Genomic DNA, 56,397 nt, shown 5'->3' on the forward strand with positions numbered 1-56,397 from the left:
TTTACGACCGTCATCGTGGCGCATGTGTGTAAATATCCGATAAGCTTGGCGAACGGAGCCTACATTATAAATGATGTTCGCTTACTTTCGAACCCATTAGTAACTGTTTGACGAAGTTAAAGATCAACCTGTCACCGCTCACCAGCAGGAAATAGGTTAACGCCAGTGCCAACGCCAGGCCTGCCACTCCGTTGCGGGCTTTGGACATCAGCTGGCTCCGCCAGGATTCCGTTTGCAAGACGACCGTTGTGGGCTTCGACTGGTCGTTCTCGGACAGTTCATCCACGGACTTTTCAACCTGCTCCGCTGACTGGCTTACCTTATCGAGCTGGCGCATGATTTCACTGTCACCCACCAACAGCCTGGATATGCCCTCAGGTGCTTTCTGGGCCCACTCAAGGGCCGGGGTTGCAACGGCAGCGCCAATACCCACGATACCTGCAAGCACAACCAACACCAGTACGAGCGAGCTCACCACCTTTGGCAACCGCCAATTCAGGTAGGCTTTCTTCACCAACGGTGAGAGCAGCAAACTGGTCAGTACCGCCAGAACAATAGGCAGGATAATTTGGTGAGCAAGATAGAGTGTGTACAGGATGCCCAGGATAAACAGACCATAGATGGGCGTAGAGAGCTCAGCCAGCACACTCTTCCCGGACGGTCGTGGCGCATGTGTGTAAATATCCGATAAGCTTGGCGAACGGAGCCTACATTATAAATGATGTTCGCTTACTTTCGAACCCATTAGTAACTGTTTGACGAAGTTAAAGATCAACCTGTCACCGCTCACCAGCAGGAAATAGGTTAACGCCAGTGCCAACGCCAGGCCTGCCACTCCGTTGCGGGCTTTGGACATCAGCTGGCTCCGCCAGGATTCCGTTTGCAAGACGACCGTTGTGGGCTTCGACTGGTCGTTCTCGGACAGTTCATCCACGGACTTTTCAACCTGCTCCGCTGACTGGCTTACCTTATCGAGCTGGCGCATGATTTCACTGTCACCCACCAACAGCCTGGATATGCCCTCAGGTGCTTTCTGGGCCCACTCAAGGGCCGGGGTTGCAACGGCAGCGCCAATACCCACGATACCTGCAAGCACAACCAACACCAGTACGAGCGAGCTCACCACCTTTGGCAACCGCCAATTCAGGTAGGCTTTCTTCACCAACGGTGAGAGCAGCAAACTGGTCAGTACCGCCAGAACAATAGGCAGGATAATTTGGTGAGCAAGATAGAGTGTGTACAGGATGCCCAGGATAAACAGACCATAGATGGGCGTAGAGAGCTCAGCCAGCACACTCTTCCCGGACGGGTTTTCGGGAGAGCGGTTATCTGTTGGGGAATCATCCATGCTGTTTCAATACCTTCAGATCAGGATGGCGCCGTGTCATCGACAACGCCGGTTAGGCCCGCAGAAGCGGGTTGCAGGTAGCTTGCTAGTGTAGCGTTCCAACATCTTGCTTGCATTATCAAACAATTACCATTCGCCCGAGCACAAAACTGAACCGGGGGCATTGCCGACAGCGTATACAAAGGCACGAAGCCTGAGTTGAACCGGAGAACCAGATGCCACCACGTTACGACACCCTTTTCTACGACGGACGCTGCCCACTGTGCGCCAAGGAAATCCGTACGCTCAGAAAGTTACAACGTGGCGACCTGATTTTTGCCGATATCCACGAGCAGAATGCGCACAACGCACAGTTGCCAACACGTGAAGAACTTCTTAAACGATTGCACCTGATGACCTGGAGTGGTGAATGGGTGATCGGCTTGCCGGCCAATGTTCGTGCCTGGTCTCACACGCCGTTTGGCTGGTTGCTCAAGCCTCTGTTGTGGCCTGTTTTATATCCGCTCGCAAAACGGGTTTATGAAACCTGGGCAGATCGTCGGTTCGAAAAGAAGTATGCGTGTTCGGTTGGCCCATCGTGACCAGTATTTAATGCATTATGCATTGAACTTGAAATATTAACGCATGCATTATGCTCTACGATAAAAACAAAAGTCACCAAAGGAGCTACCATGCGTTTTTCTCTGAACTCCGGTCCCTGCGCACTTGCCGCCGCGATCGTTCTCTCTACCGCACCGTTGCACACCCATGCCAGCCTTCTCTCAGGACTGCTCGGGACATCTTCAACAACGGAACCCACCAGCACAACAGCCAGCACAGAAAACACCATTGCCCAACGCTACATAGTGACTGTCGACCCAACCCTGCCCTCGCTTCTGGGCGTTGGTGGTGATCTGTCTGCCGGTATCCAGGCGCTATTAACAGCCGTTGGCGGCGGGAACATTCTGTTTCTGTATGAGAACGTGATGACCGGTGCAACGGTGCAGCTCACCCAAAGCCAGGCCGACCTGCTGCCCGCCCTGCCCGGAGTACTCGCAGTGGAGCCGGACACCTGGATGACAACGTCCTCCACGCAAACCCAACAGGATGCCACCTGGGGACTGGACCGGATTGACCAGACCACCCTGCCCCTGGACACCCAGTTTACCTACCCCACCGTTGCCGGGCAGGGTGTCAATGTTTATGTGCTGGATACCGGTATCCGCACTACCCATGCCGACTTTCAGGGCCGTGCCAGCGGCGTGAACTTCCACGATGACAGCGCCCTGGACGGCCTGCCGTTAATTGGTGGCATCATCGATTTATTGCTGGGCGGGCTGATTCCCTTCGGTGACGAGGACACCATCGCAACCTACTCTGCCGAAGACTGTAACGGCCACGGTACCCATGTTGCCTCTACCGCAACCGGCTCGCTGTTCGGTGTCGCCAAGGAAAGCCAGGTGATCGGCCTGCGCGTGCTTGGCTGCAGCGGCTCTGGCGCCACCAGCGCCATTATCGAAGCACTGGACTGGATGGTAGAGAACGCCGAGAAGCCGGCGGTTGCCAACATGTCGCTGGGCGGTGGCAATTCAGCAGCACTGGACAACGCCGTTCGTGAAGTCGTCGCCTCCGGCATTCCGGTGGTGGTTGCGGCGGGTAACAGCAACGCCGATGCCTGTAACGGTTCGCCCAACCGTGTAGCAGAAGCCGTGACCGTAGGCTCTACCGACAACCAGGACCGTCGCAGCAGCTTCTCCAATCACGGTTCCTGCGTGGACATCATGGCGCCAGGCACCGACATCACCGCCGCATGGCACACCGGCGACACCGCCTTTAACACCATCAGCGGCACCTCTATGGCCTCTCCCCACGTGGCAGGAGCCGCCGCGTTGCTGCTCAGCCTGAACCCAGGGCTGACACCGGAACAGGTTGCCCAGACGCTCCGCAACCAGGCAAGCCAGAACCAGCTGACCAACCTGAACGGGTCACCGAATTTGCTGGTGAATGTGAACCCTTGAGGTAGAGAGCCCGCCAGCTACGCTGGCTGGCGGGCGTTCCTGCAGTTTTGTGCAAGACTAACCGGCTAACTTGGGCAGAAATGACGTGTTCACCCAGTAACGTTTGAGGTTGGATTCATCCACCAGAACCGGCACGGTCTCCTGCTGGATGTGATCGCTGGGATCAAACCACAGATTGTCGCTTCGAAACACGTGCAGCTCCCCCGTTTGCGGGTGTTGCCACTGGCAGACAATGCGGAATGGATTCCGGCCGTTAACCGTGAGGCTGGTGTTCTGCTCAACCGACGCAAACTTTGCGAGCACTTCGGTGCCATGCTGTTCCAGGTAGGCTTTTGATCGCCCCTTCAGAACACCAAACAGCACCATCCCGCCACCGACCAACGTAAACACCAGGCCGAGCCCACCGACGATCAACGACATCCCCCACAGGGAAAAGAAGTTGTTGATCTGCGCATTCTCCGGCGCCGAGGGCTCATAAAGTACAGAAACCCGCTCACCGCGTCTGAAGGAGGGAGGGTTTGAACCGGAACGGGACTGAAACACGATCTCTCGGCCACTGGCATCCTGAAATGCCACGACCGGATAGTAGCTGGTGGAATCACTGGAACGGGAGAGCACCAGTTCGGTCACTATCCCGCTGGTTTCGGTAGCCCGGTCGATGAAAGCGGAGGTGCTGTTGTAGCTGGCAAGGGCGCCAAATAGCATGGCTACGCCGATGACAGTGAAGGTGTACTTGAGGATTCTCAGAGTTTTCATTTTTTCGTTCCTTGAACTTGTATGCTTCCATGTTTCGAGCTGGCTTTTGATAAAAACTGAGCGTTAAACCTGCAGGATTATACCGCGCTCCATGCAGAAATTGAGGGGAAGGGTAAAACTCACGTCACATCATCGATCTCATTTTACCTGGGCAAGGTTCTGCGCATTCGCTCGTGGAGCTCTTCGAGTTCTTTCTGCTTTTGCTGCTCTTCTTTCTCCCTCTGCACCAAATAACTTTCTTCAATATCGATCAATCGGGTTTTCGGGCCATTCGGGTGTAGACGCACACGGACAACCTCCGGCCATTGGCGCATGGTTTTTTTACGGTCTGAACGCTGAACAACCTCCATACCGTATGCCATGGGAAAGAATAAATAAGAGCCCACCCATAAAAAAACCGCCGTTCCTGATATTCCGTTACCTTCCCGCCGCTCCTGAGCCAGGTACTCTCTGTTTGATCGCTCATAATCGAGAAAAGACATCCTGCCTTCTTTTAAGGTCTTCTCAATGAACGGATTAATCTGATCGGTCTTTCTACCGGCTTCATCAAACCAGGGGCCAATGGTCATGTATCGCCTCACGTATTCCCACATGGAGATCAAGGTTGCTAGTCGCCTCCCTGCAGCCCCTCCAGAGAGACTCAGTACAATGCGCTCATCAGGTTCGCCAAACTTCTGAAGGATAATTTCCAGACTGCCGTGAGGCATCGAGCCTGTATTCTGATTCACCATGTTATATTCGTAAGCCGCTGCCTCAATACCCTCCCAAATCGCATGGTATAGCTGACCCTTTCTGTCGTAATAGATTTCCTGCGTCCGCCGGTTAAAAATAATCGGCAGCGAGGGCGGGCGGCTGGTTTCCCAGACGAGCGGCAACACGATCGCCAGGATCGAGTAAAACAGCAGCCACCAGTCAATGCTGGAAACGTCGCTGGATAAAAAAATCAGTGCAAAAAGGCAAAATCCATATCCCCCCAACAAAAAACCCATGCCAGTGAAAATGCCTTTTAAATCGGCGCTTGCCGTTCGCAATGACAAGTACTCTTCATTCTGCGCTTCTAATAGTCCCGGTAACGAAGGGTAGGAGCCACTGTTGGAGCTGCCCTTCAAAATTCGTACTCTGGACGAATCGCCTACCTTATCCACGACCATTTTGAAAAGCTGTCTCACATTTTCAATCACTGAAAATTAACCTGTTTCGGAGCGCTTCAAGACCAGATTTGGAATCTATGAGTGAATAGACTAACCCGCTAGTTTTGGCAGAAATGCAGTATTCACCCAGTAACGCTTGAGGTTGGCCTGTAGTGGTCAACTATCCCCGAGGAGTGAGCGGTACACAGCTCAGCCTGAAAACCAGTCGCGCTGCATACGACCATCCTTCAATCGGCACATCGAAAGCCCCAACCGAAGATCCTGCCCTCGAGCGTCTTTCACAAAACCAGAGTCTTTCCCTAATGAATGCAGGAAGGCATCAATCCGCAATAACGCACCATCAATCGTAGTTGCCCCCGCTAAACCGGACACCACCTCATCAATTCCAAATACCCCCAGAAACATGGCCAGAATCATTGTCATCAGGCGATTCTTTTGGGTGGATTCAGGTTCCCCCTTGGAAACAAAATACCTATATGCCGAACTTGGGTAGGTAGTAGAGGATGGGCTTGTCGACCAGTAGCTCTTCAGACTTCGCTTTTGCCTCGGCCACAATCTCCGGTGACAAGTCAGGTAGCCGCCTATCGATGCTACGTTGAACAGAAGACCTGCGAGTTTCGCGGTACAACGCAAACAACATAGCCAAACCTTCAACGGGTTTGGTTTCAGGATATTGAATTAGACCTTCTGCTCCATCTGGACCGTCAATCAAAACCAGACCATACTCATAAATGGCCGAAAAGTAGTCTGTTTCCCCCATTCGCTCTAGCCACTCGACAGCTTCCTCCATTCGACCATCCTGCGCGTACTCAGACGCAAGTTTGTGCATCGCCTTGGGGAAACCCTGCTCTGCCGATGCCTCTAGCCACTTTAAAATGTCTGCACGCCGCCCAGATTGGGTCCAATAGAACCCCATCTCTCGTTCATCTAGCAGGCCCACCGCTAGCCAATATTGGGCGAAAGGATTTCCATGTTCCGCTGCTTTTTTAGTCCACTCGAAAGCCTTCGATCTTTCACCCCTCTGCCAGTACACAGAGAACAACTCCATCATCGCCTCACTGTCACCGGCATCGGCTCTGGGAAGTGCAGCACTTAGTGCTCTATCAATCCAAGCCTCCCGATCGTAATCACAATCTCTCAATGTTCCGCAGAGTCGATCTTTTTGACCAAGGCGCAACATGGCATACACATCTCCCCCTTCTGCGGCTTGACGATAATACTCCTCCGATTCTTTTGTGATGTAGGTGTAATTCTGACGTATTATATTACCCGCATAGTAAGCGGCTTCTATGTGCCCCAGTTCAGCGGCTTCCTTGAACCTCTCCAGCGCCTTCGACGCCAGATTTTGCTGGTATAGCACATAGCCCTCTTTAAAAAGTGCGACACCTTGATTCTGATTTGCCTCAAGCCCTGAAACAGATAACGTTATTAATATCATCAGGAGCAATGGCTTTATGCTTCGACCGGCAAGACTCATTACTTAACTTCCTTCCCAAAGGTGTTTATCTAATTGGCGTCGCACGTCCTGATAATTCGCATAGAGTGTTTCATCTTGCCTATATCCCGAACTTGGGTAGGTAGTGGAGGATCGGGGTATCAACCAGCAATTCTCTAGACCTTGTTTTTGCTTCAGCAATCGTTTCAGGGTCTAAGTCCGCCAAAGTTTGCTCAATACCAAACTGAACCGAAGAGTTGCCTGTTTCTCTATGTAAAGCGAAGAGTACTGCCAAGCCTTCAACTGACTTGGATTCGGGGTATTGAATCCTGCCTTCCGACCCATCCGGTCCAGCGACGAGGACCAACCCATACTCAAAAAGGGCCGAAAAGTAGTCTGTTTCACCCATTCGCTCTAGCCACTCTATAGCTTCCTCCATTCGACCATCCTGCGCGTACTCAGACGCAAGTTTATGCATCGCCTTGGGGAAGCCCTGCTCTGCCGATGCCTCTAACCACTTTAATATGTCTGCGCGGCGCCCAGCTTGGGTCCAATAGAAGCCCATTTTTCGCTCATCTAACAGGCCCACAGCTAGCCAATATTGGGCGAACGGATTTCCATGTTCTGCTGCTTTTTTAGTCCAATCGAAGGCTTTAGACCTTTCACCTTTCTGCCAGTACACAGAGAACAGTTCCATCATCGCCTCACTGTCGCCAGCCTCGGCTCTAATAAGCGCAGTGTTTAGCGCTCTATCGACCCACTCCTCCCGATCATAATCACAGTCACGAAGCGTGCCACAGACACTGCTGCCCTGGGCAAGCCTCAGCATTGCATAGACATCACCGCCTTCTGCAGCCTGGCGGAAGTACTGCTCGGATTCTTTCGTAATGTAGGTGTAGTCTTGGCGAATAATATTGCCGGCATAGTAAGCCGCCTCTGCATGCCCCAACTGAGCAGCCTCTTTGAACTTAGCAAGCGCTCTGTTGGCAGAGTGTTGCTGATAAAGCGTATACCCCTCATGAAACAATTGATCAGCCCGGCCCTGGCTCGCTTCCGCCAAAGTTACAGACGCTGTGAGAAACAAAACCAGAAAAAAATGCTTTCGATATAAATCAACTAAGCCCACCATCTAAACTCCTTTCCAAATGTGAACATCAAGTTTACTGCGCACTCTCTGGTATTCTTCGTAGCGGATTTCATCTTCACGAAATTTAAGACCTCGTCCCATAAACTCATCCAGCCTCGCCACATTATTTCGCGCTACCAGGATGAGATCCCCTTCTGGCTTCTTACCGTGAGTATTCATCCGGATAACTGATTCCTCGAACTGGCGCTGTACACGATTGGGCTCAGCTCCTCGATATGATTCCGTTAATAGATCTTCCGCTTCGTTCATCCATCTAAGGCATTGCAGGATAGTCGATTGCTGCAACCTCAACATCTCCTCTTCAGATTTCGGCTCGCTCCCATCCTCTCCCTCATACGGAACAGGCTCCGACACAAGATTATGCAAAAGCGGCCCAATCGCCTCCGGCTGCAAACCACGGAACCACTCCTGATAGCTCACCGCCGTTTTACCATTTTGATCCTTTGCAGCCTCTTCCATCGCCCTATCTATCCGAAGAGCAACCATCCCCGCCCGTTCACTCTGATTGATTGAATCGAACACCTTTTGCACGAAGGTCAACTGACGGGCAGCAAAAAAGGATGCATCAAGCGCAGTGGTCAGCGACAAGTAACTAAGCATGCTTAAAAAATCGAATGCGTCCGGCGTTACCCATTCAATGTGTCGGTAATCGTTCTTGTGCAGTTCGTTTTGCACCACGGCCATCCAGTAGGATACCGTCTTAAAATCTATTTCAAACGCCAGCTTACCTTTCAGGCCAAGGCCGGTTGTCATTCCCGCATCACCAACAAACACCAACTTGCCATTTTTCATGCCCAACTGAAACGACCGGCTATAACCCACTCCCCAGCTCGCAGTAAGCCCGGCACTCAGCATCCCGACGCAGGCCCACTCCTCTACTGGGTCGTGGGCTCTCATGTAATTGACTTTTTTCCGAACCTCGTCCGGCAAGTTCCAGTACAGACTGGTTGAGGCAACCACACTCACCTGTGCTCCGGCGAAGGCATCCATTTGCCCTTCAGGCATTCCGTTATTGATCCCCGATAAGGTTAAACCTTTCCCGTTCTCAACCTCGATCCCCAGCCCGCCAGTCAGCATCACGTTGGCGCCAACATAGCCAGTGAGCTTGGCATTCAGCTCACAGTAGAATCTGCCGACATGCATTTCACCGAGGCCATTTTTAGTCTGATAACGGACTTTAAATGGACGTGCATTCTGGGGTTCCGGAAGCCGAATATCGAAAAGATCAAGATGCCCCTGCATAACCGTTAGCCTTCCACCAACGCTCGCATTGGCCAGTCCGTACTTGACTTTCATCCCGTCGCCCTGCTCTCCGTTTTCCCGTATTTTCGTTGACCCTTCCACACCGGAGTCGGGACCCGAAAATGAGGATTGCGCAGATATTTTGACGTTCGTTCGAACATAATCCGCAACATCACGGTCAATGCCACCCAAAACATAACGGGAAAACTGAGCCATGTAGCTATCATCAAACACCATGAGGTGCTTTCGCGCATCTTTCTCAAACAGGACACTTCGCAGGTTAATGCCCCATTTTTCTTTGTCTTCCTCCGATTTCAGCGCTGAAACGGAATACCTGGCTTGAACCTGGGTATAAAAGAGATCGGGGTGAAACAGCCCACGATCACTGAACCAGGCCGGATCCATATCTAATTTCTGGCATCCCAAGCCAGTCAGCACTCGTTCGAGGATCTCATCGTGCTCGGATTTCTGAGCTTTTTTCAGTGACAAAGCTATGTGTTCGGCGGTTTCCTGACTGTAGACATCATTCTCCGGGAGTGGGTGTACTCCATCAACATGCCTCACAATTCCGGGCAAGTCGTTAAGGCAGAAATGGTTCAAAACTTTATCATTGCCGATCTGAGTATATTCACGAAGCGGCATGCCTGGCTTCATTAAAACCTTGAATGGCTCGGCTGCAAAATCATCGGGGTTCCAGACAAACAATCGCACGGGTTCCATCTTTCTGGACAGTGCTTCTGTCTCCTTCTGAAACCGGTACATTCTGGCGCTGTGTGCCTCAAGCTTCTTCCGATACTGCTCAATCTCAACACTTGGAATCGGGCCGTTTCTGCCAAGCACCTTGGCCCAATCCACAACCGCATTTTCGAGATCAGACTCTACTTTCCGGTAGTCTCGCTCCATTTGATGATACTCGGATAGCTTATCCAGTCCCGTACGGATATCATCATGATTCGCCAGTACATACTCAGCCACAGCGACCCCATTGGATGCCAACTCAATGGCCTTTTCCAAGTAGGGCCCGATGTGACTGAAATGGCCATAGTACTCTTCAAGGAATTCTTCAATCTCTACCAGGTTCTCTTTGGTGGGCGACAACTGACACTCCACACTTCGGCCGTGGCCGCGGCACAGCCGCATAAACGTGTGATACTTTGCCTCGTCCGGTAGCTCATGGTTCAGAAAATCCGTTTTTGCTTTTTTGTACTCTCGCAGAAGCTGGAACACTTTCTGCTGATGGGGCGAATAAAGTGTGTTGTCCTGAACCACAAAACCCGCTGACTCAGCGGCCGAAAACCCCATATCCTGAAGCTCTTGGATACGTTTTGTGCATTTATGAATGCTTGCCCTCAGCTCTCGATGCTTCTTCGGTACATCCCGTTTTGCTGAATAGTGAGTGTTTGCGATGTCGTTGTATCTTTGCTTCGTTGCCTTTGAGGCATCTGGTGAGTTGCGCACTTCGTGGTATAGGCGCGCATACTCGTCATCAAGTTCCTTGAAAGAATCCACAAGTGCAGCCGCTTCAGACTCAAGCCGTTCCCTATCTCTTTCGGCCGCTTTCCACTCGTCTTGCAACATTCTCGGCAGGAAGGTTCTTGGATGGGCGGGCACAAAAAGGTCTGAAATCCCGATTGCCTTGAGGCCTTCTATTCGCTCGGAAACTTCTTCCGTTTTGACAATCTGCAACAAACTTGCAGAGCTTTTTTGTATGGCGTTAAGTGCATCATCGCTAAGCAACCAGAAACAGCGCTGGCCAGTGATGTAAATCAATGAAGCATAGTTGGTGCTACTACAATCACTGGTCTCAGCGCTGGTCGATTCCTGCGAACATTCATAGGAAGGCTCTGGCAATTCGATTGTATTTTCTGCACCCTTTGAGGTTTGAACATCGTCCATGATCAGCTCTTTCCGTCTTCGATAGCTTCCAGTTTCTGGTAAGCGGTTAGGTCCACTCTTTCAACAAGCGATGAATAAAAGGGGTCCGCTGGCTGACTCTTTTTCTGAATCAGGAGCCGGAGAACTTTCTCAATATCGGCTTTGGAATCCATCCCCAGAGCCTCAGCAAATGTCACCACATCGTCGACATACTTCTGCGGGCTCTCAGAGGGAGTAAATTTTCCATAGTTATCGGTAAGCGCATCGACAAACTCACGGCGGCGCCGAGCGCTAAATTCATCGATTTGGGTGTCGCGAAACTGCCACGTGAGTGCGTCAGGCCTCGCCTGCCGATCCAACTCGGTGCCTGATGATGCAGCGCACCATTGCAAACCGTTCTGCCAATACCAGGTGACGCCTGGCGGAATAAAATGCCCGTATTGTTGCGGATCAAGCACCGAAAGAAACGAGCCGAATACCCGAGGATCATAGAACCGCATCAAGTTCATTTGCGCCCCGCGCGACATGAACAGAAATTGCTGGAGCCATGCAGCCACCTCATCAAAACGCTCAGCCGGGTGCGTCAGAAAGATCCCCGGCAAGGTCTCTTTATATTTGCTAATCAGATCGTCACGAGCACCGGGCACATAGCGCAGATCAACCAGGGCCGGCCCCACTTGCCACCGCTCTTGAAAATCCGTTCCCAACAGTAACGGCCTACAGCTCCCAGGCTGTCGGGCTTCAACCTCCTCATAGATCCACTCCAGCACCGATGGATGATAGGCAAGATCCAGGATCACAAAGGGAATTCGGGATGGAAGGTCCTCGACAATGTCTGTTACCAGTCGCTCAGCCATGATCATGGACCTTACACTTACCGTCATCGTCAAGAGCACAACCGCTTACTAAGAGCACCCCCCTATCACTTGCCTTTTCAAAAGCGGAGGCAGGAGGAACTACACTTGTTATCCCCTCTACCGACCACTGCCCGGAGGCCACGGAGGAACGTGTATCAGACAAAGCCAGTGTATCCGGATCACTACCATCGGCAGCCACCTCGGAGAGCGTTGACGGCAGCTCCGGGTTAACCGGCCCAACCCCACTACCACTCCCAGGCCCACCCCCGGAGTTCATCCGCACCAGCGGCCCGGAAATGGTCACACCACTCGGGTCCACCTTCACAAAGCTGCCACCGGCCTTCAGTGTCACCTCAGCGCCGGCTTCAATCACAATTTTCATACCAGCCTTATGATGGATTTCGGTGCCGGCTTCCACCAGTTGGTTTTTGCCCTGCTTGCTGTGGTGGCTGCCATTGACGGTGAGGCTGTAGTCGGCACCGATGCTTTCCCGGTGTTCGCCTTCGGTGGTGTGGTGGCTATTGCCTTTGGTGTGGCTGAAGCGGTTGTTTTCCACCGTCAGGTGGCTGTCGTTCTTGATGACTTCGGTGCGGTTGTTTTCCGTCAGCAGGTCCAGGTCTTTCTGGGCGTGGACGTAGATCTGTTCCTGGTCCGCTTCGTCTTCAAAGCGCAGTTCGTTGCTGCCCTCACCCTTGTGGGTTTTGGTTTTTAATGTGGTCCGGGTTTTGTGTTCCGGCAGCGCATAGGGCGGCGTGTTGGTGGCGTGGTAGGTTCGGCCGGTGATGATGGGCTGGTCCGGGTCGCCGTCCAGGAAGGACACAATCACTTCATTGCCGATTCTGGGCAGGGTCATAAAGCCGTATTGGCCGCCGGCCCAGCCCTGGGCGACGCGTAGCCAGGCGCTGGAGTGTTCGTCGTTCTTTGAGTAGCGATCCCACGGGAATCTTACTTTCACCCGGCCGTACTGGTCACAGTGGATCTCTTCACCCTCGGGGCCGGTGACGATGGCCATCTGGGGGCCGTCCATCATGGGTTTATGTTCACACAGGGGCCGCCAGGTTTTATCGGCCGGAATGGCGGTGAAGTCGTTGTGGTAACTGGTGGGTTCGCTGCCACCCTCTTCTTCCATCGCCTGGGGCTGTTTGCCGGTGTGGGTGATGGCGGTCAGCAGCCATTCCCGGTTCAGGCTCTGGCTGTCGTGGTCCTGCAGCTCCACTTTGGCGCCGGGGGTGAAGTCCGGGCGGTTGCTTTCGCCCTGGGCCAGGGAGGCGTCGTTTCTCAGGGCGTCCAGTTTGGCCTGGGTGAAGGGCTGGCCGCTGGCGTCGGCCTTGTAGCGGCCGGGGTAGTCGTAGTGTTGGTAGTCTTCACGGTGACTTACCTCACCTGCACTGTGCTCGTGCATCAGGGCGTAAGCGGGGTTTTTGAAGGTGTAGTCCTTCATGGCCACGGAGGCGGCTTTGATGCGTTCTTCGTAGGCGAAGCTGAACACGCAGGCTTGTTTGCTGCTGCCGCCGGCCTGGGTATTGCAGGGCACCGGGTCCAGTTTCGGGGCGTCGCCGTGGTGGTCGGCGATGATTAACGCCGGTTGTTCTTCGCCATCCACGCTGCCGTGCTGGTAACGGTAGTGCCAGCCTTCTTCGGCGGCCAGTCGTTCAATGAACTGCAGGTCGCTTTCCCGGTGCTGGACGCAGTATTCCCGTTCTTCCGGGGGGCGCTTGAAGTCAAAGACCGTATCAATGATGCCCCGCTCTTCGAGCAGGGTGCGCACGATGGCATCGGTGGTCTGGGTCTGGAAGATGCGGCTGTTGTGCATCAGGCCCAGGCGCCAGGCCGGGGGCCGGATGACCACTTCATAGGCGGTGCGGCGATGGCCGGTGTTGCCGCGGACGAATTCGTTGACCACGCCGGTAAAGCGCCGCACCGGTTGGCCGTCTTGCCACACCACCAGGTCTACCGGCTGTTCCAGGATATCCGCCGCCTGCACGTCTGGGTCAGTACTGGCCAGATGCACTCGGCCCTGAAACAGCTGGGAAAGGCTTTCGGTCAGCACGAAGCTGACGACAACGAAGTGATCTGAGGGGAATTCGCCTACACGGGCGGTGAACTGCAATCCGCTTGCCTGGGGCATGACTTCGGTCCCTGAAGATTAATGATGAACTGCTTACTCGTCCTGAGCGTGCATGAGTATAACCAGTGTGGATTGTAAGGCCAACCTTGCATCTGCCCACATCTGCGACTTTTGTTGAACTCTGTGAACGGTTACTCTTGTCCCAATGCCTACAACAAGAGAGCAACCATGGCTATGTACACCATTGAAATCAATGAGACTTTTAATGTCCCTCGCAAAAAGGTATTCGCCCTGTTTGCAGATCACCAGCGTTTCGGAAAAATGCTTGGCGCACCGGTCAAACGGATCAAAGACAGTGACCAGGCAGACCCGAACGGCCTGGGCTCTGTGCGCAAGATCGGCATTGGCCCCCTCTCACTGGAGGAAACCGTACTGAACTTCGAGCCCGATACGCTGATTGAGTACGCCATCACCAGCATGAGCCCGATCAAGAACCATCTGGGCAGGATTCGCTTTTCGGAGACTCCGGATGGCCAAACCCAGCTCAACTACACCATCACCTTTGAAGACATAGTGCCGTTTTCCGGGAAGGTGGTCAGCGTTGCTCTGGAGCAGGGCCTGCGCCGAGGGATCAAGCGGGTCCCCAAGCTGGCCTGATGCCATGAGAGCCCCGGCCCGGGCAGCCGGTGTGACAAACCGTTACTTGATGAATATCAGATAATTGACCTGAGGCAACACTTCACATTTGTCAATTCTGTAACCTCCCGCGCAACTTGCAATATCCGGCCATCAGGGGGCCTGACCGGGCTTCCTGATGGCACAACCAATCCTCTGCGGGAGAGCGAAATGGCGGCTGAACCGATTGTGCTTTTCGACAACGGACACCACAAGTGCCTGATGTTTGATTCACTGGTGACTGGCGAAGGCGTCCAGTCGAACCAGTTCCTGGTTGTCGATGGCAAACATGAAGCCCTGATTGATCCCGGCGGAGACCTCACTTACACGCCGCTCTCGGTAGCTGCTTCGAAGTATATGAACATCCGCGATATGGATTATGTTTTTGCGTCTCACCAGGACCCAGACATCATCGGCGCCATCGATCGCTGGATTGTTCACACTCGCGCCAAGATTGTGACTTCCAAGCTGTGGGCCAGATTCCTGCCGCATCTGGTGTCCAGTTATGTCACCAATCAGCTCAGCGGAAGCGTTTACGACCGCATCGTCAGCATTCCTGATGGCGGCGCTAACGTCCGGTTCGGTGACAGCTACCTTCAGTGCCTGCCTGCGCACTTCATGCACTCCGTGGGCAACCTGCAGTTCTATGATCCGGTCTCCAAGATCCTGTTCTCAGGCGATCTTGGCGCCTCTATGGGTGGTGAAGATGACCACGAGCCGGTCAAGGATTTCGACAAGCACATCCCCAACATGATCGGTTTCCATCGGCGCTACATCGCCTCCAAGAAGGTGTGCGGCCTTTGGGCCAATATGGTTCGCGGCATGGATGTGGCTATGATCGTGCCCCAGCACGGCAAGCGTTTCGAGGGACCAGTGATGGTCGACCGCTTCCTGAACTGGGTCAGCGAGATGGACTGCGGAATTGATCTGGTTTCACAGGATAACTACCGGCAGCCGGTGGAATACGTCTGATTCGCTCTGTTTATCGTTCCGTGAATCACGGCTGGCGCACAGCCCGTGCTCGTGCCAGCCATTCATCGGCCAGATTCTCGTCTTTGGGCACACCCAGGCCCTGGCGATAGGCACTGGCCACTTCCTCCATGCCGATGGCGTCTCCGGCTTGAGCTGCTTCCAGATACCACTCGAATGCCTTTTCCAGGCTCTTCTCAGTTCCTAGGCCGGCGGCATACATGTTGGCCACATTCAGCATGCCCTGGCTGTTGCCCCGCTCAGCCAGCTCGCAGTAACGATCAAACGCTTCGTCGTATTGCCCCATTTTGTATACAGCATAGGCCTGCAACGCCTTGACCATATCCCGGGCTATGCGGGTTTGTTCATCATTTTCCTGGGCACTGATCCCCGTAACGGGTGCCAAGGCCATGACAATAACCAGTAAAACCGTTGGCCGGACAACGTTCATAGCGAAACTCCACCGAGACTGATACACCATGACACGCTAACAGCCGGTGCCCACCACGTCGCCGCTACCAAAGCATCATTCAACTGGTACCTTCGAACCACCAGCCAGCAAAATAGGCTGTCACCGAGGCCGCTAGTTGAGTAAAATCCGTCCTTTTACCGAGAGCACGAGAGGCACCACAGATGGGCAGAGCCTACCAGAACCGCAAAGAATCCATGGCCAAGACGGCCGCGGCAAAAACCAAGGTCTACAGCAAGTACGGCCGGGAAATCTACATGAGCGCCAAGTCTGGCGGCACAGATCCCCAGGCTAACCTGTCGCTTCGCGGACTCATTGAGCGGGCAAAGAAAGACCAGGTTCCCGCACACGTGATTGAAAAAGCCATTGATAAAGCCAAGGGTGGCGCTGGCGAAGATTACTCTCCGGCCCGTTACGAAGGCTACGGCCCGGGTAACTGCATGGTGATTGTCGACTGCCTGACCGACAACCCCAACCGCACTTTCGGCGATGTGCGCCTGGCCTTCACCAAAACCAAGTGCAAAATCGGCACCCCTGGTGTTGTGGCACACATGTTTGACCATTGCGCCATTTTCGCCTTTTCCGGCCAGGATGAAGAGGCCGTTCTGGAAGCACTGATGGAAGCCGATGTCGATGTAACCGACATCGAAAACGAAGATGGCAAGATCACGGTCTTTGCCCCCAACACCGAATACGCCAAAGCCAAACAGGCCCTGGAATCGGCGTTTGAAGGCATCGAGTTTGATGTTGACGAAATCCAGTTCCTGCCCAAAACCACCACCGTGGTGGAAGGCGACGATATTCCGATGTTCGAGAAGTTCCTCGACATGCTGAACGATCTGGACGACGTTCAGAACGTGTTCCACAACGCGGAACTCCCGGAAGAGTCATAAGAGTTGGAGCTGGCTATGGCTGGAACACAAACACCCCACAAAGCCCGCGTGGTGATCCTGAAAACCGGGTCTACCTACCCTCAGATCAGGGATCAGTTCGGGGACTTTGATGTCTGGTTTGCGCGGGCACTTTCCAGCCATTTAGAACTCACGATTGCAGACGTCACTCAAGCACCGCCGCCCGGGCAACCTGGCGACTGGCAAGGCATCGTCATTACGGGTTCACCGGCGATGGTGAGCGAGCGTGCGGCCTGGAGTGAAACGACGGCAGCGTGGGTTCGGCAAGCGGTTGAAGCGGGCGTCCCGCTTCTGGGCGTGTGTTATGGGCATCAATTATTGGCCCACGCGCTTGGCGGCAAAGTGGATTATCACCCTGACGGCCGGGAGACCGGTACCCAGTCGGTTACCCTGTTTGACAGCGCCCAGCACGACCCACTGTTCAGCCAGCTGCCGAAACAGTTCCCGGCCCAACTGACCCACAAACAGTCGGTAATAGAACTGCCTCCGGGCGCTGTGCTTCTGGGCCGCTCCACCTTTGAACCCCATCAGGCCTTCCGGGTTGGCAAGAATGCCTGGGGCGTTCAGTTTCATCCGGAATTCGACGAACAGATCATGAAAGCCTACCTGGAAGTCCAATACCCTGATCTTGAGTCCGAAGGCCTGGACGCAAACGCTTTGCTGAGTTCCGTTCAGCCAGCACCCGAGGCCAGCCAATTGCTCCGGCTTTTCGCCGATTGGGTGATCAATCAGCAGCACTGAACCAGCCACCCATGCCCATTCGATGGAACGAACCCACCATGATCCTCAAGTTCATTGTCGGCGTTGTCCTGCTCAGCCTGATCGGCCTTGGCCTATGGCATTCTTTCAAACCACTTCCACCCGGCATTCGCTATCAAGGCGATGCGGCACCGCTGGAAGACGCTGAACTGCTGACAGACACTACCCGACATTTCAGTGACGGGCAATCAACGCTGGATCATGAGATATTCGACGAAATCTTCCGCCTGATCGAACAGGCCGAAACCTTTATCTTGTTGGACATGTTTCTGTTCAACAGCACCGGCCCCGAGGACATCCACCTTCGCCCCCTGGCCGAGCAGCTCACCCAGGCTTTGCTTGAGCGTAAGAATGCTCAACCAGACATGGATATTGTTCTGATTTCAGACCCCTTGAACACCTTTTACGGGGGCACCCACTCACCTCACTTTGATACGCTGTCTGCCGCTGGCATTGAGGTTGTTGTCACTGATCTCGAACCGCTGCGCGACAGCAATCCCGCGTGGTCATCCCTGTGGCGATTGTGTTGCCGGTGGCTGGGCAACAACCCGGATGGTGGCTGGCTGCCCAATGCCCTTGGCAACCAACCCGCCACCATCCGAAGCTACCTGGCGCTACCGAATTTCAAAGCCAATCACCGGAAGCTTCTGGTGGCCGACGAAGGCGACCGGTTGCGGGCGGTTGTCACCTCCGCAAACCCCCACAATGGCAGCAGCCGGCACAGCAATATCGGGCTGGCCTTCAGTGGCCCCGCGGTTCTGGATGTTATCCGAAGCGAACAGGCGGTTATCCGTATGTCCGGTGCCGACAGCAGCACACTCGAGCGCTGGCTGGAACGGATGACTCAAGATAGCCAGCTGCCCGACCATTCACAGGGCACCCTCAAGCTTCTGACCGAATCCGCCATCCGGGACGCTGCTCTGGATATGATCAATCGAAGCCAGCCGGGGGAGCAGTTAGACATGGCCATGTTCTATCTTTCCCACCGTCCCATCATCAACGGGCTGCTGGAAGCGCAACGCAGGGGCGTCGAAATCCGCCTTCTGCTGGATGCCAACAAAGATGCCTTTGGCCACGAGAAGAACGGCATTCCCAACCGACCTGTTGCCCGTGAGCTGCACGAGGCCGGCATTCCGGTGCGCTGGTGCAACACCCGGGGCGAGCAGTGCCACAGCAAACTTGTCATCTACCGTGGGCAGAATGAGCAAATCGAACTGCTGCTGGGCTCCGCCAACTTTACCCGTCGTAATCTGGATGACCTGAACCTGGAATCCAACGTGTGGCTGGCCGTGCAACAGGATGACCCTGTCGCGCAGAAGGCCAACGCCTTCTTTGACGACTACTGGACACACGGCCCAGACAACGAGCAGGCCCTGAGTCTGCCCTATTCAGCCTGGGCCGATCACTCCAGGCGCAAATACTGGCAATACCGGATTATGGAAGCCACGGGACTCTCCACATTCTGAGCTTTAGCATGAAAGCGTGAACGTTTTGTATGTTGAATCAGTACACATTCCCATCTAAGGTTTTTCGATAACCCAAGAACCAAGGAGTCTGATATGAACAGCCTGAGACGTCACATGAAGCAGCTTTCCCTGATCATGGTCATCTTGATGTCGTTCGCAACCACCTTCTCCGTCTCGGCCCATGCCGGCATGGTGGGCACAGGCGAGCTGATTCAGCAGCAACAGACGGACCTTGACCGCCAACAACTGCTGGACATGCTCGAAGACCAGAACGTGCAGGACAAACTGGCCCAGATGGGTGTCAGCGAAGCTCAGGTTGCCGAACGTATCCAAAACCTGACACCGGCTGAACTGGCAGACTTCGAGCAACAACTGGCTGAGGCACCCGCCGGGGAAGGCGTTGTTGGCGTTATCGTGCTGTTCCTTCTGGTATTCATCATCACTGACATGCTGTGTGCCACGAACCTGTTCTCCTTCATCAATTGCATTCGTTGACACCTTCCGCCCCCGCCAACAAGCCCGGCCTTGCCGGCAGGTTTGCAGCCCTTCTGGGGCTGATCCTGCTGGCAGGCTGTGCCAGCACACCGCCCTGGCCAGAAACACCAGCCCCCGCGCCACAAGGCGATACGGTGCTGGACCAGGCGTTGCTGGATCATGTCCCTTTCTATCCTCAGGAAAAGTACCAGTGTGGGCCGGCCTCATTGGCAACCATGCTGAACACACAGGGCCTGGCAACGGACCCTGAAATCCTGAAAGAACTGGTTTACCTGCCCGGCCGCCAGGGTTCACTGCAAGTTGAAATGGTCGCTGGCGCCCGTTCCCACGACATGGTGGTGTATCCACTGAAGCCCAACCTTGAGGCAGTGCTTGGCGAGGTGAATGCAGGCAACCCCGTTCTGATCATGCAGAACCTGAGGTTCAATTGGTGGCCACAGTGGCACTTTGCGGTAGTGGTGGGCTACGACAGTGAAGAGGAAGTCCTGATACTGAACACAGACACCCGGCGCCATTACCGGATGCCCTACAAGGTGTTTCACGCCACCTGGAACCGGGCAGACCGATGGGCGGTGGTCATTCTGCCGCCTGATTCACTACCAGCGACAGCGGAAACCCTGCCCTATCTGCGAGCGGCCCACGATCTGGAAAGCACCGGGCACACCCGGGCCGCTCAGCAAGCCTATCAGGCCGCCGAACAGCAATGGCCAGACCAACCCGCACCGATCATGGCCCAGGGCAACCTGGCTTACGACCAGGGCAACGCCGAGGGCGCGGCATCACACTTCCTGCGCGCCGTTAACCGCTTTCCTGGCTTCTCGGAGGGCTGGAATAACCTGGCTTACGCCTTGAACGCCCGGTCTTGCCCAGAGCAGGCCAGCAAGGCTCTGGCCTGCGCGGCAAACCTGAACCCGGACCGTTTTGGCCAGGCGCCGGAGCTGCCAAAGGGCGAAACCGGGGGCAGCCGAAGCTCGTGCCCGCCGATACCGGATTGCCCCGCTGACACGAGACAGCGCTAGCCCGGTTTGCGAATCAGCACCACGTCTTTACGAGGCACTTCATACTGCCAACCGTAGTGGCCAGCCAGCCAGGCGAACGTCTGTTCCCGATAGAACACCACGTGGGTTGGGTCGCGCCGATAGTGCCATTGATCAAACCGATCATCGTCGGTCTGGAAGCACGTCATAATCCCGAGCCAGCCTTCCGGCCTTAGTAGTGCATCCAGTTGCCTGAACACCTCAGCCGGGTGGTGAAGGTGCTCTACCACCTCGGTACAGGTGATGAAATCGTACTGTTGCTCAAGAGCCGACCCGGCAGGGTGAAAGAACGGATCGTACAGCGCCATGTCAAAACCCGCTTCCCGCATCATGTCCGCAAGCGCCGGCCCTGGCCCACAGCCGAAGTCCAGCCCCCGGGCACCATCAGCCAGCTTCGCCAACAGGGGCTCTGACAGCTTCGACAGAAACCGGCGATAGCCGGCGTCCCCGGTGTCATTGTTATGCAGCGCGTATACGGCGCGCTCCTCATCTGCCGTCAGGTGACACTCAGGCGCCATGACCGTTGCCAGGCATTGCCCGCAGCGCAGGTAGCGTTTCTCCATAACCGTGCGAAACGTCTGCAAAGTGCCCGAATCACACACCGGGCACAGGAGCCGGCCGCCATCACCCTCTACCATTTTGGCAATTCCCAACCTGTCGAAAGTTTCATTGTCATATCCGGCCATGAAACCAGTTTGTGACCAGCTGCCGGAAAACCACTCCCTTACGGTGCCTATACTGGCGCCTGAAGCAGCCTGTAAAAGGCATGAATAATAACAACAGTATGGTTTATGACGAAACGCCGGGGTAATCCGGCCCAGAGACAAAACATGGATACGTTGAACAGTCTTGCCCTGGAAGTGCCAATTGTGTCGGCCCGCTATGCTTACCGGTTCATCCGGTTCATGGAAAGCCGGGGCGTAAAGCGCCACACCATTCTTGAGGATACCGGCGTTACTGAAGACATGCTCGAAAGTCCTGAGGCCAGCCTGTCTATGAACCAGGTTCTGGCGGTGCTAGGTAAAGCGGACTGGTTAATGACCGATGAACGAGCCGCCTTCGAGTTCGGCCAGCAGCTGGATCTCCCAAGCCATGGGCTGCTGGGGTTTGCGGTGCTCGGCCAGGAGAATCCGCGGCGGTTGATCAGCATGATCGTACAGTATCTCCGGGTGGGGCTGCCGTTGATGGATATGGAACTGGCTTCCACCGGCTCTACCTTTCGAATCCGGCTGATTGACACCTGGGGGCTTGGGAACCTTCGCCCCTGCCTGACCAAAATTTACATGGGTAGCATTCACCGGGTATCCAGCCAGGTGTGCAGCCATTTCAGTTTCCAGTTCGACTTCCCCAGTGCCATACCCGAAGAGGACTGGAAACGGCTGGCGCCAGGCTGCGAGTTTGAATTCGATGCCAACGTAAGCCAGGTCACCATGCCACTCAATGGACTACCGATCCGAAAAGACGACGCCAGCCTGGAATTCCTGGTGGCCCGCACCCGCCACGACCGTAAACAGCAAACCCTGGAGGCCGACGAGACGGTCATGCAGGTCCGGGAACTGATCATGAGCCAGCCCGGCCGCCCCTGCACCACTGAAAACATTGCCCGGCGCCTGGACATCAGCCCGAGGACGCTCAGGCAACACCTGGCCAGCGCAGGCACCTCGTTCCGCGAACTGAGAAACGACATCCGGGAAAGCTTTGCCACGCTGTACCTGAAAGACACCAATGTGCCACTGGAATCCATTGCTGAAAAACTGGGCTTTAGTGATCAGGCCGGCTTCACCAAAGCCTATCGGTCATGGACCGGCCATACGCCCGGCGACGTTCGTCGCAAGGCACGCAAAAAAAAGTGAACAGGGTTCAGCTATTAGGTTGATGCTGTTCACGCTTTAGGCAATCCCTCCCCTCTTCTCCGTTTTGGACAAAAACCCTGCCGGGGCAAGCAATGACCCACGCCGCCCCAAGACCGTTAAATGACCCTGCACTCATGCGTGCCCCGCACGTGTGGCAAAGGGATCTTTGCAAGTCCGATTGAGCTGTCCGTCATCGGTGTTGTCTGCAACCCGACTACAACAACTACAGATAGACAGAGGACGAACTCATGAAACTCAGGAACCTCAATACGAGTGTCCGCAAGCTCGGCCCGGCCGTTGCGGCAGCGGCCTTGATGGCCGGTGGTGCAAGCAACGTAGCCGCAGAGCCGGTATCCATTGAACTGGCATTCGAATGCCCGTTCCCCCTGATCGGAACCCAACCCATCCGCGCCCAGATCAGCGCAGACATTCCCACAGTGGCCAACGTTGGTGAGCCCACCCCGCAGTTTGAAGTCACCGCCATTACCGTAGTGAACGACGACGCCCGCACCGGGCTCAAGCTGGTTGGTTCGGAAACGGTCGAAGGCATTGCAACCAGCTTCAACACCGTGGTAACCGCCAATCGCAGTCTGGAACAGATTGTCGAACTGACAATTCCGCCCACATTCATTCCTAACGTAAGCGGCGAATTCGATGTTCCAGCCTCAGGCCTGGCACCTGAAGTGCTCTTTACCGAAGACGATATCGGCGAGGCTGAGATTCGCGTTGGCGGGCTTACCCTTGACCTGACAGCCCGCACCCCGAATGGCGATATTGCGCCGGCCCCCATCGGCGAGATTCTCACCGACTGCGTGCAACTTCCGGATCAGGACAACCTGCTGCAAACCATTCTGGTTAGCGGTGAGGTGTCCGAAACGCCGCGTATTGGCGTAAACCGGGAAGACCTGGCCTTCGGAAACGTGCAAGCGGGTTTGACGGCAGAGCAAACCGTCACCGTTTCCAACACCGGTAATGCCGCGCTGGGCATTAACAACGTTGTCATCAGCGGCACCGATGCCGACGCCTTCCTGCAGACCAACAACTGCGCAAGCCTGGCTCCGAGTGAATCCTGTGACGTGAACGTGACCTTCGCTCCAAGCACCGAAGGCACTCGCAATGCAACCCTCACCATCGAGTCGACCGATGCCGACAACCCTGCGGTTGATGTGGCGCTGACCGGCCGTGGTGTACTGGCCCCGACACCGGAAATCGGCGTTAATCCAGACGCTATTGACCTGGGCCGAATCCAGCTGGGCCAGAGCGCATCGGCGGAAGTGACCATCAGCAACAGCGGTAACGAAGTCCTGCTGATTGACAGCATTGCACTTGAAGGTGCCGGCGCTGCAGACTTTGTTCAAACCAACAACTGCACAACCATTGCCGCCAACGAAAGCTGTACCGTTGAGTTGAGCTATACCGCCAACGCGGTGGGCATCAGCAACGCCAACCTGGTGATCCGTTCAGACGACCCGGAAACACCGGAAGTCAGCGTTCCTGTCTCCGCTGAGGCCTTTGAGCAAACCGGTTCAGAACTTGAGCTGCTACTCGGCCTGGAAGGCTCTACCTTCATTAAGTCCTCGGGCGGCACCCTGCCCCTGAACGGTTCCATTGCCACCCTGCTGGATCTGGCGACGGGCACCTTCGAGGCCGACCTGGAGCTGGACCCAACCTATGGCAACTTCTCCATCAAACTGCTTTTCAGCAGGCTGAATGCCTCAGCCAATGTTGAATTTGAACAGGCAGACGTCACCACCGGCACGCTGATCAACGGCAAGCTCACCGCCAACTCACAGCTGTACGTGAAAGTGCCCAAGGTGGCTATCAAGATTCTCGGCCTGCCGCTTCGGGTTGGAGGGGGTTCCGAGTGTATGACTCGCGAGCCCGTCAGCATCGACCTCGCTTCGGTTGAAGGCTCCAACTTCTCGCCAGCGACCGGCGGCACCGTCAACGGTGTCTACGATCTGCCACCGCTGGAGAACTGCGGACTGCTGACTGGTCTGCTCAACCAGTTCCTCACCGGTTCCGGCAACACCATTGAACTGGAGTTGACCCCGGAACAGTAAGGAAATCCGGCTTAGCCGGATAACACGGCCACAGCTGGCGATAGCCGGCTGTGGCTACGTCGTTGGAAACGTCGAATAACAAAACCAAAAAGGAACAATACAATGAAAAGCCTGAAAAAATCCGCGCTAGTGCTGGCCATCGCTGGTTTGCCTTTTGCGGCACAAGCAGACCTGAAGCCTCTCGACGACGCCCATATGGGTAACATCACCGGTCAGGCCGGTGTCACCATTGAGCTGGAAACCCGGGTGGACATCGGCGAATTCCGGTACACCGATGAAGGCTCACTGTCCATCAAAGACATCAAGATTGGTGGCGCCAACCGTACAGATCTGTTCGAGGAGATCACCGATTTCCGCGACGCCCTGTTCGGTCAGACCAGTGATTTGATCGACAACATCAAGATCGATATCGACATCGCGGATGACGGTGACGCACTGATCAACATCTTCCCGATCACCGCGGCGCCGATCGATTTCGGTATCAGCACCGGTGACTGGACGCTGGAGGGTCATACCGATTCGACCTTGCTGGCCAGCAACTTCAACATGGTGGGTGCCTTCACCAAGGTTGGCATCCGCGTTGATACCGCCACCGACACCCTCAACCTGAATACCCAGGTAGGCATCTCCGAGCTCAACGTTGATTTCGACTTCCTGGCCCTGGGCATCCGCGGCCTGAAGATGACTGGCGCTGACTACATGGGCACCCGGCTCGATGGCTCCGCTGCGAACCCGGGCGTTCTGACTCTTGGAGCCACCATTGATATGGACGTGTACAAGGGTACCCGCCTGGGTGGCGCCGGCGACGCCCTGGCCATCGACCTGAACACCTTCGCGGCGGACATGTCGATTGACCAGGTGCTGGTGGGCGGCACCTCTATCGGCTCGGTGATGATGGACAACCTGGTGGTTCAAGACACCACCATGCGCATCTACGGCCATTAAAACCCAAAAGCCCGGCGCTTGCCGGGCTTTCCCTCACTTCCTGAAAAAGCGTGGATTACGCTCGATAAACGAATCAATCCAGCGCTCCAGGAACGAGTTCCGCTCAGGGTTCTTCAGGTATCGCCAGCCAAGGATCGAAATAATCAGCGCGCCCAGCGCGTCAACGATCAGGTCCCACATGGTATCGGTCAGCCCCGAGGGATCGCCCAGCATTGGCTTCTGCATGTTCATGCCAAACAGGCTGTCCATGGCAAACTCGAAGATCTCCCACAGGGCACCAACGCCCAGCGCGAACATAAAGGCAAAGAACGCTACAAACCCGGGCTTCATGTGAACGTGAATCTTTTCGGTCTCGTTCATGATGTGAACCAGCAAGAAACCGAGAATCCCCAGCAGGAAGCCAGACATGGTATGCAGCGCCATGTCCCACCACCAGAACCGGTTGTAGTAGTCGTGAATCTCCCCAAGGAAAAGTGACGCGAACACGAACCCAATGGCCGCCAACTGCAGTTCCGGGGGAATGTGAATCCGGAACCGCCGCTCAAACAGTATCGGGAACAGCGTGATCACAATGATCATGCTGGTCAGGAAAGCGGTAAACCAGCGCTGCCCCCAGATCGCAAGCACCGCCTCAAGCAACAGAATGGATTGCAGAAACAGGGTGATTCTCTGGTGAGTAATCCGAATTCTCATACCTTAATCCTGGTCGGTCAGCCCGGCTGCGGCCCGCAGCAGCTGGTCCATTTCCGAGGCATCCAGTGCCTCGGCTGAAATCAATTCCACCCGGGAAAGCTCCCTGGGCTCGCCCGGCAGGATGGTAACAGCGCCGTCCACAACGTTTACAACGCGCCAGCCATCCCGGGTATGAATAACGGCCTTGAAGCGCAGCAACCGGTCATCCATGGCCATCGCCAGTATCGCATTTTCGTCCAGCATCAACTCAGGATGAATCCGCCAGCCTATACTATTGTGCCCTTGCCCCCGGTTAGTGACCCATTGCCATGGGTTCTCATCAACTGACGGTGGCGGGCTATCCGCGATCTTGCCATGGTGGTGATGGTGCGCATGAGGCTCAGACACCTCGGGTAACGCGGCCGTGCCATCAAGCAAGGCAACCGAAAGGTGGCCATGGTTGGTGTGATACACCGGACGGCCCTCCGGTGCAAGCCGGGCCGCCCATTGATCAAATGCGTGCACCTGGTTGTCTGTGCACAAGTCCGTCTTGTTCGCGACCAATATATCCGCCGCCGCCACCTGGTCCCGGAACTGAACGTTGTCCTGCACCCTGGGGTCTTCCAGTTTACGGGGGTCGACCAGGGTGATCACCGGGCCCAGTTTCAAGACGTCCTGATAATACTCGCCCGTCAGGGTATCCAGAATCTGGGAGGGATGGCCAAGACCGGTGGGTTCGATCAACAGCCGGTCGGGCTTCGCCCGGGCAATCAGCTGGTTAAGGCCAATCTGCATGGGCAGGCCGGCAACACAACACATGCAGCCGCCGGGAATTTCCCGTACCACGGCTCCCTCGGTCTCCAGGATGGCGCCGTCGATCCCAACCTCACCAAACTCGTTCACCAAAACCGCCCAAACCTCGCCTTCCGGCTTTTGCCGGAGCAAATCAAGGATGGCGGTGGTTTTGCCTACACCAAGAAAACCAAGGATCAGATTGGTAGGAACAGGGCGGACGGGATCAGACATGAGTGCGGCCTCAAAAGCGTTACAACATAACAAAAATGAGGCACCCATTACCAGTGGGGGCGCAACAACAAAAGCCAAACCATCCGATCAGCTCAGAATCGCCATAGAAGCCAGGCCAAAGCAACGATTACAACAATAAACCAGCGAGCATAATGATCCGGCTTGTCCTGCTCGTCGCGTTGCGAGGCCGCTACCACCCGGTCGGATTCGTACTCGTCAATCAGAACTCTGGCCCGGTAAACATCATCATCGTCCACATGAACATTGCTGAATCCGGCAGCACCAATCTCCCCCATCGCACCCTGCAGGTAGTGCCCGCCCACATAGGCGTCGATGCCATTGGCCTCCAACATGCCGGCAACAATGTGTGCCTCGGTGATATCCCGGGCCCGATAGGCTATTTGCAAGATGACTTTCCTCTGTATGCTTGGCCATGGTACGAATATAGTTTCAGCATAGTTCCCTTTTTACAGGGTCCCAAAAGGAAAACCCATGCTCTGGATTCTGCTCGCTGTTGTTGCGCTCATCGTTCTCTCAACCTTCTTGCTGTTCCGGGTGCATGACCTTTCCCACTACGATGGCGGTGACTGGGCGGTGCGGGAAGTGGCTCCGAACCCCGCCCACGACGAGGTGATGGAACGCATCAAAGACATGGGGCGAGCGTCCCGGGGCCTGAAGGGCAAAGCCCGCCTGATTGCACTCAGAAATCATCTGGACAGTCTCGGTGAAGGTGTAGAGGTTAAATCCGAGATTCGCCACAACGATCAACCCCGGGGCGAATGGGTGATTGCACCGGGTGCCGATACCCGCCGCCGGGTGCTCTACATTCACGGTGGCGCCTGGGCCGCAGGAAGCCCCCGCAGTCATCGCGCCATTACCGACCGGTTCTCACAACTGGCCAATGCGGCGGTGTTTGCGTTGGATTACCGGTTGATGCCGGAACACCGTTTTATGGACGGCATTCGCGACTGCCGCCAGGCCTATACCTGGCTGCTGAACCACGGCCCGGATGGCGAAGAGAAGGCGGAGTTCATGGTGGTAGCGGGCGATTCTGCCGGTGGAAGCCATACCCTGTCTCTGCTGGCCTGGATTCGGGACAATGGGGAGCGCCAGGCCGATGCAGCTGTTGCCCTGTCACCGTCCACAGACCTCACCCTGACCGCCCCCAGCAACCGGGAAAATATCCGTACCGATCCCTTACTTGGGCCGGTTTTCGGAGGGTTGTCGAAGATTCCGCTACCGGTACTCTGGTGGGGTACCCTGGCGGCGTTTCGCATTTCCCCCACCAATCCCGTGGCGTCGCCCCTGCGCGGAAACCTTAACGACTTGCCGCCCACGCTGATTCACGCCAGCAGCACGGAGATGCTGCTGGACAACGCCACCCGATATGCCGCCAAAGCCCGGGCCGAAGGCTCTCCGGTGCAACTTCACACCTGGCAGAACATGGTGCACGTATGGCACATCTTCTCACCCCTGCTGCCGGAAGCGGAACAAGCCTTTGAGGACATCGGTGAGTTTCTGAGCCAGGTGGAGAAGCAACACGCCTGAGGTTGCCTCAGACGGGGGGCGCAGCCTTGTCGTTGCACTGACGGACCACGGAGGCCACGTCGCTCGCCGGCACCGGACGGCTGAACAGGTAACCCTGGAAGCGCCCGCAGCCCATCGCCACCAGCGTTGAGAACTGGGCTTGCTCTTCCACCCCCTCGGCAACCAGGCGCATGCGATGATTCTTGCCAATGGCAATGATGCTCTCGACCATGTTTCGGGCAGGCTCGTCATCAATGATGTTATCCACAAAGCTCTTGTCGATCTTCAGTTCATCGATCGGCAGCTTGCGCAACAGGCTCAGGGACGAATAACCGGTACCGAAATCGTCCATGGACAAACTGATGCCTTCGCGCCGAAGGTGTTCCAGCACTGGGATGACCTGGTCAAAACCTGCCATGAAAACCGTTTCGGTGATCTCCAGGGTCAGGTAGTGGGGGTGCACGCCATGCTTTTGCAATTCAGACAACACCAGATCGGCAAAGCCTGACTGCATAAACTGCATGGCGGAGATGTTCACCGACAGCTCCAATGGCATTCGCGCCTGGTCAAGAATCGTCCGGAAGTCTGAGAGACTCCGGCCCAACACGTAGTTGCCGAGCTCCACCATCAAGCCACAGGATTCTGCCACTTCAACAAATTCATTGGGCGGCACATACCCGAGCTCTTCATCATCCCACCGGGCCAGCGCCTCAACGCCCACTACCCGGCCACAGGCGTCCAGCTGCGGCTGGTACGCCATAAATATCCTGCCCTGGTGAATAGCCCCACGAAGTCGCTGTTCAATGTGCACGCGCCGCAAATAGCCTGCCTCAAATTCGTTCCGGTACAGGCACACATCGTTGCGGGTCCTCTTGGCCTGGTATAGCGCCAGGTGGGCACTTCGAATAACGCTGTTGAATGAATCTCCGTGGTCCGGAAACGCAGCAGCCCCCACACTGGCACCCAATTGGAGCCCCATTGGTCCGGTGGCCATATGGCGGGCCAGCCCTCGCAGCAGATCGCTACAGAATGCCAGCAGCTTCTCAGGCTCATGGATACGGCTGATCACTGCGAACTCATCACCGCCAAGTCGCGATGCGCCGTATTGTTCACTGGTCAGCTCACGTAAACACCGGGCGAACTCGCTCAGTACCTTGTCGCCGTGTTCCTGCCCGAACCGATCGTTAATGCCCCGAAAGTTATCGATGTCGAGAAGAACAACACCAAAGCCCTCGTCGCGATTAACGAGCTGCTGTATCTGGTCAATCAGGCCGACCCGGTTGAGCAGCGACGTCAGATCATCATGACGAGATTGATACATCAGGGCAGAGCGGCGTTTTTTCTCTGCACGCTCGATCTGACGCACGAGATAGAAGAGCAGGAGAAACAAGGCGACAAACACCGCCAACAAAACCAGGGCACGATCCAGAAAGGCACCCCAGACCGAACGAATATTGGATTCTGAAACAATCCAAAGCTCATAGTCCGGGGAATACCAGGCACCACCAATGAACGTATCACCGTCTCTTCTGCTGTAGTAGATACTGGGTTCCGGGCTTACTTTCACCTCCTCAACAGAAGCATCATTGGCTGCAATCAGGCTTTGCCTGTCTTCTTCACGCTGTTCCGGTGTCCGCTGGATGTGGGCGTACATATCTGGCGTGACGCCCTCGCTGGACATAAACTGTAAATAGCCATCGTGCTCCCGGAAGATCATCACAGAGTCGTCCGCTCCGGTGTGCAGATTGCTCCCGAATACTCCTTTTTCGCCATCAGCCCGAATGCCGGCAGACATCACCGCAATCACTTCGCCGCTGGCATCCCTTATGGCTTTACGGGCAGGAATAATCCAGGCACCGACCGCCGGCAAATAGTAGGTGCGGCCCACCACCAACCGATCAGACTCCATAGCCCGCTGGAAGCCGTCCCGGGATTCCTCCTGCTCCAACAGATTCGGCATCAGGCTGACATCCACGGTGGATGTCACTTTCACCAATTGCCCATCCGGCAAGGCCATACCGAAACCTGCGAGCGCCGGGCTGGCCTCCATGATATTGTCGAGAAAGGGCAACACCTCGGGGGTGGCGTTGACAAGATCCAGGCGCACAAGCTCAGCGGCGGCTACGTCCAGGATCAACTCCTGGGTACGTAACACGTTGATGGCAGATTGACTGATCAGTTGAACGCGAGACTGATGGTGAGACTCCTGGGCACGCAGTGTGGATTGCCAGATACTGGTCAGAATAAACGACAGGACAAGCACACCAACAGCAACAACCAGCCAGAACAACATCCAAAGATTGCGCTTGAAGATTCCCAAATTAACTCCGCCAGAGTGGTTGTTGTTAAAGCTATTCCTCTGTTACTGACGTGAGTATAGGCAGAAAAACGGACTTCGCACGATCACTTGAATTTCACAGACCTGAAAACGCCAGCTGCAGGGCGATGGCGAGCATCATCAAACCAATAACACCATCAATCACCCGCCATGCGCCGGGGCGAGAGAGCACCGGAGCCAGCGAAGAACCCAGCCAGGCCAGCCCACCAAACCAGATAACAGACGCGCTGCTTGCGCCTGCAACAAAGCCGGGCGCACTCGATTGCTGGGCACCCACCGCAGGAATCAGCAATAAAGTATCCAGATAAACCTGAGGGTTGAGGAGGGTGACCGCCAGGGTAGTCAGCAGCACCCCTTTCAGGGTCTTGCGAGTTTCGCCTCCGGCCTCAAGCGCAGCCCTGCCCCGTCCAGCCCTGATGAACGCCTGAACCGCCAACCAGCCGAGGAACGAGACTCCAAGCCAACGCAAAACCTCCAGGGCCTCTGGCATCGCCATCAGTGCCGCCGTCACGCCAAACATGCCCAGAGTGAACAACAGGATATCGGACGTCATGCAGACACCGGCCGACCACCAGTGATGCTCGCGACGAATCGCCTGGCTCAGTACGTAGGCATTCTGTGCACCAATTGCGACGATAATACCCCCACATACCAGTAAACCGGTCAGATAGCTTTCCAGCACAGAGAATTCCTGAAATGAGAGATGAACTGCTTAGCGCTTCACGCCAAACCAATGGGGATAGTTTATCAGGCAGTATATCGCCAACATGTCATAAACCGCATGCCACACCATCACCAGCTCAAGACTGCCGCTGAGCTGGTAGGCGGCACCCAGCACCAGGCCCAGGCCCGTAGCGACCAGAAAGTAGGTGAATGACACATAATGTACAAGGCCGAACAGCACAGACGCCGCCAGTACCGCCGTCCAGGGCCCGGTGTATTGCAACAACCAGCCCTGAACCGCGCCCCGGAACAGAAGTTCTTCACCAACGCCGGCGAGCACAGCCAATGCCAGTAACACCGGCCAGCGGTAACCGGACACAAAATCATAGAGCGCTTGCATCTGGCTGCTGAGGTCATCGGGGAACAACCAGGAATTTTGGGTCAGCAACAGCAGCGAGAGATAGGTAACAGCAGCACCCATCACGCCAAACAAAACCGCCTCGGTAAGGCTCAGGCCGCCCGACAGTATCGGAATACCAAACAGCCAGATGGCCAGAAGGCCAACCAGACCAATGCCGCCCTGGAACAACAGGGCGGCAGATGTTGAGATTGAGGAGCTCCGGCGGTCAGGCATGGATCAGTTAGAGAACAGATCCTTGACCGGGAACAGGTCATCGTAGACGGGCGCCTGTTTCTGGGCCTTTGCCTGGAAGGATTTCATCATGTCGGTGGGGCGGAACATGCCAGACTGCCAGGTAGCCATGTACTTGAGGCTGTCTTCCACACTGTGATCACGGCTGAAGTTAATCATCTCCTTGCAACCGGTTACCGCCAGGGGCGAATTGGCCGCAATCTGCGCCGCAATGGCCATGACGCCTTCCAGCATCGCTTCCTGGGATTCGTATACCGTGTTCACGAAACCAAGACGATGAGCTTCCTCTGCCCCGAACTTACGCCCAGTGTAGGCCAGTTCCCGCACCACGCCCTCGGGCATCAGCTTGGGCAGGCGCTGCAGGGTGCCCACATCGGCGGTCATGCCCAGCTCGGTTTCCTTGATGGTGAAATAGGCATCCGCGGTGCAGTAACGGCTGTCGGCCGCACACACCAGATCCAGGGCACCGCCAATGCAGCCGCCATGAACCGCTGCCAATACCGGCAGCCGCACTCTTTCCAGGGATGTGAGGGTATCCTGCAGCTGCAGCACCACCCGGCGAAGGTTCTCCGCCATCCGGCCCGGATCACCGCTCATGGGCACGGATTTTGGATCAGAGAATACGCCCAGATCCATGCCGGCGGAAAAGTGTTTGCCGGTGGAGGAAATCACAATCACCCGGGCATCGGTATTGGCTTCGATGTCCTGCACGCAACGGGGCAGCTCCAGCCAGAATGCCTTGTTCATGGTGTTCAGGGCTTCCGGGCGGCTGAACTGCACGTGGGCAATCTGGTCTTTTACTTCAATATTGAAGCTTTCGTAGTTGGCTAGTTCAGACAAGGTGTGACTCCTTTGGTTCTGTCGTTCTTGGATTGTGTTAGTACTGGCTGACAAACAGGGCGGCTGCCAGTGCCAGGCTGAGGAACGCCACGATCAGGTTGATGGTCATTCCCCAGCGGGCGTTATAGCCGTTGGGAAATTCTTCAGGACTCAGGGTTTTCAACACCGCTGCAAACTGGCGGGTAGCATAAAACGCTGTGGCGGCACCCAGCAGAATGAACAGCATCCCCAACCAATACATGGCTACCAGGTTCATGCTATTGCCGGTCTCCGGAGCTAATGCCGCCAGCAGCAAACCCGCCCGTTCTACCAGGAAGCCGAAGGCTGTCAGCCCAAGGCTGGTGCGGTTCCAGGCCAACAGAGTGCGCTCTGCGGCGAACAGTACCCGGGGGTCTTTCAGGTCAGACATGGTGCGGCACGTATCCTCTCGGTAAAAGGTTTCGTATCATTAGGGGGCACATTACCGCGAAACGAGGCACGATGGAATTTACTTTCCTGGGCACATCCGCCGGAACACCAACCCGGTCACGCAATGTCACCGGACTGGCCCTGAGCCGCTCCGGCCCCAAACCCTGGTACCTGATCGACTGCGGTGAGGGTACCCAGCACCAACTGATGCGCACGCGGTATTCGGTGATGCAGCTACGCGCCATTTTCATCACTCACATCCATGGCGATCACATTTTCGGCCTGCCCGGTCTGCTCACCAGTGCCTCCATGCTTGGCCGCACAGAGCCTCTGGATATCATTGCGCCGCCGCAGGTGCGCCGCTTTATTGATGCGGTGATTGAAAACAGTGATTCGAGCCTGAGCTACCCGCTGAACTTCATCAACTCCGAGGCGCAGGATTTCTACTGGCAGGATGACCGTATGGGCGTTACCAACGTGGCGCTCTCCCACCGGGTAGCCTGCCGGGCCTATGTTTTTACCGAAAGAAATCTGGAGCGCCAGTTAAAGCAGGAGAAACTGGCGGCGGACGGCATAGAGGCTGGCCCGGCCTGGGGCGATCTGCAAAAGGGCAACGACGTGTTGCTGGATGACGGCCGGTTACTGAGGAGCGACGACTACACGCACATACCCAGAACCGCCCGGCGCATCATTGTGGGTGGCGATAACGACACACCGGAGCTTCTGAAAGAGGCCAGCCAAGGCACTCATGTACTCATCCACGAAGCCACTTATACACAGGACGTGGCCGATCGGGTTGGCCACTGGCCCCAACACAGCTCAGCCCAACAGGTAGCCCGATTCGCCCAGAGCGTGAAACTGCCTAACCTGGTGCTGACTCATTTCAGCTCACGCTACCAGTCGGTAACTGGCGGCACGCCCCATATTAATCAATTGGCAGCGGAGGCGTTACAGCACTACAGAGGCCACCTGTTCCTGGCCAAAGATTTCGATACCTATCGTTTGGACAAAGACCTGACGCTGAACAAGCTCGATGACCACTGATTACCCGTTGTACCCGGGCGGCATCACCACCCATTCCGGGTCTTCAAATTCACCCAAAGGCCGGATCTCCACAAACGGCGCCGCGCTTTTGATGATGTCCATAATCCGGGGGTCCTTGGTTGCGTCCATGGCATCCCGGTCTGCCTTGCTGTCCCAGCTGGCGATGGCAATCAGCTTGTTCGGCTCACCGATCTTCCGGTGCAATTCAGTGCCCCGCGCCCCCGGCGCCTGCTGAATCAGCTCGCTGGCTCTTACCCAGGCATCCGCATAATCCTCGGCTTTATAGCCCTCTTTAACCGTAACCTCAAAAATGTACTTCATTATGACTCCCGGTCAGACCACTGTTGCCCACAGAATCAGGTATGATCACCACAAACACAACCACCAGCCATGGTAATGGGAACCTGAATGTCCACAGCGGTTGTATTTGCCATCTTTGCCACGCTTCTGATCTCTGGATCATTGTTCTATCTGTTTTTCTACCGCAGCTGGCGGCGAAAGCGTGAACTGCAGCAGCCCTTCCCCAAGCCCTGGCGCAGCTACCTGAAAAAGCAGGTACCCGCCTACAAAAGGTTGGCACCCCAACAAAGGAGGCGGCTTGAGCGTCTGGTACAGCTGTTTGTCTCAGAGAAGGACTATTACGGCTGCGATGGCTTTGCGGTAGACGACAGAGTGCGCGTAACCATCGCCGGCCACGCCTGCCTGCTGATTCTGGAGCGGCCGTTTTCAGATTACGACGATGTGCGGAGTATTCTGGTGTATCCGGACGTCTATCGGGCCAGGGGCACCGAAAGCGACGGCCTTGTGGTCAGCCACAGCGACCAGATCCGTGCAGGTGAGGCGTCTTCCCATGGCCAGGTGGTACTGGCCTGGAGCGAGTGCGAAAGCGCCATCGAGGAACCAAACAGCTCCCACAACGTGATCCTTCACGAATTCGCCCACCAGCTGGACTACCTGGATGGCACCGCCGATGGCGCACCCCCGCTTTATGGCGAACAGGCCCGAAACTGGCAGGAGACCATGACCAAAGCCTGGGACCACCTGCAACATCGGCTGGCACATCACCACAAGCCCTGGCTTGACCCTTACGGAGCCACGGAGCCGGCGGAGTTCTTTGCGGTATTGACAGAAACCTTCTTTCAACAGCCGGAACACCTGTTTGAAGCCCAGCCGGATGTCTACAAAGCCCTGTGCGGCTATTATCGGCTAGACCCGAGAGACTTCAGCAGCCAGCGCCCTTAGCGGCCATCACCCTTGACCCCAAGCCTGTCCAGGTAAAGGTGAAGCTCCTGCTCACTGATGTTCACGTATTCCAGCACTCGGCCGTAGAGCATCACCGTAGGCACATTGCGACCACCCAGCTCCTTCTGGGTTTCACTGAGGACGTAAAGTATCGTCCTTTCGGTTTTTGTGAGACCATCCCGCGCATCGGGGATTACCTCGTCTATTCCGCGTGAACTGCTCATATTTCTGAATCCGGTAAGCTGCCCATGGAAATCAAAGTCAATTATCTCGACAACCTGAGGCTTGAGGCCAAATTCGACGATTTCACCGTCGTCTCAGACCAGCCCGTCCGCTACAAAGGCGACGGCTCGGCACCCGGCCCCTTTGATTATTTCCTGGCGTCCTCCGCCATGTGCGCAGCCTACTTTGTAAAGGTTTACTGCAACGCCCGGGATATCCCTACAGATAACATCCGCCTGTCGCAAAACAACATTGTAGACCCGGAAAACCGCTACAAGCAGATTTTCAAGATTCAGGTGGAGCTGCCGGAAGACATTTCCGACAAAGACCGCCAGGGCATCATCCGCTCCATCGACCGCTGCACGGTCAAAAAGGTGGTGCAAACCGGTCCGGACTTCCAGATTGAAGTCGTCGAAAACCTGGACGAAGACGCCCAGGCACTGCTGACAGTGAAGCCGGAAGGCGAAGCGAATACTTACATCGAAGGCAAAGACCTGCCCCTGGAAACCACCATTGCCAACATGAGCGGCATATTGGCAGACCTGGGCATGAAAATCGAAATTGCCTCCTGGCGCAACATTGTGCCTCACGTGTGGTCCCTGCACGTGCGCGACACCGCCGCCCACATGTGCTTTACCAACGGCAAGGGCGCCACCAAGGAGGCCGCCCTGTGCTCGGCCCTGGGTGAGTTCATTGAGCGGCTGAACTGCAACTTCTTCTACAACGACCAGTACTTCGGCCAGGACATCGCCAACAGCGAGTTCGTGCATTACCCGAACGAGAAATGGTTCCAGCCCGGCCCGGACGGCGAGCTGCCCGAGGGCATCCTGGACGATTACTGCCTGGAGATTTTCAACCCGGACGGCGAACTGCTGGGCACCCACCTGTTCGACACCAACTCCGGCACGCCGGAGCGCGGTATCTGCAGCATTCCCTATGTGCGCCAGTCGGATGGGGAAACCGTGTACTTCCCCTCCAACCTGATCGAAAACCTGTACCTGAGCAACGGCATGAGCGCCGGTAACACCCTGCAGGAAGCCCAGGTGCAGTGCTTGTCCGAAATCTTCGAGCGGGCGGTGAAGAAAGAAATCATCGAAAACGAAATCGCCCTGCCGGACGTGCCCGAGAGTGTGCTGGCCAAGTACCCGGAGATCGTTGAGGGCATCAAAGCCCTGGAAGAACAGGGCTTCCCGGTACTGGTGAAAGATGCCTCTCTGGGTGGTCAGTTCCCGGTGATGTGCGTGACCCTGATGAACCCAAAAACCGGCGGCGTCTTTGCCTCCTTCGGTGCGCACCCCAGCTTCCACGTGGCACTGGAACGCAGCCTGACCGAACTGCTGCAGGGCCGCAGCTTTGAAGGCCTGAACGACCTGCCCGCGCCTACGTTCAACTCCATGGCGGTAACTGAGCCCAACAACTACGTTGAGCACTTTATCGATTCCAGCGGCGTGGTGTCCTGGCGCTTCTTCAGTGCCAAATCCGACTACGATTTTGTGGAGTGGGATTTCTCCGGCACCAACGAAGAAGAAGCCGCCACCCTGTTCGGCATCCTCGCGGACATGGGTAAGGAATGTTACATGGCGGTATTCGAAGACCTGGGCGCTCCGGTGTGCCGCATTCTGGTGCCGGGCTACTCCGAGGTGTATCCGGTGGAAGACCTGGTGTGGGACAACACCAACATGGCGCTGGCATTCCGGGAAGACATCCTGAACCTGCACCGTTTGGATGAAGACGAACTGACCGATCTGGTGCAGCGCCTGGAAGAGGCTGAGCTGGACGTGTACATGACTATCGTCACCCTCACCGGCATCGAGTTTGATGAGAACACCGTGTGGGGCCAGCTGACCATTCTGGAACTGAAACTGCTGATCTACCTGGCGTTGGGCGAACTGGAAGAGGCCCAGGAGCTGGTGGATATGTTCCTGCAGTTCAATGACAACACCGTCGAACGGGGCCTGTTCTATCAGGCCATGAACGCGGCGCTCGAAGCCACGTTGAACGAAGAACTGGAGCTGGACGACTACCTCTACAACTTCCGCCGTATGTTTGGTGACGAGGTGATGGACGCCGTGGTCGGCTCCATTAACGGCACGGTGCGCTTCTATGGCCTGGAGGAAACCGGCATGGACCTGCGCGGCCTGGACCGGCACCTGAAGATGATCGAGAGCTACAAGAAGCTGCATGCGGCCAGGGCCCGCAAAGCCGGGCTCTGACCACAGGCGGTGCCAGCAGGCACTGCTACTCCAGCACCACCGCTTCAAAGCCGCCGTAGATCAGTCGCTTGCCATCAAACGGCATAGGGTTCACATCCGGCTGCAGGCGCGGATCGTCCATGATTCTGGGCATGGCTTTGTCCCTCACTGCGCGGGACGGCCATTCAATCCATGAGAACACGACCGTTTCCTCGGGCTGACACTTCACAGCCATGGGAAACGACGTGACCTTGCCGTCTGGCACGTCATCCCCCCAACACTCCACCATCTTGGTAGCGCCGTATTCCTTGAACACCGCGGCGGCATCGCTGGCGTGCTGGATGTACTTCTGTTTGTTTGCGGTTGGCACGGCGGCCACAAATCCATCGATATAACTCATGACTTTTCTCCTGATTCAGTCTTTCGGTGGCAGCTCCCGTACCGGCCGCACTTCAATGCTGCCGAAGCGTGCCGGTGGAATCCGGCTGGCCAGGTGCAGGGCTTCGTTCAGGTCTCTGGCTTCCAGCAGGTAAAACCCGGCCAACTGCTCTTTCGTTTCGGCAAACGGGCCGTCGGATATCAACACCTCACCATTGCGAACCTGCACGGTGGTGGCCGTGTCGGTTGGCTGCAGAGGCTGGCCGGTGACGTAATTTCCCTGTTCGGTCAGCCGCTCTACTCCGGCCACACACTCCTGGTTCAGGTCATGCCACTGCTGATCGGTCATGGCGTTGATAATGCTCTCCTGGTAATACACCAGAGCAACGTATTTCATGGATTACCCTCCTTCTGCCAGTGGGGCAGGATCTGGTTTGAACTGGGTTCGCCCGCTTTGCGCGATAAACGTCTCCTGCGGGGGGTGTTCTACTGTTTAGTCGAGCCAACACCCCGGAAATCGACAGGTCGGGAATATTTTTTCAAACACCGCCAGAAAGGGATTGAAGCCGTCGCTTCAGAAAACGGCGCTCCGGCCCCTGAGTCGCAAGTTCCAGGGCACGCTGGTAGGCAACGATCGCAGATTCGAAATCACCGGCTCTGCGCAACAGGTCGGCACGGGCCGCATGGAACAGGTGGTAGGTCAGGATTTCCTTGTTGCCCAGCAAGCCATCCAGGAGCGCCAGTCCGGCTTCCGGCTCATCCCGCATGGCAACGGCCACAGCGTGGTTAAGCGCTATTACCGGCGATGGGTGTTGGCGATACAGGGCATCGTATAACCGGGCAATTCGCCGCCAATCCGTGTCTTCGGCCCGGCGAGCCTGGGCGTGCACCGCCGCTATGGATGCCTGCAGGGTATACGGAGAGGCCGGCGTTCTCGCCAGTGCCTGCTCCAGCCACTTCAGCCCGAGTTCGATCTGCTTCTGGTCCCACCTTGAACGGTCCTGATCCTCGAGCGTAATCAGATCGCCCTGCTCGTCCTCACGGGCGCTTCGGCGGGAATCGTGCAGTAGCATCAGTGACAACAGGCCGAACACTTCACCCTCGGGAAGCAATCTTGCCAGCACCTCAGCCAGCCGAATGGCCTCGCCCGACAGGCTCACATCCACCAGCGAATCCCCATCGCTCCGGGAATAGCCCTCGTTAAACACCAGGTAAATGACCCGAAGCACCCCGGGCAAGCGCTCGGCAAGCTGCCTCGGTTCCGGCACCTCGTAGGGAATCCCCGCCTCACGGATCTTCTTCTTGGCTCGCACAATCCGCTGGGCCAGGGTGGCCGGCTTTTGCAGAAGGGCGCTGGCTACCTGCTCTGTGGTCAGGCCGCACATTTCCCGGAGGGTTAGCGCAACTCGTGCATCCAAAGATAACGCCGGGTGGCAACAGATAAACAGCAACCGAAGCTGGTCGTCTTCGATACCCTCTGGAGCGGCAGCTTCAGAGTTTTCTTCGTCTACCGCCATCAGATGCGAATAGCGCCTGGCGGTCTGACCCCGGCGGATATGATCAATGCCCTTGTGATGGCCGGCCCGGATCAGCCAGGCAACCGGATTATCCGGCCGCCCTTCTTCAGGCCACTGGCGCACAGCAGCGGCAAACGCCTCCTGCATGGCTTCCTCGGCCAGTTCAAAGTCGCCTAACAAACGAATAAGGGTAGCCAGCACCTGCCGGGAATGCTGATGGTATAGTTGGCCGATTGCCGGATAGTCTGATGACATTGATTGCACACTGCCGTCCATTGCCTTGAGCGAAGGAAACACCACACATCATTTGATAGCATGGCACATAGATTTTTCCATGCAGGAAGCATTAACAAATGGCAACGCGAATCACCTTACATTACTGCACCGGCTGTAACTGGATGCTGAGATCCACCTGGATGGCCCAGGAACTGCTCACCACCTTCGACGGCATGGTCGACGAACTTACCCTGAAACCCGGAACCGGCGGCATCTTCGAAGTCTGGGTAAACAACACCCGTATCTGGTCCCGCAAGGAACAGGGAGGCTTCCCGGACATCAAGCAATTGAAGCAACTGGTGCGGGATCAGATAGCGCCGGAGCACTCCCTCGGGCATTCAGACAAACCAGCGTAATTCAGGCCAGGGAGGTTAACGGTGGAGCTTCTTGGGAACCCACCACAGGAAAAAAGCCATCCCGAAAAGCTCCACCAGGGATTGAAACACCACCACAACGACGGCCAGCTCATACGAGGCGGGTAATGACAGCGCCAGTGGGAGGACGACAAACGAATTCCGGCTGCCAAAGCTGAACGCCAACACCCTGCCCTGCTTGACCGGTAACCGCGCAACCCTGGCGACGACCACCGACAACATCCCGGCAGCCAGCAAGAATGCGGCAAAGAGCAGCAATAGCCAGGGAAGAATTCCAACCGACGCCAAGACCAGATTCACTTGCGCGGCTGCAATACAGAAGACCACCAGGGCCAACAACGGTACCGGCAGCCAACCAAGAGCTATCACAACAGATTGCCGGTTTTTGCTCCGCGCCACCCAGGTTTCCGTCAGATAAGCCGCAATCAAGGGCGCGACTATCAACCCGACGAATGCCAGTATCAACTCCTGCTGGGCCACACTGGCGGTGATCTCTGTGCCCAGGAACAACCACACGTAAAATGGCAACAGCAGCAGCTGGAGCAAAAGGCTAATGGGCGTGAACGCAATGGCACTTCTGGTGTCACCGCCCCCCAGATGGGTAAAGGTGATAAACCAGTCAGTACAGGGCACCAACAAGACCAGCAACAGACCCAACTGGACAGCTGGAATAGCCGGGCCAAGCGCCATTAATCCCCAGACGATGCACGGTAGCAAAAGAAAGTTGCCAATCACCGCCGCGAACATATATCGAGGCGCTGCAAACGCATCCCGCAGGCGCACCAGAGGCACCTGGGTAAAAGTCGCGTAGAGCAAAGAGCCCAGTAGAGGCCAAAGAATCCATTCCAGACGCCCACCAAGGTCGGGCATCCACACTCCCACCAAAAGGCCCAGGCAGATAGCCATCAGATAGATAAAGACCTGATACTCTTCCATCACTTCACGGGCCAACAGCAAAGCCTCCTGGTTCAACAGTCACGATCAGTGCAACACTCATGTGCGCTACCAGAAACAACAACATTAAGGATCTGACCATGCCCCGCATCGCCTTCCTGTTACTGAGCGTCCTCCTGATTTCCGCCTGCAGCCCTTCCGGCACCGACAGGCCGCCGGCATCCGGAACCCTGACACCCGAAGCGCTTGACCGCCATGGCGAAGAATTCCGGGAAGACGTGATTGAAGTCACCGACGGCGTTTACGTTGCCGTTGGCTTCGGCATCGCCAATTCCATCATGATCGAAGGCGATGATGCCGTCACGATTGTCGACACCATGGAATCCCTGGAAGCGGCGGAACGAATCGCCAAGCGCTTCAGGGCAATCACTGACAAGCCAGTGCGGGCCATTATCTATACCCACTCGCATCCAGACCATATCCATGGGGCGCCAGCTTTTATCAACAACGGCGACCCGGTCGAAATTTATGCTCACCACTCTCTGGAGAAAGCAGTCGACCAGACCGTGAGTGTACTCCAGCCCATCATCACCCAGCGTTCTTTTCGTATGTACGGCAGCCGGCTGCCCGATGCCGACCGAACCAATGTGGGTATCGGCCCCTTTGTGGATTTACAGGAACACAGCACCCTGCAGATTCTGCGACCGACTCAGACCTTTCAAGACGAGCTGAGCATTACCGTAGGCGGTGTGGAGATGATACTCAAGCACGCACCTGGCGAGACCGACGACCAGGTGGTGGTGTGGCTACCAAAACAGAAAGTGCTGCTGCCGGGCGACAACTTCTACCGCGCCTTTCCCAACCTCTACACCATTCGCGGCACCAGCTACCGCGACCCGAAAACCTGGGCTGACAGCCTGGAAAGGATGAGGGATCTGGAGCCGGAATATTTGGTACCCGGCCACTCACGCCCGGTGACAGGCAAAGCGGAGATCCGCAAGCACCTGACCGACTACCGGGATGCTATTCGCTACGTTTATGATCAGACCATCCGAATGATGAATGCCGGCAAAACCCCTGATGACATTGCCCATGAAATCCGCCTGCCGCCCCGCCTGGCGCGGTCCCCGTTCCTGCAGGAGTTTTATGGCAAACCGGAGTGGTCTGCCCGTATGGTCTTTGGCGGAACACTTGGCTGGTTCGATGGCAACCCCAGCAACCTGCACCCTACGCCACCCGGAGAAAAAGCCAAGCGCATGGCCCAACTGGCCGGCGGTGAAGATGCATTGATGACTGCTGTGGAGAAGGCTGCCAGTAACGAAGACCATCAATGGGTGCTGGAGCTGACGGACTATGTGCTGCGGCTGAGTCCGGAACACCAGGCCGCCACAGAGCATCGCATTCTCGCCTTGCATGCCCTGGCGTCAGCCGAAACCAATCCCGGAGCCCGCCATTACTACCTGACCTCCGCCGCCGAATTGGCGGGCGACATCATCCTGCCACTGATGGCGGTAACTCCCAACGATACGATGCTTGAAGGCATTCCCATCAGGGCCTTCTTCGACGGTATGAGTGTCAACCTTGAAGGTGAAGCCGCATGGGACATCTATCAATCCGTCGTGTTTGAGTTTCCCGACCTGGAGCAGAGCTTCACGCTCACGGTGAGAGGTGGCGCGTCAGAACTCCGGAAGGGCGTCTCGGAAGATGCCAGCATCCATGTGCGCATTGACAGCCTCGACTTCAAGCGGATGCTTGCCGGCATCCGCAACCCCGCATTGGCCATTCTGTCGGATTTTGAGTATGTCAAAGGGGGACGGATTGGCTTTACCCGGTTTATTCAGCTGTTTGAGCCGAATCTGGAAACCTGATTCAACGCAGAACAGTAACCACCAGGTCACCGCAGACAGAGGCAGGTACCATTTACCTGGAGCGTGGCGTAAAGTCAGTGATGATGCATCCCGGAATGGTCCATTGCCTTTTCTTTGCCGTCCAGGGGATGCACCTCCAGCTCTACGGCCATGCCCTCAGCACCGTCAAAAGCCAATTCCACAGGAATGAACTCACCCTCCGCCAATGGCTGGGTGAGCTGTTCCAACATCAGATGGTAGCTGTGAGGTTTCAACTCAACGGTCTCCCCGGCGGGAATCACCAGCCCGCCTTTGACAGGGCTCATGCGCATCACTCCGTCGTGCATGTGGGTTTCGTGGATCGACACGTTACCCGCCCGGGGTGATTGGGCACTGGTGAGGGTGACATCCTGATTGCCGTGATTACTAATGATCATGTAACCCACGCCCATGGGCGTGCCCGGGGGGGTTGGTCGGCTCCAGGGGTGCTCTATGTGAATGTCGCCCTGGCTGTAATCGTGAGCCAGGACAGGAGCAGCCAGTGTCGCGGCAGCCAACAGGAGGCCGACGTTGAATAAATGTGTGCGTTTCATGGGTACTAACTCTGTTGTTATGTGGTCTTGAAGTCTTTTCGAAGTAAGTGTTGCCATCACTTGCCGTGATGGCAAGTGTGTTTTAACCCGTTTTCATCAAATAGTGTTGGCTGGTCACGATGCGTTATTCAGGGCCTGGACCATCGCCCCCAGAAACCGCGAGGCTTCCCCGCCGGTTGCCGCCCGATGGTCGAAGGTAAGCGACAGCGGCAGGATGCGACGAATGGTCGCAGTGCCGTTATGTGGCACAACCTTATCCCGGATTCGCCCAGCCCCCACGATGGCCACTTGTGGCGGGCTGACAATAGGGTTGGCGTACTGGCCGGTCATGGTTCCGAAATTGGACAGGGTAATGGTGGCGCCCTGCATCTCTCTCGGCGGTATCTTGCGGGTGGCTACCGCCTCGCGCAGGTTCTCCAGGCCCTGGCGCAGGTCCTTCTGGCTACGATGGGTAATGTCCCGCAACACCGGCACAAACAGGCCGTCCGCAGTGTCTACGGCGATGCCCACATGCACCTCGTTCAGGAGTTGCCGGCTCAGGTTGTCGCCATCAAACCAGCAATTCAGTTCCGGCACAGCTTCGCAGGCCTTGCCGATGGCCTGCACCAGGCGCATGGTGATGTCGGTGCCCTTTTTCCAGTCACCGATATCCACGTCCTCAAAGATAGACACCGGCACTACCTGGGCGTGGGACAACGCCATGTTCTTGGCCATGGTGCGACGGGTGCCGCGCAGGGGGGCGGCGTCGCCCAGTTGTTTCTGGTGGCTGGCCTGTTTGTGCACGTCGTCAGTGGTGATCAGGCCACCCGGGCCGCTGCCCTTGATGGATTCCAGGCCAACCCCCAGTCGTTCTGCCAGTGCACGCACTCCGGGTGTGGCGCGATTGGCCCGGGCCCGCTTGCTGGAAGGGGCCGCACCGACGATAAACTGATCTTGCTGCGCGCCGTTGCCATCGCCTTTTCCGGATGATTTCAGTTCCCCCACCACAGTGCCTGTGTCGTCACCCTCTCCTTCAAAAGCCAGCAAGGGTTCGCCGGTGTGAATGATGTCCCCGGGCTCGCCATAAAGTTTGGCAATGGTACCGGCCTGGGGCGACGGCACTTCAACGATGGCTTTGGCGGTTTCGACGCTGACCAGTACCTGGTCCACATCCACCGTGTCACCCACCTTGATGTGCCATTCGACGATTTCGGCTTCGGGGAGGCCTTCGCCCAGGTCTGGGAGTTTGAAGTTTTTCATGGTTATCCTCCTAGAGCGCGATCACCTGTTCGACGGCTTTAACGATGTCTTCTACCTGGGGCAGGTAGTACTGCTCGTTTCGGTAGTAAGGCATGATGGTGTCGTAACCGGTGACTCGCACCACCGGGGCCTGAAGGTCCAGGAAGGCGCCTTCGGCGATTGAAGCCGCTACTTCGGCACCAACACCGCCGTTGCGGCAGGCTTCGTGAACGATCACCGCACGGCCGGTTTTGGCCACCGAGCACAGCAGGGTTTCCCGGTCCAGGGGGCTGACGGTGGCGACGTCGATCACCTCGCAGCTGACGCCCTGCTCCGCCAGCTTGTCGGCAGCAAGCAAGGTTTCCTGCACACAGGCGCCCCAGGTGATGAGGGTGACGTCATCGCCTTCGCGCAGGGTGAAGCAAGTATCCAACGGTAGCGCCTCACCGTTGTCCTCCACGCTCTGGGTCACTGCCCGGTAGATACGCTTGGGCTCCAGAAAGATCACCGGGTCCGGATTGCGGATGGCCGCCAGCAAAAGGCCATACGCCCGTTGCGGGGAACTTGGAATGACCACTCGCAGGCCGGGGATGTGGGCAAACAGGGCTTCGGTGCTTTCCGAATGATGCTCGGGGGCATGGATACCGCCACCGAACGGTGCCCGAAACACCAGTGGGCAATGCAGGCGGCCGCGGGTGCGATTACGCATGCGGGCGGCGTGGCTGACGATCTGCTCCATGCCAGCGTAGATAAAGCCCATAAACTGAAACTCCGCCACCGGCCTCAGACCCTGTGTGGCCATACCGATAGCCGTACCGGCAATCAGGTTTTCCGCCAGGGGTGTATCCATCACCCGCTTGAAGCCAAACGCTTCTTTCAGACCAACGGTGGCCCGGAACACGCCACCATTGGTGGCAATATCTTCGCCCAGCACCACCACGTTAGCATCATCTGCCATCGCCCGGTGCAAGGCCATATTGACGGCTTCCACCAGAGTGACATCTCTTGTATATCCAACAACCTGCGCCTTGCTCATACGTCACCTTCCCGGTATTTAGTGGCAATCTGCTCACGCTGTTGTTGCAGCGCGGCGGGGAGGGCTTCAAACAGATAATCCAGCATGACAGTGGGCGGCTCGGCCTCGGTGGCCAGGTAGGATTCAACGGCCTTTTCTACGGTTTGCTTGCACTCAGCCTGCAGGGCTTTTTCTTGATCCGGGCTCCACAAAGCGTTGTCATGCAACCAGTTTTGCAAGCGCTTGATGCCATCTTTTTCCCAGGCACGTTTGAGATCCTCCGCGGTTCGGTAGCGGGTAGCATCATCGGCGGTGGTGTGATCGCCCAGGCGATAGGTAACGGCTTCAATCACCGTCGCACCTTTGCCCGCATGGGCCCGCTCAATGGCAGCATCCATGGCTTCAACCGCCGCAAAATAGTCGTTACCATCGACAATGTGGCCCGGCAATCCGGCGCTGATGGCTTTCTGCGCAATGGTCTCCGCGCCGCTTTGCAGGCTACGCGGCGTGGAAATCGCCCATTGGTTATTGATCACTACAAATACAACGGGCAAATGCCAGGCACCGGCCAGATTAATGCTCTCCAGAAAGTCGCCTTTTGATGTGCCTCCATCACCAATACAACACACCACAGCCCGGCTCTGATCCCGGATCTTCATGGCCGCCGCCACGCCCATCGCATGACAACATTGGGTGGCAATCGGCACGGATATTGGTAGGTCTTCCGGGCAATTCTTCCAGGCGCTTCCACGCTCATCGCCACCCCAGTAAAGCAGCAATTCAGTCAGGCTCACGCCCCGCAAAATATGACTAGCCTGATCCCGGTAATAGGGCACGAACACGTCAGATTTCGCCATGCTCTGACCAATGGCTGTGCCCACCACCTCGTGCCCCAGCACAGACGGATAGGTACCGCATTTTCCAGTGCGTTGCAGCGCAATGGCTTTGGCATCGAAGGTGCGTGTCAGCACCATATTTCGATAGGCATCCAACACTCTGTCAATGTTCTCGGCCTGCGGTGGCAGTTCCGCAAGTGGTCTGCCGTGGTCATCCAGATAGCGGGTGCTATCCACATGGAATTCGTGGATTCGTCTCATTCCATCCTCCTGTCCCCCGGCCTCGGGATAAAAGCCTGGCTGCACAGACAACCTGCTTGTGGCGGGCAGCGGCAGCGTTGGGGTGGTTGGCACTCTGTTTAAGGTTTAGTCGAAGGTCCACGAATGATCAAAGGAACTTTACCGGCGGGCGCCTGACAATACGTTCACCCCCGGTTCTTGTTGGTCATGGTTTACTGAAGCTACAATCAACCAACAAGCCACGGGCAACAACGTCATCAGGAGATGAGTAATGAATGTCATGTCGGTACTGAATCAGATCATGGGTCAGGCTCAGGGTGGCCAATCCCAGAGCGGCGGCGGAATGGATGTAAAGGGCCTCATGGGAGGTTTAGGCAACCAGCTTTCTGGCAGCAAAGGTGGCAGCAGCGGGGTTGACGTGAAAAGCCTGTTGGGCGGCGGCGCCCTGGGCCTGATGCTGGGTTCTAAACGCGGCAGGAAAATGGGAGGCACTGCGCTCAAATACGGGGCCCTGGCTGGCGTTGGCGCGCTGGCTTACAAGGCTTACCAAAATTATCAGAACAACGCCCAGGGGGTACCGCAACAAGCGCCCACCCAACAAGGGCGACCTCTGGAACAGCTTCAAGGTGCTGACCAGGAGAGGCGAGGACTGGAAATACTCCAGGCCATGATCATGGCCGCCAGGGCCGATGGCCACATAGACGCCAATGAACGGGCTTTGCTCACTCAGGAAATCGAGAAATTAGGACCAGACGACGAATTACACGCCTGGATTCAGCAACAGTTTGACGGCCCCCTGGATGCGCAAGCCCTCGCCAGAAACTCCGATTCGCCACAAGCAAGCCGTGAAATCTATGTCGTCAGCGCGGTGATGATCAACGACCAGAACCCAATGGAGCGGGCCTGGCTTGACCAACTCGCCGCAGCCCTGAAGCTCGACCCCCGTCTGGCTAAGGAGCTGGAACAGCAGGTGCAGGCTTTAGAGGCCTAACTATCCGCGGTTAAAAGAGACAGGCTTAGGGAATCTGGGCAGAAGCCTGTTTCTACCCGATATCGAACACATCAAGTACTTGGCATATAACTTAGTCGTGCCAGTGTTCACCAGAATTCTTTCGGCTGAGCAACCAGTATGTGATACCCAGAGCCAGCGTGGTTGCGGCAATACCCAGCAGGTACATGGGAGTAAGCGTATCGAAATCCAGAACAATGACCTTCCGGGAAATCGCCATCAGTGCCGTAGCAACCACCAGCTGAACCGGGAACACATTGGTGCCCAAATAAAGCCGGATGTTGATGAAAATCTCCACCGCAATCAGCACCGCCATGAAGGCACCGAAGGTGAAGAAGATATCGTTGATATCCAACAGCAGAAAAGGTGGCGTCAGCAGGCGTTCGTAAATGATATACACTACATCACCCACGCCCCACAGGATTACCGCCACCATCAGCACCGCGAGCACCCTTATGGCAAAGCGAATAACCCGGTGCAGCCCCCGGAAGAAAGGGTCGGGGAAATCAATCGGCAGCTCCTGATGAAGTTCATGATTCCGGGCAGATTGCTCCGGCAAAACGTCCTTTTCTTTATCCACCATGGCACCGCTCCTGTGCTGCCGATGACGACGGGAATCAGGCTTTCTTCACAAACTCCGACTTGAGTTTTATAGCACCAACACCGTCAATCTTGCAATCAATATCGTGATCGCCATCCACCAGGCGAATGTTCTTGACCTTGGTGCCTACCTTAACCACCAGACTGGACCCCTTAACCTTCAAGTCCTTGATCACAGTGACCGTATCACCATCCTGAAGTTCATTACCGTTGGAATCCCGAACCACCTTACCGGCCTCGGCCTCAGCCTGTTCCGCCGCGGTCCACTCATGCCCGCACTCGGGGCAAACCAGCTGAACGCCATCTTCATAGGTGTATTCAGAATTGCATTGGGGGCATGGGGGCAATTGAGACATTATCATTTCCTGTTAATTAAATGAGCACAGAATTATACCACTACCGCCCGGGAGACACCCTCGCCAGAACCGTCGGATTCTCCGACAGCGGCAACGCCAGAATCACACCCTCATTGGAAGCCGGAAAAACCCCGGTCAGCGCCGTCACATTCACCTGATGCGACACCAAAATCACCGCCGCCCCCGGCTCAAGCTCATTCACCAACGCAATCGTTTGCCGCGTTTGGGTATCGCCATCACCTCGATTCCGAAAAAACGAATTCAACGCCGGCCACCCCGTCACCTCACCCATCTCCATTTCCCGAGCCGTATCCAGACACCGACACCACTGACTGGAAAACACCCTGGCCTCGGCAATACCCCGAGACTCCAGAAACGGCTTCCACGAACGCGCTTGCTCCCGCCCAACCGAATTGAGATTGCGCTGTGTGCTGCAATCCTCCAGGTCAAACCCGCCGGGATCGCCCGTGCCTGGCGCAAGAGCGTGTCGCATCATCAGAACCGCCCGGCCCTCCGCGAGGGCAGTCCAGGCTTCGCTCTCGGCTGCCTCTGATTGCAGAGACAACAACGATAAGAGCATTAACAATCCCAAAATCAGAACGTTCATCGCGTTCCCTCATCTTTCGATTTAATTGCCAAACCGCGGAGGCATCCGAGCTGTCAGATCGGTGTCATTGGGGGCCGCTTTCCAAAAATTTCGAAGGCCATGGATGGCCTGAGAGAAGCGCACATGGATGTGCTCGTAGCGGTTTTTGGAAAGCGGCACCCAATGACACAGGCACCGGAACCCTAGACGGCATAGAGACAAATACGCGGCCCAAAACTAACAAGCTCACCTGATGAACGGTTAAAATGCACCAACGACAAGCCAACAAAGGAACACCAAAATGCCAATCTGGGTCGACGCCGACGCCTGCCCCGTCCCCATCCGGGAAATTCTCTGCCGCGCCGCCACCCGCTGGCAAATCCAGACCACCTTCATCGCCAACCACGCCATCACCCTGCCGCCGAGCCCTTACATCAGCCGCCGCCAGGTACCCCAAGGCTTTGACGTCGCCGACAACGAAATCATGGACCAGATGACCAAAGGCGACCTGGTCATCACCCAGGATATCCCCCTGGCTGCTGAAGCCATCGAAAACGGCGCCGACGTTTTTAACCCCAGAGGCCAGGCCTTCACCAAGGAAAACATCCGCCAGCGCCTGGCCATGAGAAACTTCATGGAAGAGATGCGCAACGCCGGGCAAGTCACCGGCGGGCCCGCCCCCTTCGGCCAGGCAGACCGCAAAGAATTCGCCGATCAACTGGACCGCTGGCTGCAACGCAACGGCCGAAGGTGATAATGATTCTATTTTAACTCAGTCAAAAATCCGCTAACCTTCCCGCCTTCAGTGAGATCAGCCACGGCGAGAAGGAAGCGGAACATGGCCACAAGCAGCCAACACACCAGCAGCTTTGCGGCACTCGGCCGCCTGTTGCGTTATGCCCGGGGTTATCGTCGGCGGATCATCGCCGCCACCACCTGCTCCGTCATCAACAAACTGTTTGATATTGCCCCCGAAATCCTGATTGGCGTGGCCATCGATGTGGTTGTGAACCAGGAACAGAGCTTTGTCGCCCGGCTTGGGTTTGAGACCGCCCAGCAACAGATCACCATCCTGGCGGTACTGACCTTTTTCATCTGGGCGGGCGAATCCCTGTTCGAATACCTGTACCAGATCCTCTGGCGCAATCTGGCCCAACGCCTGCAGTCGGATCTTCGGCAAGACGCCTATGAGCACGCCCAGCGTCTGGATATGAGCTTCTTTGAAGCTCGAAGCTCCGGGCAGCTGGTTGCCACCATGAATGACGACGTTAACCAGCTTGAGCGTTTTCTCGATGGGGGTGCCAACGCCATGATTCAGGTGGTGGTCACTGTGGTCGCGGTGGGTGCCGTGTTCTTTGTGTTATCCCCGCTGATTGCCCTGCTGGCGTTTACACCGATCCCCCTGATTATCTGGGGCGCCTTCTATTTCCAGCGTAAAGCCGGGCCGCTGTACGCCGATGTGCGCGAGAAAGTTGGTGATTTGTCCAGCCGTCTTGCCAATAACCTCGGCGGTATTGCCACCATCAAAAGCTTTACCGCGGAACTGCGTGAAGCTCGCCGACTGAAACAGGCCAGCGAGGCCTATGTGGAGGCCAACCGACAAGCCATCCGTATCAGTTCAGCGTTCATACCCGTGATTCGCATGGCCATTCTCGCCGGATTTCTGGCGACCTTTACAGTCGGTGGCATGATGGCATTGAACGGCGACCTCAACGTCGGTGCCTACGGCGTGCTGGTATTCCTGACCCAACGCCTGCTCTGGCCCCTGACGGGCCTCGCTGAGGTTATTGACCTGTTCGAGCGCGCCATGGCCAGCACCCGACGAATTCTCGATCTGCTGGCAGAACCGGTCAACGTTCGGGACCAGGCTGGCAAAGACCTTGAACAACCGGTTCAGGGCAGCGTGGCGTTTGACCAGGTGGGCTTTCACTATGCCAGTAGCGGTGCTGGTGTTAACGACATCAGCCTGGAGGTACCCGCCGGCAATACCCTGGCCTTGGTGGGCGCAACCGGCTCTGGCAAATCAACCCTGATCAAACTGCTGTTGCGATTCTATGACCCCACCCACGGCGAGATCCGCCTGGATGGTCAGGCTATTCGGAACGTGAGCCTGAAATCCCTGCGGGACGCCATCGGTCTGGTCAGCCAGGATGTCTACCTGTTTGAAGGCAGCATTCGCGACAATCTGGCCTACGGTAAGCCCGACGCCACCGATGAAGAGATTATCGAAGCGGCCCGAACAGCAGAGGCCTGGTCGTTCATCAGCCAGTTACCCCAGGGCCTGGATACTCCGGTTGGCGAACGCGGGGTACGCCTCTCCGGCGGCCAGCGCCAAAGACTGTCTCTGGCCCGTGCGCTGCTGAAAGATCCTCCGGTTCTGGTACTCGATGAAGCCACCAGCGCCGTGGACAACGAAACCGAAGCGGCAATTCAGCGTTCGCTCCGGCGCATTGGCCACAACCGAACCGTGATCATGATCGCCCACCGATTGTCGACCATTGTTGACGCGGACAACATCGCGGTGATCGACGGAGGCCAGGTGGTCGAACAAGGCGACCACAAGACACTGCTGGCGCTAAACGGCGCCTACGCTGCGCAATGGCGCGTTCAAACCGGCCAGGTGAACAATGCTGACACCTGACATACATTGATAGTAATTCGCATTTAGATTATCCTGCCCACCAAAGCCAAGGGAGAGTCTGAATGCCAGCGTTTTTTGAAGTCGACCAACTGGCGGTTCGCCTGGGTGACACCGCCATATTGCACAATGTCAGCCTGGCGTTTCAGGAAGGCGAGGTAACGGCGCTGCTCGGCCATAACGGCTCGGGCAAATCCACCTTGTTGAAGACCCTGGCCCGGCAGATATCGCCCTCCCACGGCGAAGTCCTGCTCCATGGCCAGTCTTTCCGGGCTACAGGTGCCCGAGCATTCGCAAGAACCGTGGGCTACCTGCCACAACATCCCCCGGCAACCGACGGACTCACAGTGAGAGAGCTGGTCGCACTCGGACGCTATCCCTGGCGCGGCCCCCTCGGCCGTTACACTGCCGGCGACCAGACACTGATTGATCAGGCCATCCATGACACCGGCCTGGCACGATTCGCTGGCCGCGCGGTCGACACCCTGTCGGGTGGCGAGCGGCAACGGGCCTGGATAGCCATGTTGCTGGCCCAGCAAACCCGCTGCCTGCTGTTGGATGAACCCATTTCCGCCCTGGATGTGAAGCACCAGGTGGAGACCCTGCGCCTGGTCCACCGCCTTGCCGAGGAGCGGGAACTGACCGTCATTGTGGTATTACACGATGTGGATCTCGCGGCCAGATTCTGCGACCGCCTCGTAGCCCTGAAGGCCGGACAGGTTGTGGCGGATGGAACGCCCAATGAGATTATGGACAGCGGCGTACTGGAATCCATCTACGGCGTCGCCATGGGTGTAATGGAACGGGCGCCCGGCCAGTGGGTGTCTTATGTGCACTGAACAACGGGCTCACCGCCCACTGGCGTATCTCTGCTTACTTGCATTGATGATCAGCCAACCCGCGCACCCCGGAACCTGGAGCCACGAAAATGGCTCAATCACCCTGCCCCGGCCGCCTGAGCGCATCGTTGCCCTCAACTGGGCCGCAACCGAGGCGCTTTTGCTATTGGGGGTGACCCCGGTGGGCGTGGCAGACCGGGACGGCTATAGTGCCTGGGTCCAGGCCCCGGAATTACCCGGCGGCATTGCCAATGTTGGTACCCGGGTCGCTCCCAGCCTGGAAGCGATTGCCGAGCTGAAGCCAGACCTGATTGTCACCAGTGCCGAAATGGCGCCTGCGGCCGAATTACTGGAACGCATTGCCCCCACCTACGTCATCAGCGTCTACAAAGAGGGCTCCGCCCCCTTCGCCAAAGCCCGGGAAATGCTGACCACGCTTGGCGAGATGCTGAACCTCGAACACCAGGCCGAGGCTATCCTTATGGATATTGACCAAACTCTCGAGGAGCAACGCACCCGCCTGGCCGAGGCCGGCATGAATCAGCAGCCGGTGGCCCTGGTCAACTTTCTGGATGACCGACATGTTCGTATCTACGCGCACAACGGCCTATATCAGACCACCCTCAAAGCCTTGGGGCTGCGCAATGCATGGCCACACGAGGGTAACTATTGGGGGTTCTCTGTGGTTGGCCTGGAGGCCATTGCGCCCTACCACGACAGTCGTATCGTTGTCATTTCACCCACCCTGCCCGGGCTCTCGGATCACCTGGCAGGCAGTCCCTTCTGGACCTATCTGCCGCCCGTCAAGCGAAACCAGGTTTATCAAATTGAGCCGGTGTGGCCATTCGGCGGGGTGTACCCGGTAAAACGCCTGGCGATCTTGCTGGCTGATGCCCTGTTGGAGGGAGGCCGCAACAATGTTCGCTGACTCGGCACGCGTACCTGCAACCGCCCCGTCCCTCCCCAGAAGACTTCCGGTTGCCATTGCCCTGCTCTGGCTTGTCGCCCTGGCGGCCAGCTCCCTTCCCTGGCTGGGCCAGATGACACCAGGCGAGCTGTTCGCGGCGTTCTGGAGCTATACCGAAGATCATTACCCATCTGTGCTCGCTCACTACAGCTGGGCCCCCAGGGTCTCAATAGCCGTTCTGATCGGCTGCGGACTGGGCCTGGCAGGCGCTGTTACTCAGCAAATCCTTGGCAACCCCCTGGCCTCGCCCACCACGCTGGGCGTGGAAGCCGGCGGGCAGTTCGGGGTGACCATTGCCACCCTTTTTGTACCGGGTTTGCTGGCCTTCAGCCCCGATCTTGCCGCCGTGGCGGGTGGCCTTCTGGCCATTGGCCTGGTGATCGCGCTGACATGGCGCCTGGGCTTTTCACCGGTCACCGTCATTCTGGCGGGGCTGGTGATTACCTTCTTCCTCGGCGCCATGAACATGGCCTTTCTTCTGCTCAAAGGCGAATGGCTGGGCAACCTGTTTATCTGGGGTGCAGGCTCACTGGTCCAGAATAACTGGGAGCCCTTCCTGGAGTTGCTGCCGCGGGTACTGATTCTTGCGGTTGCCATGCTGATGTTGATGCGGCCACTGGCACTGCTGCAATTGGGGCAGGCTTCGGCTTCGGCACTCGGGGCCAAGGTTGCGCTGGTTCGGGGCGGCGCCCTGATTCTGGTAGTCCTGATGAGTTCCGTAGTGGTCAGCCGGGTAGGTGTGGTGGCATTCGTGGGGCTGGCCGCCCCGGTGCTGGCCAGGCTACTGGGCGCCCGCACGCTGGGTGAGAGACTGCTTTGGAGCACGGTCACCGGCGGCGGGCTCTTGCTGCTGGCAGACACCCTGGCGCACTGGGCAACAACTCTGGGTAACGGCTCCATTGTACCCACCGGCACCACCACCGCCCTGATCGGCGGCCCCATTATCCTGATGGCGTTGCAGGGCATTCGAAACACACACCATATGCCCGGCGCAGATTCGAGCCCGGCCGGGTTCATGCCCACCCGCAAGCCAACACTTCTGATCGCCGGCATTCTAATGGCGCTGCTGGTGCTGACCATCGCTGTGTCTATGGCCTGGTCGCCCGGCCTGAGTTCCTGGAACTGGACACCGGTTTCGAACTGGAGCGATGCCTGGGTGTGGCGTGGCCCCCGGCTGATGGCGGCCATTCTTGCCGGCATGGCTCTGGGCATGGCCGGCACCCTGATACAGCGCATGACCGGCAACCCCATGGGCAGCCCGGAATTACTGGGTATTAGCGGTGGTGCGGCTTTGGTGATGGTGGTCCTGGTGCTCACCGGCCTCGACATCGGCCGTGGCGGCCAACTGGTCGGAGCCACTGCGGGGGCCGCTGCTGCATTGGGCCTGTTGATTCTGCTGGCCCGCCGTCATCGCTTTGCCGGCAACCAACTGCTGTTGGGCGGGCTGGCGCTTTACGTTTTTATGGATGCCGGATTGAGGCTGGTAATGGCTTCCGGGGGAACCGTTGCGTCGCGATTGCTGAACTGGATGTACGGCTCCACCTGGCTGGTGTCTGAACCGGAAGCCATTGGTTTGCTGGCACTGGTGCTGGGGCTTGGAGCACTGCTTTTGCTGGTTATACGACCGCTTACCCTTTTGCCTCTGGGGGATTCGGCCGCATCATCACTGGGGCTGCCGGTTGCGCGGGCCCGGCTTCTGCTCCTGCTGATGGCTTCGGTACTCACTGCCGCCGCCACCGTGGTGATCGGCCCGCTGAGCTTTGTTGGGCTGATCGCACCCCATCTTGCCAGGGTGCTGGGCCAGCAAACGGTGGGGCGTCAGCTTGTGGTTGCGGCGCTGGCAGGCGGATTGCTGCTGGCCATCGCCGAT

The 56,397-nt window shown here is 56.7% G+C and carries 57 protein-coding genes (1 of these 57 only partly in view); 24 read left to right on the plus strand and 33 right to left on the minus strand.

Annotation, left to right across the window (positions count from 1 at the left end; all coding sequences use genetic code 11):
• Positions 1-64 precede the first annotated feature (64 nt).
• A complete protein-coding gene (locus J122_RS16900; RefSeq protein ID WP_227510258.1) occupies positions 65-646 on the minus strand; it encodes an AI-2E family transporter in 582 nt (193 codons plus the stop codon).
• 66 nt (positions 647-712) lie between these two features.
• A complete protein-coding gene (locus tag J122_RS16905; protein ID WP_227510259.1) occupies positions 713-1,348 on the minus strand; it encodes an AI-2E family transporter in 636 nt (211 codons plus the stop codon).
• A gap of 215 nt (positions 1,349-1,563) precedes the next feature.
• Here J122_RS16905 and J122_RS16910 point away from each other — a divergent pair, with 215 nt between their 5' ends.
• Both J122_RS16910 and J122_RS16915 read left to right on the plus strand, forming a co-directional pair.
• Complete coding sequence (locus J122_RS16910) at positions 1,564-1,929, plus strand: thiol-disulfide oxidoreductase DCC family protein (protein ID WP_061333315.1); 366 nt, start codon at positions 1,564-1,566, stop codon at positions 1,927-1,929.
• A gap of 90 nt (positions 1,930-2,019) precedes the next feature.
• Entirely contained in the window at positions 2,020-3,345 is a 1,326-nt protein-coding gene (locus J122_RS16915) for a S8 family peptidase (RefSeq protein ID WP_061333316.1), read from the plus strand.
• 57 nt (positions 3,346-3,402) lie between these two features.
• Here the strand turns inward: J122_RS16915 and J122_RS16920 are convergent, their stop codons facing one another.
• From J122_RS16920 to J122_RS16955, 8 genes are all read right to left on the minus strand, one after another.
• On the minus strand, positions 3,403-4,101 hold the full coding sequence (locus J122_RS16920; protein ID WP_061333317.1) for a DUF3592 domain-containing protein: 699 nt from the start codon (positions 4,099-4,101) through the stop codon (positions 3,403-3,405).
• Between the two features lie 143 nt (positions 4,102-4,244).
• Entirely contained in the window at positions 4,245-5,282 is a 1,038-nt protein-coding gene (locus J122_RS16925; protein WP_061333318.1) for a DUF6708 domain-containing protein, read from the minus strand.
• A gap of 159 nt (positions 5,283-5,441) precedes the next feature.
• Positions 5,442-5,675, minus strand: a complete 234-nt coding sequence (locus J122_RS16930; protein WP_061333319.1) for a hypothetical protein — start codon at positions 5,673-5,675, stop codon at positions 5,442-5,444.
• A gap of 49 nt (positions 5,676-5,724) precedes the next feature.
• On the minus strand, positions 5,725-6,729 hold the full coding sequence (locus tag J122_RS16935) for a tetratricopeptide repeat protein (RefSeq protein ID WP_061333320.1): 1,005 nt from the start codon (positions 6,727-6,729) through the stop codon (positions 5,725-5,727).
• A 79-nt stretch (positions 6,730-6,808) separates the two neighbouring features.
• Positions 6,809-7,816 (minus strand): tetratricopeptide repeat protein, encoded by a 1,008-nt coding sequence (locus tag J122_RS16940; RefSeq protein ID WP_061333321.1) that lies wholly within the window; start codon positions 7,814-7,816, stop codon positions 6,809-6,811.
• Positions 7,817-10,972 (minus strand): hypothetical protein, encoded by a 3,156-nt coding sequence (locus J122_RS16945; RefSeq protein ID WP_061333322.1) that lies wholly within the window; start codon positions 10,970-10,972, stop codon positions 7,817-7,819.
• Positions 10,973-10,974: 2 nt separating this feature from the next.
• Complete coding sequence (locus J122_RS16950) at positions 10,975-11,808, minus strand: DUF4123 domain-containing protein (protein WP_061333323.1); 834 nt, start codon at positions 11,806-11,808, stop codon at positions 10,975-10,977.
• Complete coding sequence (locus J122_RS16955; protein WP_061333324.1) at positions 11,801-13,936, minus strand: type VI secretion system Vgr family protein; 2,136 nt, start codon at positions 13,934-13,936, stop codon at positions 11,801-11,803. The genes J122_RS16950 and J122_RS16955 overlap by 8 nt, the downstream gene beginning before the upstream one ends.
• 168 nt (positions 13,937-14,104) lie before the next feature.
• Here J122_RS16955 and J122_RS16960 point away from each other — a divergent pair, with 168 nt between their 5' ends.
• Positions 14,105-14,533 carry an SRPBCC family protein gene (locus tag J122_RS16960; protein WP_058091690.1) on the plus strand — a complete coding sequence of 143 codons (429 nt, stop codon included), beginning with the start codon at positions 14,105-14,107 and terminating at the stop codon, positions 14,531-14,533.
• A gap of 189 nt (positions 14,534-14,722) precedes the next feature.
• On the plus strand, positions 14,723-15,523 hold the full coding sequence (locus tag J122_RS16965; protein WP_058091691.1) for an MBL fold metallo-hydrolase: 801 nt from the start codon (positions 14,723-14,725) through the stop codon (positions 15,521-15,523).
• Between the two features lie 25 nt (positions 15,524-15,548).
• Here the strand turns inward: J122_RS16965 and J122_RS16970 are convergent, their stop codons facing one another.
• Entirely contained in the window at positions 15,549-15,971 is a 423-nt protein-coding gene (locus J122_RS16970) for a tetratricopeptide repeat protein (protein WP_061333325.1), read from the minus strand.
• Positions 15,972-16,153: 182 nt separating this feature from the next.
• On the opposite strand from J122_RS16970, the gene J122_RS16975 reads away from it, so the two are divergent.
• From J122_RS16975 to J122_RS16995, 5 genes are all read left to right on the plus strand, one after another.
• Positions 16,154-16,882, plus strand: a complete 729-nt coding sequence (locus J122_RS16975) for a YebC/PmpR family DNA-binding transcriptional regulator (RefSeq protein ID WP_058091693.1) — start codon at positions 16,154-16,156, stop codon at positions 16,880-16,882.
• A gap of 15 nt (positions 16,883-16,897) precedes the next feature.
• Positions 16,898-17,641, plus strand: a complete 744-nt coding sequence (locus tag J122_RS16980) for a glutamine amidotransferase (RefSeq protein WP_061333326.1) — start codon at positions 16,898-16,900, stop codon at positions 17,639-17,641.
• A 38-nt stretch (positions 17,642-17,679) separates the two neighbouring features.
• Positions 17,680-19,125, plus strand: a complete 1,446-nt coding sequence (locus tag J122_RS16985) for a phospholipase D family protein (RefSeq protein WP_061333364.1) — start codon at positions 17,680-17,682, stop codon at positions 19,123-19,125.
• Between the two features lie 135 nt (positions 19,126-19,260).
• Entirely contained in the window at positions 19,261-19,620 is a 360-nt protein-coding gene (locus J122_RS16990; protein ID WP_227510261.1) for a PA2779 family protein, read from the plus strand.
• Positions 19,617-20,639 (plus strand): PA2778 family cysteine peptidase, encoded by a 1,023-nt coding sequence (locus tag J122_RS16995; protein ID WP_082780624.1) that lies wholly within the window; start codon positions 19,617-19,619, stop codon positions 20,637-20,639. Before J122_RS16990 ends, J122_RS16995 begins: the two co-directional genes overlap by 4 nt.
• Here the strand turns inward: J122_RS16995 and J122_RS17000 are convergent.
• Positions 20,636-21,295 carry a class I SAM-dependent methyltransferase gene (locus J122_RS17000; protein ID WP_061333366.1) on the minus strand — a complete coding sequence of 220 codons (660 nt, stop codon included), beginning with the start codon at positions 21,293-21,295 and terminating at the stop codon, positions 20,636-20,638. The two genes, J122_RS16995 and J122_RS17000, sit on opposite strands and share 4 nt — an antisense overlap.
• A gap of 192 nt (positions 21,296-21,487) precedes the next feature.
• Between J122_RS17000 and J122_RS17005 the strand changes: the two genes are divergently transcribed.
• The 3 genes from J122_RS17005 (at position 21,488) to J122_RS17015 (ending at position 25,518) form a co-directional block, all read left to right on the plus strand.
• Positions 21,488-22,510: an AraC family transcriptional regulator gene (locus J122_RS17005; protein WP_061333328.1), complete on the plus strand. Its 1,023-nt coding sequence runs from the start codon at positions 21,488-21,490 to the stop codon at positions 22,508-22,510.
• Positions 22,511-22,758: 248 nt separating this feature from the next.
• The gene (locus tag J122_RS17010) at positions 22,759-24,573 is read left to right on the plus strand and encodes a choice-of-anchor D domain-containing protein (protein ID WP_061333329.1); all 1,815 of its coding nucleotides are present in this window, start codon (positions 22,759-22,761) and stop codon (positions 24,571-24,573) included.
• Between the two features lie 102 nt (positions 24,574-24,675).
• The gene (locus J122_RS17015; protein ID WP_061333330.1) at positions 24,676-25,518 is read left to right on the plus strand and encodes a DUF6160 family protein; all 843 of its coding nucleotides are present in this window, start codon (positions 24,676-24,678) and stop codon (positions 25,516-25,518) included.
• A 33-nt stretch (positions 25,519-25,551) separates the two neighbouring features.
• On the opposite strand, the gene J122_RS17020 is transcribed toward J122_RS17015, so the two are convergent.
• The 3 genes from J122_RS17020 to J122_RS17030 form a co-directional block, all read right to left on the minus strand.
• A complete protein-coding gene (locus tag J122_RS17020; protein WP_058090601.1) occupies positions 25,552-26,211 on the minus strand; it encodes a hypothetical protein in 660 nt (219 codons plus the stop codon).
• A gap of 3 nt (positions 26,212-26,214) precedes the next feature.
• Positions 26,215-27,216 (minus strand): CobW family GTP-binding protein, encoded by a 1,002-nt coding sequence (locus J122_RS17025; RefSeq protein ID WP_061333331.1) that lies wholly within the window; start codon positions 27,214-27,216, stop codon positions 26,215-26,217.
• Positions 27,217-27,308: 92 nt separating this feature from the next.
• Positions 27,309-27,623: a DUF2007 domain-containing protein gene (locus tag J122_RS17030; RefSeq protein WP_061333332.1), complete on the minus strand. Its 315-nt coding sequence runs from the start codon at positions 27,621-27,623 to the stop codon at positions 27,309-27,311.
• A gap of 85 nt (positions 27,624-27,708) precedes the next feature.
• On the opposite strand from J122_RS17030, the gene J122_RS17035 reads away from it, so the two are divergent.
• Positions 27,709-28,764, plus strand: coding sequence for an alpha/beta hydrolase (locus tag J122_RS17035; RefSeq protein WP_061333333.1), 1,056 nt, complete (start codon positions 27,709-27,711; stop codon positions 28,762-28,764).
• A gap of 7 nt (positions 28,765-28,771) precedes the next feature.
• Here the strand turns inward: J122_RS17035 and J122_RS17040 are convergent, their stop codons facing one another.
• The 5 genes from J122_RS17040 to J122_RS17060 form a co-directional block, all read right to left on the minus strand.
• Entirely contained in the window at positions 28,772-31,063 is a 2,292-nt protein-coding gene (locus tag J122_RS17040) for a putative bifunctional diguanylate cyclase/phosphodiesterase (protein WP_082780625.1), read from the minus strand.
• Positions 31,064-31,157: 94 nt separating this feature from the next.
• Complete coding sequence (locus J122_RS17045) at positions 31,158-31,763, minus strand: LysE/ArgO family amino acid transporter (protein WP_061333334.1); 606 nt, start codon at positions 31,761-31,763, stop codon at positions 31,158-31,160.
• 30 nt (positions 31,764-31,793) lie between these two features.
• Complete coding sequence (locus J122_RS17050) at positions 31,794-32,378, minus strand: CPBP family intramembrane glutamic endopeptidase (RefSeq protein WP_082780626.1); 585 nt, start codon at positions 32,376-32,378, stop codon at positions 31,794-31,796.
• A gap of 3 nt (positions 32,379-32,381) precedes the next feature.
• Positions 32,382-33,236, minus strand: coding sequence for a crotonase/enoyl-CoA hydratase family protein (locus tag J122_RS17055; RefSeq protein ID WP_061333335.1), 855 nt, complete (start codon positions 33,234-33,236; stop codon positions 32,382-32,384).
• 37 nt (positions 33,237-33,273) lie between these two features.
• Positions 33,274-33,645, minus strand: a complete 372-nt coding sequence (locus J122_RS17060; protein ID WP_058090609.1) for a YidH family protein — start codon at positions 33,643-33,645, stop codon at positions 33,274-33,276.
• 71 nt (positions 33,646-33,716) lie between these two features.
• Between J122_RS17060 and J122_RS17065 the strand changes: the two genes are divergently transcribed.
• The gene (locus J122_RS17065) at positions 33,717-34,688 is read left to right on the plus strand and encodes a ribonuclease Z (protein ID WP_061333336.1); all 972 of its coding nucleotides are present in this window, start codon (positions 33,717-33,719) and stop codon (positions 34,686-34,688) included.
• On the opposite strand, the gene J122_RS17070 is transcribed toward J122_RS17065, so the two are convergent.
• A complete protein-coding gene (locus tag J122_RS17070) occupies positions 34,689-35,009 on the minus strand; it encodes an antibiotic biosynthesis monooxygenase family protein (protein ID WP_061333337.1) in 321 nt (106 codons plus the stop codon). It lies immediately after the preceding gene.
• A gap of 87 nt (positions 35,010-35,096) precedes the next feature.
• On the opposite strand from J122_RS17070, the gene J122_RS17075 reads away from it, so the two are divergent.
• Positions 35,097-35,930 carry a zinc-dependent peptidase gene (locus J122_RS17075; protein WP_061333338.1) on the plus strand — a complete coding sequence of 278 codons (834 nt, stop codon included), beginning with the start codon at positions 35,097-35,099 and terminating at the stop codon, positions 35,928-35,930.
• Here the strand turns inward: J122_RS17075 and J122_RS17080 are convergent.
• On the minus strand, positions 35,927-36,154 hold the full coding sequence (locus tag J122_RS17080; RefSeq protein ID WP_061333339.1) for a hypothetical protein: 228 nt from the start codon (positions 36,152-36,154) through the stop codon (positions 35,927-35,929). The two genes, J122_RS17075 and J122_RS17080, sit on opposite strands and share 4 nt — an antisense overlap.
• A gap of 24 nt (positions 36,155-36,178) precedes the next feature.
• Here J122_RS17080 and J122_RS17085 point away from each other — a divergent pair, with 24 nt between their 5' ends.
• Positions 36,179-38,365, plus strand: a complete 2,187-nt coding sequence (locus tag J122_RS17085; protein ID WP_061333340.1) for an OsmC domain/YcaO domain-containing protein — start codon at positions 36,179-36,181, stop codon at positions 38,363-38,365.
• A gap of 25 nt (positions 38,366-38,390) precedes the next feature.
• Here the strand turns inward: J122_RS17085 and J122_RS17090 are convergent, their stop codons facing one another.
• The 3 genes from J122_RS17090 to J122_RS17100 all read right to left on the minus strand — a co-directional run bounded on the left by J122_RS17090 (position 38,391) and on the right by J122_RS17100 (position 40,494).
• Complete coding sequence (locus J122_RS17090) at positions 38,391-38,744, minus strand: DUF1428 domain-containing protein (RefSeq protein WP_061333341.1); 354 nt, start codon at positions 38,742-38,744, stop codon at positions 38,391-38,393.
• Positions 38,745-38,759: 15 nt separating this feature from the next.
• The gene (locus tag J122_RS17095; protein ID WP_061333342.1) at positions 38,760-39,119 is read right to left on the minus strand and encodes a YciI family protein; all 360 of its coding nucleotides are present in this window, start codon (positions 39,117-39,119) and stop codon (positions 38,760-38,762) included.
• 142 nt (positions 39,120-39,261) lie between these two features.
• A complete protein-coding gene (locus J122_RS17100; protein WP_061333368.1) occupies positions 39,262-40,494 on the minus strand; it encodes an RNA polymerase sigma factor in 1,233 nt (410 codons plus the stop codon).
• A gap of 98 nt (positions 40,495-40,592) precedes the next feature.
• On the opposite strand from J122_RS17100, the gene J122_RS17105 reads away from it, so the two are divergent.
• Positions 40,593-40,871 (plus strand): SelT/SelW/SelH family protein, encoded by a 279-nt coding sequence (locus J122_RS17105; RefSeq protein WP_061333343.1) that lies wholly within the window; start codon positions 40,593-40,595, stop codon positions 40,869-40,871.
• A gap of 15 nt (positions 40,872-40,886) precedes the next feature.
• Here J122_RS17105 and J122_RS17110 read toward each other — a convergent pair whose 3' ends face one another.
• Entirely contained in the window at positions 40,887-41,840 is a 954-nt protein-coding gene (locus J122_RS17110) for an arsenic resistance protein (protein ID WP_197463873.1), read from the minus strand.
• A gap of 83 nt (positions 41,841-41,923) precedes the next feature.
• On the opposite strand from J122_RS17110, the gene J122_RS17115 reads away from it, so the two are divergent.
• Positions 41,924-43,651, plus strand: a complete 1,728-nt coding sequence (locus J122_RS17115) for an alkyl sulfatase dimerization domain-containing protein (RefSeq protein ID WP_061333344.1) — start codon at positions 41,924-41,926, stop codon at positions 43,649-43,651.
• 74 nt (positions 43,652-43,725) lie between these two features.
• Here J122_RS17115 and J122_RS17120 read toward each other — a convergent pair whose 3' ends face one another.
• From J122_RS17120 to pdhA, 4 genes are all read right to left on the minus strand, one after another.
• Positions 43,726-44,223 (minus strand): copper chaperone PCu(A)C, encoded by a 498-nt coding sequence (locus tag J122_RS17120; protein ID WP_061333345.1) that lies wholly within the window; start codon positions 44,221-44,223, stop codon positions 43,726-43,728.
• 114 nt (positions 44,224-44,337) lie between these two features.
• Positions 44,338-45,462, minus strand: coding sequence for a dihydrolipoamide acetyltransferase family protein (locus tag J122_RS17125; RefSeq protein WP_061333346.1), 1,125 nt, complete (start codon positions 45,460-45,462; stop codon positions 44,338-44,340).
• Positions 45,463-45,472: 10 nt separating this feature from the next.
• Positions 45,473-46,477, minus strand: coding sequence for an alpha-ketoacid dehydrogenase subunit beta (locus J122_RS17130; RefSeq protein WP_061333347.1), 1,005 nt, complete (start codon positions 46,475-46,477; stop codon positions 45,473-45,475).
• Positions 46,474-47,553, minus strand: coding sequence for a pyruvate dehydrogenase (acetyl-transferring) E1 component subunit alpha (gene pdhA / locus J122_RS17135; RefSeq protein WP_061333348.1), 1,080 nt, complete (start codon positions 47,551-47,553; stop codon positions 46,474-46,476). The genes J122_RS17130 and pdhA overlap by 4 nt, the downstream gene beginning before the upstream one ends.
• A gap of 250 nt (positions 47,554-47,803) precedes the next feature.
• On the opposite strand from pdhA, the gene J122_RS17140 reads away from it, so the two are divergent.
• Positions 47,804-48,523: a tellurite resistance TerB family protein gene (locus J122_RS17140; RefSeq protein WP_061333349.1), complete on the plus strand. Its 720-nt coding sequence runs from the start codon at positions 47,804-47,806 to the stop codon at positions 48,521-48,523.
• 91 nt (positions 48,524-48,614) lie between these two features.
• Here the strand turns inward: J122_RS17140 and J122_RS17145 are convergent, their stop codons facing one another.
• Genes J122_RS17145 through J122_RS17155 form a run of 3 tightly spaced genes read right to left on the minus strand, consistent with a single transcriptional unit; the run spans position 48,615 to position 50,077 of the window.
• Complete coding sequence (locus tag J122_RS17145; protein ID WP_061333350.1) at positions 48,615-49,124, minus strand: phosphate-starvation-inducible PsiE family protein; 510 nt, start codon at positions 49,122-49,124, stop codon at positions 48,615-48,617.
• 34 nt (positions 49,125-49,158) lie between these two features.
• Positions 49,159-49,497 (minus strand): zinc ribbon domain-containing protein YjdM, encoded by a 339-nt coding sequence (locus J122_RS17150; RefSeq protein ID WP_061333351.1) that lies wholly within the window; start codon positions 49,495-49,497, stop codon positions 49,159-49,161.
• A 40-nt stretch (positions 49,498-49,537) separates the two neighbouring features.
• The gene (locus tag J122_RS17155) at positions 49,538-50,077 is read right to left on the minus strand and encodes a histidine phosphatase family protein (protein WP_374787271.1); all 540 of its coding nucleotides are present in this window, start codon (positions 50,075-50,077) and stop codon (positions 49,538-49,540) included.
• Positions 50,078-50,384: 307 nt separating this feature from the next.
• On the opposite strand from J122_RS17155, the gene J122_RS17160 reads away from it, so the two are divergent.
• The 5 genes from J122_RS17160 to fhuB all read left to right on the plus strand — a co-directional run.
• Positions 50,385-50,837: a YaiI/YqxD family protein gene (locus tag J122_RS17160; protein ID WP_061333353.1), complete on the plus strand. Its 453-nt coding sequence runs from the start codon at positions 50,385-50,387 to the stop codon at positions 50,835-50,837.
• Positions 50,838-50,921: 84 nt separating this feature from the next.
• Positions 50,922-52,724 carry an ABC transporter ATP-binding protein gene (locus J122_RS17165; RefSeq protein WP_061333354.1) on the plus strand — a complete coding sequence of 601 codons (1,803 nt, stop codon included), beginning with the start codon at positions 50,922-50,924 and terminating at the stop codon, positions 52,722-52,724.
• Between the two features lie 62 nt (positions 52,725-52,786).
• Complete coding sequence (locus J122_RS17170) at positions 52,787-53,560, plus strand: ABC transporter ATP-binding protein (RefSeq protein WP_061333355.1); 774 nt, start codon at positions 52,787-52,789, stop codon at positions 53,558-53,560.
• The gene (locus J122_RS17175; RefSeq protein ID WP_082780628.1) at positions 53,550-54,488 is read left to right on the plus strand and encodes an iron-siderophore ABC transporter substrate-binding protein; all 939 of its coding nucleotides are present in this window, start codon (positions 53,550-53,552) and stop codon (positions 54,486-54,488) included. The genes J122_RS17170 and J122_RS17175 overlap by 11 nt, the downstream gene beginning before the upstream one ends.
• Positions 54,478-56,397: the 5' portion of a Fe(3+)-hydroxamate ABC transporter permease FhuB gene (gene fhuB, locus J122_RS17180; RefSeq protein WP_061333357.1), read on the plus strand. It continues 111 nt past the right edge of the window; 1,920 of the gene's 2,031 nt are visible here — the first part of the coding sequence; its start codon is at positions 54,478-54,480; its stop codon lies beyond the right edge, outside the window. The genes J122_RS17175 and fhuB overlap by 11 nt, the downstream gene beginning before the upstream one ends.

Origin of the sequence: Marinobacter excellens LAMA 842 (assembly GCF_001574445.1) — a bacterium.
Lineage (GTDB): Bacteria > Pseudomonadota > Gammaproteobacteria > Pseudomonadales > Oleiphilaceae > Marinobacter > Marinobacter shengliensis.

What these genes read in the sequence shown, in the direction of transcription:
- J122_RS16905 (WP_227510259.1), bottom strand. Translation starts at nt 1,348, where the DNA reads ATGGATGATTCCCCAACAGATAACCGCTCTCCCGAAAACCCGTCCGGG.
- J122_RS16910 (WP_061333315.1), top strand. Translation starts at nt 1,564, where the DNA reads ATGCCACCACGTTACGACACCCTTTTCTACGACGGACGCTGCCCACTG.
- J122_RS16915 (WP_061333316.1), top strand. Translation starts at nt 2,020, where the DNA reads ATGCGTTTTTCTCTGAACTCCGGTCCCTGCGCACTTGCCGCCGCGATC.
- J122_RS16920 (WP_061333317.1), bottom strand. Translation starts at nt 4,101, where the DNA reads ATGAAAACTCTGAGAATCCTCAAGTACACCTTCACTGTCATCGGCGTA.
- J122_RS16930 (WP_061333319.1), bottom strand. Translation starts at nt 5,675, where the DNA reads ATGACAATGATTCTGGCCATGTTTCTGGGGGTATTTGGAATTGATGAG.
- J122_RS16935 (WP_061333320.1), bottom strand. Translation starts at nt 6,729, where the DNA reads ATGAGTCTTGCCGGTCGAAGCATAAAGCCATTGCTCCTGATGATATTA.
- J122_RS16940 (WP_061333321.1), bottom strand. Translation starts at nt 7,816, where the DNA reads ATGGTGGGCTTAGTTGATTTATATCGAAAGCATTTTTTTCTGGTTTTG.
- J122_RS16945 (WP_061333322.1), bottom strand. Translation starts at nt 10,972, where the DNA reads ATGGACGATGTTCAAACCTCAAAGGGTGCAGAAAATACAATCGAATTG.
- J122_RS16950 (WP_061333323.1), bottom strand. Translation starts at nt 11,808, where the DNA reads ATGGCTGAGCGACTGGTAACAGACATTGTCGAGGACCTTCCATCCCGA.
- J122_RS16955 (WP_061333324.1), bottom strand. Translation starts at nt 13,936, where the DNA reads ATGCCCCAGGCAAGCGGATTGCAGTTCACCGCCCGTGTAGGCGAATTC.
- J122_RS16960 (WP_058091690.1), top strand. Translation starts at nt 14,105, where the DNA reads ATGGCTATGTACACCATTGAAATCAATGAGACTTTTAATGTCCCTCGC.
- J122_RS16965 (WP_058091691.1), top strand. Translation starts at nt 14,723, where the DNA reads ATGGCGGCTGAACCGATTGTGCTTTTCGACAACGGACACCACAAGTGC.
- J122_RS16970 (WP_061333325.1), bottom strand. Translation starts at nt 15,971, where the DNA reads ATGAACGTTGTCCGGCCAACGGTTTTACTGGTTATTGTCATGGCCTTG.
- J122_RS16975 (WP_058091693.1), top strand. Translation starts at nt 16,154, where the DNA reads ATGGGCAGAGCCTACCAGAACCGCAAAGAATCCATGGCCAAGACGGCC.
- J122_RS16980 (WP_061333326.1), top strand. Translation starts at nt 16,898, where the DNA reads ATGGCTGGAACACAAACACCCCACAAAGCCCGCGTGGTGATCCTGAAA.
- J122_RS16985 (WP_061333364.1), top strand. Translation starts at nt 17,680, where the DNA reads ATGATCCTCAAGTTCATTGTCGGCGTTGTCCTGCTCAGCCTGATCGGC.
- J122_RS16990 (WP_227510261.1), top strand. Translation starts at nt 19,261, where the DNA reads ATGGTCATCTTGATGTCGTTCGCAACCACCTTCTCCGTCTCGGCCCAT.
- J122_RS17000 (WP_061333366.1), bottom strand. Translation starts at nt 21,295, where the DNA reads ATGGTAGAGGGTGATGGCGGCCGGCTCCTGTGCCCGGTGTGTGATTCG.
- J122_RS17005 (WP_061333328.1), top strand. Translation starts at nt 21,488, where the DNA reads ATGGATACGTTGAACAGTCTTGCCCTGGAAGTGCCAATTGTGTCGGCC.
- J122_RS17010 (WP_061333329.1), top strand. Translation starts at nt 22,759, where the DNA reads ATGAAACTCAGGAACCTCAATACGAGTGTCCGCAAGCTCGGCCCGGCC.
- J122_RS17015 (WP_061333330.1), top strand. Translation starts at nt 24,676, where the DNA reads ATGAAAAGCCTGAAAAAATCCGCGCTAGTGCTGGCCATCGCTGGTTTG.
- J122_RS17020 (WP_058090601.1), bottom strand. Translation starts at nt 26,211, where the DNA reads ATGAGAATTCGGATTACTCACCAGAGAATCACCCTGTTTCTGCAATCC.
- J122_RS17025 (WP_061333331.1), bottom strand. Translation starts at nt 27,216, where the DNA reads ATGTCTGATCCCGTCCGCCCTGTTCCTACCAATCTGATCCTTGGTTTT.
- J122_RS17035 (WP_061333333.1), top strand. Translation starts at nt 27,709, where the DNA reads ATGCTCTGGATTCTGCTCGCTGTTGTTGCGCTCATCGTTCTCTCAACC.
- J122_RS17050 (WP_082780626.1), bottom strand. Translation starts at nt 32,378, where the DNA reads ATGCCTGACCGCCGGAGCTCCTCAATCTCAACATCTGCCGCCCTGTTG.
- J122_RS17060 (WP_058090609.1), bottom strand. Translation starts at nt 33,645, where the DNA reads ATGTCTGACCTGAAAGACCCCCGGGTACTGTTCGCCGCAGAGCGCACT.
- J122_RS17065 (WP_061333336.1), top strand. Translation starts at nt 33,717, where the DNA reads ATGGAATTTACTTTCCTGGGCACATCCGCCGGAACACCAACCCGGTCA.
- J122_RS17070 (WP_061333337.1), bottom strand. Translation starts at nt 35,009, where the DNA reads ATGAAGTACATTTTTGAGGTTACGGTTAAAGAGGGCTATAAAGCCGAG.
- J122_RS17075 (WP_061333338.1), top strand. Translation starts at nt 35,097, where the DNA reads ATGTCCACAGCGGTTGTATTTGCCATCTTTGCCACGCTTCTGATCTCT.
- J122_RS17080 (WP_061333339.1), bottom strand. Translation starts at nt 36,154, where the DNA reads ATGAGCAGTTCACGCGGAATAGACGAGGTAATCCCCGATGCGCGGGAT.
- J122_RS17085 (WP_061333340.1), top strand. Translation starts at nt 36,179, where the DNA reads ATGGAAATCAAAGTCAATTATCTCGACAACCTGAGGCTTGAGGCCAAA.
- J122_RS17090 (WP_061333341.1), bottom strand. Translation starts at nt 38,744, where the DNA reads ATGAGTTATATCGATGGATTTGTGGCCGCCGTGCCAACCGCAAACAAA.
- J122_RS17095 (WP_061333342.1), bottom strand. Translation starts at nt 39,119, where the DNA reads ATGAAATACGTTGCTCTGGTGTATTACCAGGAGAGCATTATCAACGCC.
- J122_RS17100 (WP_061333368.1), bottom strand. Translation starts at nt 40,494, where the DNA reads ATGTCATCAGACTATCCGGCAATCGGCCAACTATACCATCAGCATTCC.
- J122_RS17105 (WP_061333343.1), top strand. Translation starts at nt 40,593, where the DNA reads ATGGCAACGCGAATCACCTTACATTACTGCACCGGCTGTAACTGGATG.
- J122_RS17115 (WP_061333344.1), top strand. Translation starts at nt 41,924, where the DNA reads ATGCCCCGCATCGCCTTCCTGTTACTGAGCGTCCTCCTGATTTCCGCC.
- J122_RS17120 (WP_061333345.1), bottom strand. Translation starts at nt 44,223, where the DNA reads ATGAAACGCACACATTTATTCAACGTCGGCCTCCTGTTGGCTGCCGCG.
- J122_RS17125 (WP_061333346.1), bottom strand. Translation starts at nt 45,462, where the DNA reads ATGAAAAACTTCAAACTCCCAGACCTGGGCGAAGGCCTCCCCGAAGCC.
- J122_RS17130 (WP_061333347.1), bottom strand. Translation starts at nt 46,477, where the DNA reads ATGAGCAAGGCGCAGGTTGTTGGATATACAAGAGATGTCACTCTGGTG.
- pdhA (WP_061333348.1), bottom strand. Translation starts at nt 47,553, where the DNA reads ATGAGACGAATCCACGAATTCCATGTGGATAGCACCCGCTATCTGGAT.
- J122_RS17140 (WP_061333349.1), top strand. Translation starts at nt 47,804, where the DNA reads ATGAATGTCATGTCGGTACTGAATCAGATCATGGGTCAGGCTCAGGGT.
- J122_RS17145 (WP_061333350.1), bottom strand. Translation starts at nt 49,124, where the DNA reads ATGGTGGATAAAGAAAAGGACGTTTTGCCGGAGCAATCTGCCCGGAAT.
- J122_RS17150 (WP_061333351.1), bottom strand. Translation starts at nt 49,497, where the DNA reads ATGTCTCAATTGCCCCCATGCCCCCAATGCAATTCTGAATACACCTAT.
- J122_RS17155 (WP_374787271.1), bottom strand. Translation starts at nt 50,077, where the DNA reads ATGCTCTTATCGTTGTTGTCTCTGCAATCAGAGGCAGCCGAGAGCGAA.
- J122_RS17160 (WP_061333353.1), top strand. Translation starts at nt 50,385, where the DNA reads ATGCCAATCTGGGTCGACGCCGACGCCTGCCCCGTCCCCATCCGGGAA.
- J122_RS17165 (WP_061333354.1), top strand. Translation starts at nt 50,922, where the DNA reads ATGGCCACAAGCAGCCAACACACCAGCAGCTTTGCGGCACTCGGCCGC.
- J122_RS17170 (WP_061333355.1), top strand. Translation starts at nt 52,787, where the DNA reads ATGCCAGCGTTTTTTGAAGTCGACCAACTGGCGGTTCGCCTGGGTGAC.
- J122_RS17175 (WP_082780628.1), top strand. Translation starts at nt 53,550, where the DNA reads ATGTGCACTGAACAACGGGCTCACCGCCCACTGGCGTATCTCTGCTTA.